At 32.7% G+C, this 57,671-nt stretch carries 51 protein-coding genes (1 of these 51 running past the window's edge); 19 read left to right on the forward strand and 32 right to left on the reverse strand.

From position 1 onward, the window contains the following. Window positions 1-69: 69 nt before the first annotated feature. The 14 genes from ABD730_RS08300 to ABD730_RS08365 form a co-directional block, all read right to left on the reverse strand. Complete coding sequence (locus ABD730_RS08300) at window positions 70-3,471, reverse strand: T9SS type B sorting domain-containing protein (protein ID WP_344713868.1); 3,402 nt, start codon at window positions 3,469-3,471, stop codon at window positions 70-72. A gap of 311 nt (window positions 3,472-3,782) precedes the next feature. Next, entirely contained in the window at window positions 3,783-5,225 is a 1,443-nt protein-coding gene (locus ABD730_RS08305) for a TolC family protein (RefSeq protein ID WP_344713870.1), read from the reverse strand. Beyond that, a complete protein-coding gene (locus ABD730_RS08310; RefSeq protein WP_344713872.1) occupies window positions 5,218-8,466 on the reverse strand; it encodes an efflux RND transporter permease subunit in 3,249 nt (1,082 codons plus the stop codon). The genes ABD730_RS08305 and ABD730_RS08310 overlap by 8 nt, the downstream gene beginning before the upstream one ends. Before the next feature lie 22 nt (window positions 8,467-8,488). After that, entirely contained in the window at window positions 8,489-9,571 is a 1,083-nt protein-coding gene (locus ABD730_RS08315) for an efflux RND transporter periplasmic adaptor subunit (RefSeq protein ID WP_334471016.1), read from the reverse strand. A gap of 153 nt (window positions 9,572-9,724) precedes the next feature. Beyond that, complete coding sequence (locus ABD730_RS08320; protein ID WP_344713874.1) at window positions 9,725-10,138, reverse strand: hypothetical protein; 414 nt, start codon at window positions 10,136-10,138, stop codon at window positions 9,725-9,727. A 198-nt stretch (window positions 10,139-10,336) separates the two neighbouring features. Beyond that, complete coding sequence (locus ABD730_RS08325) at window positions 10,337-10,756, reverse strand: hypothetical protein (RefSeq protein ID WP_334470888.1); 420 nt, start codon at window positions 10,754-10,756, stop codon at window positions 10,337-10,339. A 67-nt stretch (window positions 10,757-10,823) separates the two neighbouring features. After that, complete coding sequence (locus tag ABD730_RS08330; RefSeq protein WP_344713878.1) at window positions 10,824-11,297, reverse strand: hypothetical protein; 474 nt, start codon at window positions 11,295-11,297, stop codon at window positions 10,824-10,826. 160 nt (window positions 11,298-11,457) lie between these two features. Continuing rightward, the gene (locus tag ABD730_RS08335) at window positions 11,458-11,784 is read right to left on the reverse strand and encodes a DMT family transporter (protein ID WP_334470892.1); all 327 of its coding nucleotides are present in this window, start codon (window positions 11,782-11,784) and stop codon (window positions 11,458-11,460) included. A 33-nt stretch (window positions 11,785-11,817) separates the two neighbouring features. Next, complete coding sequence (locus ABD730_RS08340; protein ID WP_334470894.1) at window positions 11,818-12,210, reverse strand: ACT domain-containing protein; 393 nt, start codon at window positions 12,208-12,210, stop codon at window positions 11,818-11,820. Then, entirely contained in the window at window positions 12,211-13,020 is an 810-nt protein-coding gene (locus ABD730_RS08345) for a type 1 glutamine amidotransferase domain-containing protein (protein ID WP_344713881.1), read from the reverse strand. A 152-nt stretch (window positions 13,021-13,172) separates the two neighbouring features. Continuing rightward, window positions 13,173-13,736, reverse strand: a complete 564-nt coding sequence (locus ABD730_RS08350) for a Crp/Fnr family transcriptional regulator (protein ID WP_334470898.1) — start codon at window positions 13,734-13,736, stop codon at window positions 13,173-13,175. A 42-nt stretch (window positions 13,737-13,778) separates the two neighbouring features. Beyond that, entirely contained in the window at window positions 13,779-14,207 is a 429-nt protein-coding gene (locus ABD730_RS08355) for a DUF4268 domain-containing protein (RefSeq protein WP_334470900.1), read from the reverse strand. Further along, window positions 14,207-14,881, reverse strand: coding sequence for a ZIP family metal transporter (locus ABD730_RS08360; RefSeq protein ID WP_334470902.1), 675 nt, complete (start codon window positions 14,879-14,881; stop codon window positions 14,207-14,209). The genes ABD730_RS08355 and ABD730_RS08360 overlap by 1 nt, the downstream gene beginning before the upstream one ends. Before the next feature lie 5 nt (window positions 14,882-14,886). Continuing rightward, window positions 14,887-15,618, reverse strand: coding sequence for a class I SAM-dependent methyltransferase (locus ABD730_RS08365; RefSeq protein ID WP_215924660.1), 732 nt, complete (start codon window positions 15,616-15,618; stop codon window positions 14,887-14,889). A gap of 219 nt (window positions 15,619-15,837) precedes the next feature. Between ABD730_RS08365 and ABD730_RS08370 the strand changes: the two genes are divergently transcribed. Further along, window positions 15,838-17,001 carry a THUMP domain-containing class I SAM-dependent RNA methyltransferase gene (locus ABD730_RS08370; RefSeq protein ID WP_334470904.1) on the forward strand — a complete coding sequence of 388 codons (1,164 nt, stop codon included), beginning with the start codon at window positions 15,838-15,840 and terminating at the stop codon, window positions 16,999-17,001. Here ABD730_RS08370 and ABD730_RS08375 read toward each other — a convergent pair. The 10 genes from ABD730_RS08375 to uvrA form a co-directional block, all read right to left on the reverse strand. Further along, window positions 16,998-17,474, reverse strand: coding sequence for a hypothetical protein (locus ABD730_RS08375; protein WP_334470906.1), 477 nt, complete (start codon window positions 17,472-17,474; stop codon window positions 16,998-17,000). The two genes, ABD730_RS08370 and ABD730_RS08375, sit on opposite strands and share 4 nt — an antisense overlap. Further along, on the reverse strand, window positions 17,464-18,162 hold the full coding sequence (locus ABD730_RS08380; RefSeq protein ID WP_344713885.1) for a LytR/AlgR family response regulator transcription factor: 699 nt from the start codon (window positions 18,160-18,162) through the stop codon (window positions 17,464-17,466). Before ABD730_RS08380 ends, ABD730_RS08375 begins: the two co-directional genes overlap by 11 nt. Beyond that, window positions 18,152-19,213, reverse strand: a complete 1,062-nt coding sequence (locus tag ABD730_RS08385; protein WP_334470910.1) for a sensor histidine kinase — start codon at window positions 19,211-19,213, stop codon at window positions 18,152-18,154. Before ABD730_RS08385 ends, ABD730_RS08380 begins: the two co-directional genes overlap by 11 nt. Next, a complete protein-coding gene (locus tag ABD730_RS08390; RefSeq protein WP_344713887.1) occupies window positions 19,200-19,859 on the reverse strand; it encodes a hypothetical protein in 660 nt (219 codons plus the stop codon). Before ABD730_RS08390 ends, ABD730_RS08385 begins: the two co-directional genes overlap by 14 nt. A 210-nt stretch (window positions 19,860-20,069) precedes the next feature. Next, on the reverse strand, window positions 20,070-22,481 hold the full coding sequence (locus ABD730_RS08395) for an alpha-ketoacid dehydrogenase subunit alpha/beta (RefSeq protein ID WP_344713889.1): 2,412 nt from the start codon (window positions 22,479-22,481) through the stop codon (window positions 20,070-20,072). 153 nt (window positions 22,482-22,634) lie between these two features. Continuing rightward, complete coding sequence (locus tag ABD730_RS08400; protein ID WP_334470916.1) at window positions 22,635-25,469, reverse strand: gluzincin family metallopeptidase; 2,835 nt, start codon at window positions 25,467-25,469, stop codon at window positions 22,635-22,637. Beyond that, window positions 25,466-26,737, reverse strand: coding sequence for a hypothetical protein (locus ABD730_RS08405; RefSeq protein ID WP_334470918.1), 1,272 nt, complete (start codon window positions 26,735-26,737; stop codon window positions 25,466-25,468). Before ABD730_RS08405 ends, ABD730_RS08400 begins: the two co-directional genes overlap by 4 nt. A 38-nt stretch (window positions 26,738-26,775) precedes the next feature. Then, window positions 26,776-27,462 carry an LOG family protein gene (locus tag ABD730_RS08410; protein WP_344713892.1) on the reverse strand — a complete coding sequence of 229 codons (687 nt, stop codon included), beginning with the start codon at window positions 27,460-27,462 and terminating at the stop codon, window positions 26,776-26,778. Between the two features lie 172 nt (window positions 27,463-27,634). Next, window positions 27,635-27,802, reverse strand: a complete 168-nt coding sequence (locus ABD730_RS08415) for a lmo0937 family membrane protein (protein ID WP_344713894.1) — start codon at window positions 27,800-27,802, stop codon at window positions 27,635-27,637. Window positions 27,803-27,925: 123 nt separating this feature from the next. Further along, the gene (gene uvrA, locus ABD730_RS08420; RefSeq protein WP_344713896.1) at window positions 27,926-30,754 is read right to left on the reverse strand and encodes an excinuclease ABC subunit UvrA; all 2,829 of its coding nucleotides are present in this window, start codon (window positions 30,752-30,754) and stop codon (window positions 27,926-27,928) included. Window positions 30,755-31,042: 288 nt separating this feature from the next. On the opposite strand from uvrA, the gene ABD730_RS08425 reads away from it, so the two are divergent. After that, complete coding sequence (locus tag ABD730_RS08425; protein WP_344713898.1) at window positions 31,043-31,657, forward strand: fumarylacetoacetate hydrolase family protein; 615 nt, start codon at window positions 31,043-31,045, stop codon at window positions 31,655-31,657. Window positions 31,658-31,664: 7 nt separating this feature from the next. Here ABD730_RS08425 and ABD730_RS08430 read toward each other — a convergent pair whose 3' ends face one another. Then, window positions 31,665-34,538 (reverse strand): AsmA family protein, encoded by a 2,874-nt coding sequence (locus ABD730_RS08430; RefSeq protein ID WP_344713900.1) that lies wholly within the window; start codon window positions 34,536-34,538, stop codon window positions 31,665-31,667. 420 nt (window positions 34,539-34,958) lie between these two features. Then, window positions 34,959-35,147, reverse strand: a complete 189-nt coding sequence (locus ABD730_RS08435) for a hypothetical protein (protein WP_215924647.1) — start codon at window positions 35,145-35,147, stop codon at window positions 34,959-34,961. A 374-nt stretch (window positions 35,148-35,521) separates the two neighbouring features. Here ABD730_RS08435 and ABD730_RS08440 point away from each other — a divergent pair, with 374 nt between their 5' ends. Next, on the forward strand, window positions 35,522-35,668 hold the full coding sequence (locus tag ABD730_RS08440; RefSeq protein ID WP_215924646.1) for a hypothetical protein: 147 nt from the start codon (window positions 35,522-35,524) through the stop codon (window positions 35,666-35,668). Window positions 35,669-36,023: 355 nt separating this feature from the next. Then, complete coding sequence (locus tag ABD730_RS08445; RefSeq protein WP_334470929.1) at window positions 36,024-36,785, forward strand: NYN domain-containing protein; 762 nt, start codon at window positions 36,024-36,026, stop codon at window positions 36,783-36,785. Window positions 36,786-36,902: 117 nt separating this feature from the next. Here ABD730_RS08445 and ABD730_RS08450 read toward each other — a convergent pair whose 3' ends face one another. Continuing rightward, complete coding sequence (locus ABD730_RS08450; RefSeq protein ID WP_215924644.1) at window positions 36,903-37,253, reverse strand: hypothetical protein; 351 nt, start codon at window positions 37,251-37,253, stop codon at window positions 36,903-36,905. 162 nt (window positions 37,254-37,415) lie between these two features. Here ABD730_RS08450 and ABD730_RS08455 point away from each other — a divergent pair, with 162 nt between their 5' ends. Further along, a complete protein-coding gene (locus ABD730_RS08455) occupies window positions 37,416-37,940 on the forward strand; it encodes a hypothetical protein (RefSeq protein WP_344713903.1) in 525 nt (174 codons plus the stop codon). A gap of 162 nt (window positions 37,941-38,102) precedes the next feature. Here ABD730_RS08455 and ABD730_RS08460 read toward each other — a convergent pair whose 3' ends face one another. The 3 genes from ABD730_RS08460 to ABD730_RS08470 all read right to left on the reverse strand — a co-directional run bounded on the left by ABD730_RS08460 (window position 38,103) and on the right by ABD730_RS08470 (window position 41,341). Continuing rightward, window positions 38,103-39,737 carry a lipocalin-like domain-containing protein gene (locus ABD730_RS08460; RefSeq protein WP_344713905.1) on the reverse strand — a complete coding sequence of 545 codons (1,635 nt, stop codon included), beginning with the start codon at window positions 39,735-39,737 and terminating at the stop codon, window positions 38,103-38,105. Between the two features lie 212 nt (window positions 39,738-39,949). After that, entirely contained in the window at window positions 39,950-40,681 is a 732-nt protein-coding gene (locus ABD730_RS08465) for a hypothetical protein (RefSeq protein ID WP_344713907.1), read from the reverse strand. A gap of 48 nt (window positions 40,682-40,729) precedes the next feature. Then, window positions 40,730-41,341 (reverse strand): acyl carrier protein phosphodiesterase, encoded by a 612-nt coding sequence (locus ABD730_RS08470; RefSeq protein ID WP_334470939.1) that lies wholly within the window; start codon window positions 41,339-41,341, stop codon window positions 40,730-40,732. 80 nt (window positions 41,342-41,421) lie between these two features. Here ABD730_RS08470 and glmM point away from each other — a divergent pair, with 80 nt between their 5' ends. Both glmM and ABD730_RS08480 read left to right on the forward strand, forming a co-directional pair. Continuing rightward, window positions 41,422-42,810, forward strand: a complete 1,389-nt coding sequence (glmM, locus tag ABD730_RS08475) for a phosphoglucosamine mutase (RefSeq protein ID WP_334470941.1) — start codon at window positions 41,422-41,424, stop codon at window positions 42,808-42,810. Between the two features lie 104 nt (window positions 42,811-42,914). Next, window positions 42,915-44,417: an aminotransferase class V-fold PLP-dependent enzyme gene (locus ABD730_RS08480; RefSeq protein ID WP_344713910.1), complete on the forward strand. Its 1,503-nt coding sequence runs from the start codon at window positions 42,915-42,917 to the stop codon at window positions 44,415-44,417. Between the two features lie 88 nt (window positions 44,418-44,505). Here ABD730_RS08480 and ABD730_RS08485 read toward each other — a convergent pair whose 3' ends face one another. Further along, window positions 44,506-45,396: a lysophospholipid acyltransferase family protein gene (locus ABD730_RS08485; protein WP_334470945.1), complete on the reverse strand. Its 891-nt coding sequence runs from the start codon at window positions 45,394-45,396 to the stop codon at window positions 44,506-44,508. Between the two features lie 61 nt (window positions 45,397-45,457). Here ABD730_RS08485 and ABD730_RS08490 point away from each other — a divergent pair, with 61 nt between their 5' ends. Then, entirely contained in the window at window positions 45,458-46,117 is a 660-nt protein-coding gene (locus ABD730_RS08490; protein ID WP_215924636.1) for a rhomboid family intramembrane serine protease, read from the forward strand. A gap of 14 nt (window positions 46,118-46,131) precedes the next feature. On the opposite strand, the gene ABD730_RS08495 is transcribed toward ABD730_RS08490, so the two are convergent. Next, window positions 46,132-47,286 (reverse strand): redoxin domain-containing protein, encoded by a 1,155-nt coding sequence (locus ABD730_RS08495; RefSeq protein ID WP_344713912.1) that lies wholly within the window; start codon window positions 47,284-47,286, stop codon window positions 46,132-46,134. A gap of 169 nt (window positions 47,287-47,455) precedes the next feature. On the opposite strand from ABD730_RS08495, the gene mnmE reads away from it, so the two are divergent. The 11 genes from mnmE to ABD730_RS08550 form a co-directional block, all read left to right on the forward strand. Further along, the gene (mnmE, locus tag ABD730_RS08500) at window positions 47,456-48,862 is read left to right on the forward strand and encodes a tRNA uridine-5-carboxymethylaminomethyl(34) synthesis GTPase MnmE (protein WP_344713914.1); all 1,407 of its coding nucleotides are present in this window, start codon (window positions 47,456-47,458) and stop codon (window positions 48,860-48,862) included. Between the two features lie 153 nt (window positions 48,863-49,015). Beyond that, on the forward strand, window positions 49,016-49,435 hold the full coding sequence (locus ABD730_RS08505; RefSeq protein ID WP_245710254.1) for a helix-turn-helix domain-containing protein: 420 nt from the start codon (window positions 49,016-49,018) through the stop codon (window positions 49,433-49,435). Window positions 49,436-49,441: 6 nt separating this feature from the next. Further along, entirely contained in the window at window positions 49,442-50,536 is a 1,095-nt protein-coding gene (locus tag ABD730_RS08510; RefSeq protein ID WP_092468840.1) for a site-specific integrase, read from the forward strand. Beyond that, a complete protein-coding gene (locus ABD730_RS08515; protein ID WP_092468842.1) occupies window positions 50,536-51,483 on the forward strand; it encodes a DUF6617 family protein in 948 nt (315 codons plus the stop codon). Before ABD730_RS08510 ends, ABD730_RS08515 begins: the two co-directional genes overlap by 1 nt. 156 nt (window positions 51,484-51,639) lie before the next feature. After that, window positions 51,640-51,942, forward strand: a complete 303-nt coding sequence (locus tag ABD730_RS08520; RefSeq protein WP_092468844.1) for a helix-turn-helix domain-containing protein — start codon at window positions 51,640-51,642, stop codon at window positions 51,940-51,942. Next, a complete protein-coding gene (locus tag ABD730_RS08525) occupies window positions 51,939-52,235 on the forward strand; it encodes a helix-turn-helix domain-containing protein (protein ID WP_092468846.1) in 297 nt (98 codons plus the stop codon). The genes ABD730_RS08520 and ABD730_RS08525 overlap by 4 nt, the downstream gene beginning before the upstream one ends. Next, window positions 52,222-53,130, forward strand: a complete 909-nt coding sequence (locus ABD730_RS08530; protein WP_092468848.1) for a BT4734/BF3469 family protein — start codon at window positions 52,222-52,224, stop codon at window positions 53,128-53,130. The genes ABD730_RS08525 and ABD730_RS08530 overlap by 14 nt, the downstream gene beginning before the upstream one ends. Beyond that, complete coding sequence (locus ABD730_RS08535) at window positions 53,127-54,863, forward strand: DUF3987 domain-containing protein (protein ID WP_092468850.1); 1,737 nt, start codon at window positions 53,127-53,129, stop codon at window positions 54,861-54,863. Before ABD730_RS08530 ends, ABD730_RS08535 begins: the two co-directional genes overlap by 4 nt. A gap of 132 nt (window positions 54,864-54,995) precedes the next feature. Then, window positions 54,996-55,328 carry a helix-turn-helix domain-containing protein gene (locus tag ABD730_RS08540; RefSeq protein ID WP_139181074.1) on the forward strand — a complete coding sequence of 111 codons (333 nt, stop codon included), beginning with the start codon at window positions 54,996-54,998 and terminating at the stop codon, window positions 55,326-55,328. A gap of 3 nt (window positions 55,329-55,331) precedes the next feature. Continuing rightward, complete coding sequence (locus ABD730_RS08545; protein WP_054724083.1) at window positions 55,332-56,582, forward strand: ApeA N-terminal domain 1-containing protein; 1,251 nt, start codon at window positions 55,332-55,334, stop codon at window positions 56,580-56,582. A 22-nt stretch (window positions 56,583-56,604) separates the two neighbouring features. Then, window positions 56,605-57,671, forward strand: partial view of a Piwi domain-containing protein gene (locus tag ABD730_RS08550; RefSeq protein WP_054724085.1) — the 5' portion only. Its footprint extends 1,045 nt past the window's final position; only the first 1,067 of its 2,112 coding nucleotides appear in the window; its start codon is at window positions 56,605-56,607; its stop codon lies off the right edge, out of view.

A 57,671-nucleotide genomic window follows, 5' to 3' on the forward strand; every position in this document is an offset into this window, starting at 1 on the left:
AAGTACTTTAGTGAAAAATTAATACATTTTTACTTGTTTTTTACCACAGTACTTTGTTGGCAACCGGCTTTATCTTTTCAATGAAAAATGGCCTGAAAAATTTGTTCCATTTCCAAGATTAGCTTTGAACCAATAGTCGTTAGACAACATTCCTTTCCCATTATAATTTCCATCCCAACCGACATCATTCGATGATAATTGAGTTATTAATTTTCCATATCTGTCAAAAATTAAAATTTCTGAATTTGGAAATTTATTTATTCCTTTTACTTGCCAAAAATCGTTATATCCGTCGTTGTTTGGGGTGAAGAACTTTGGATAATCAATTATTGTAACTTCTTTTGAATCTTCTCCGCATCCTTCTTTATCTCTAACATAGACATTGTAAGTTCCTCCTTGAATATCTGGGAAATAATTATTGTCTTGATAATTTATACCATCAATTGAATACTCGAAATCACCATTACCTGAAGTAATTATTTCAATAAAATTATTTCCTAATTCTCCATAATTTACTTGCTGTATTTCTGGTAACTCCGAACGAACAAGACTAAATGTAAATGAATTTTGACAAGTAAGATCATTTTCAATTTGGGTAACAGTTAAAGTATAGCTGCCTTCTTCTGTTATTTCTACGCTGTATGCATTTGAAATTGAAGTTCCATCTTCAAAGAACCAACTATAAGAATTAAAACCAGAGTTTACAGTTAACGAAATTGAGGGTTCTAAATTACAAATGAAGTATTCTTCTTCTAAATTGATTTCAGGCAATTCATTTACGATTAAGTTAAAAGATGTTTCTGAATAACAAATTGGATTTGTGGCATCTTCAACTCTAACGTTTATGGTTTGAGAAAAAGGCTCTGTGTTTTGAAATAATGCAGTTAAAGGACTTGGAAGCGAATTATTATTAGAATCATAATATTCTATTGTTAAACCAACTTGAGTACCAATAATTTGTTCTTCTATAGTTGATGTGTCAAATTCAGCATATCCACTTCCTTGGTCGCATGCATATAAATTATCTGGTTGATTTATATTTGGTTGCGTTACAGTTTGCAATTGAAGTGTCGTTTCAGCATAACAAGTTGAATTAAGGTCAGTAACCCTTATAGTTATAACTTCATTAAAGGGATTGGAATTCGTAAATGGATTAGGTAATGGGTTTGATAGTTGAATAGCGTTTTGGTCAAAATAATTAACTGACATTCCTGTTTGTCCATTTAAGACTTGACTCTCAATAGTCGAAGTCTCAAAATATTCTGAAATTCCATCATTGTTATCGTCACATCCAAATAAAATGTTTAATGAATTTGCTATTGGCAAGGGATTTACAATTAAATCGAAAGAAATTTCCTTAAAGCAATGTGTAGTGGGATTAGTTATTCTAGCTGTTACAGTTTCTTGATTGGGAACCGTGTTTAGAATTGAATTAGGCGTTGGATTAGGCAATTGTGACCCATTTTCACGAAAAAAAACAATTTCCATTCCAGTTTGTCCGCCTAAAATTGTGCTTTCTATATTGCTGATATCAAACTCGGTGATTCCGTCATTATCATCGTCACATGCATAGATATTATTAATTTGATTAATTTCGGGAAGAGGTTCAACAATTAAGTCGAAAGAGACTTCTGTATAGCAATTCAAATTATTATTGTATGCAACTCTAACTGTAACAGTTTCTAGTTCTAGAACAGAATTGGATATTGGGTTAGGTAATGGACTAGATAATTCTATTCCATTACCATTAAAATATTTAATAGACAAGTCTGTTTGACTTCCAATTAAGTTACTTTCTATCGATGATGTATCAAAAGAACTAGAAATTTGACTTCCATAAATATCTTCACATGCGTATATATCAGCAATTTGATTAACTAGTGGGCTTTCCGTTATAACTACTTCAACATTGATTGTTTCTGTTTCGGTTCCACAAGTAACTAATGCAGTGACATTATAATTTCCAATATTGATAAAAGTGTGACTTGGGTCATGTAAAATAGAAGTATTGTTGGCGCCAGAAGCAGGGTCATTAAAGTTCCATAAAACAGAATCAAAATCACCACTAATTTCGAACGAAGTACTTTCGGTAAAACAGGAATTCTCATAGGAAATCAAACCATCTAAATCTGTTTGATCTGTTTTGTATTTGTAAAAAAGAACATCTGTATTATTATTACCACTATTATTACTTATCTCAGTGCTATTTATTTGCATTGGATAGCTTTCGAAGAAAGCACTTAAGTAGATATCATTATCAACAATTAAAATGGGACCAGGTCCATCTGTATAATCTGCGTTTGGATAATAGTTTTCTCCAGTTGTACGTAAAACAAATTCCTTATCAAAACTGTTAAGATTAACTTTAAATAGCACTAAATCTTCATTGTAAAAATTATTGGTTATGGTTGATTCTATTGTTGTGTCACTGAATGTCAATGACGATCTAAAACTCGTTAAAACAAAAAGCTCATCATTTTTATGGTACATATAACCGTTATTTATATTATCGGTTCTCCAATTACCACCAATAGTTGGAATAGGTAAAATTGAACAGTTATCTATGGGTGTAATATTTTCAAGACTTCCATCACTTGTAGAAAATTCAGTCAATAAACTACCTCGTTCGCAATTACTCACAGTAAAAATATTCCCTAAAACATTTACAGAATTATAATAACTTCCCCATAAATATAATTTATTGTTTGTATTATTATAATATAAGTTTGATGCATTATATCTATAATTATTAGCGGAATAACTTGATATTTCTTTAATCCATTCTTGGTTTAAATTTGAGTCGAATTTTGTAATATGTGTGATGTCATCAGAAGTTCCTGTTAAATATATATTACCATTAATATCAATTTCAGAATCAATAAGAGTATCTTCTCCGCTTGCTCCAAAATTCTCTGCCTCAATCAAGTTTCCGTCTAAATCAAATTCAGCTATATAATAATCTTCGTCATTACCTGTTAAGGTAATTTCGTTATTAATACTAATTGTGGTTAAAAATCTTCCAACAATAAAAATTGTATTATTCCAATAATGTACGTTAATACCAATTTGCTCTCCACCAAGAGGTCTACTCCAAATTAGTTGGCCTTGTGAATCTATTTTTATAACACTCGTACCAGAATTTATCACTATGCTACCAACATTGACTGGACCTTGATCATTTGCAACAATAACATATATATTTTCTTGTTCATCTACAGCCGTTTTATAGGCCTCAATAGAGCCAGACAAATTATACGACCAAATCAGATTACAATTAAAATCATATTTATAAATAACACCTACACCAAAATTTCCTTGAAGAGTTGTGAAAATTATCCCATCGGATACTTTTTCAATATCTTCAGGATGGTCATGAACCCAACCACCAATATTCTGACCACAGTCAAAACATTGAGAATACAAAGTTGTAGAATAAAGCGCTGTTATTAATAAAAATAATCTAAATTTCATTTCGTTTTTTAGCTTGTTGCCAACTAGTTATATAACAATAAATATACACTTTATCCTTCATTGTTTTCGGGGTAAGGTATATTTTGTTCCAGATGATAAGCATCTATAAACCTTATTTTTATTCTTATATACCTCAAACAAAGGCTTTAACTAGACTTATGTTTTTTTTGTTATGAATAGGAATACTTTATTATAGGGTTTAACACATTTGTTACCCTATTTTGTATTAATGCCAAAACTCATTATAATTTTAAAAAGAAAGCCATTCTACAGTATTGTAAAATGGCTTTCAGATTTGGGACCGGCTTCAACTAATTCCATCCACCACCCAAGGCTTGATAAATTTTTACATTAGCCAAGAATTGGTCTCTTTTCGTTTCTATAATTTCAATTTTAGAATCTAAGGCCTCTCTTTGTGTCAATAACACTTCTGTATATTCTGCTCTAGCAGATTTGAAGAGTTGAATAGAAAGATCAATAGCTTCTGTCATTGCCTGAACTTGCTGTTCCTTTAACTCATAATTTTCTTTTAAATTATTGATGTTAGAAAGCGTATTAGCGACTTCAATATAACCGTTTAAAATGGCTTTTTCATATTCAAAAACGGCTTGCAGTTGTCTACTATTGGCATTACTGTATTCCGCTTTAATCGCATTTCTATTAATTAATGGACTAACCACATCTCCAACTAAAGAATATAAAAGCGATTCGGGTGTATTAGTTAAATACTTTGTTTTAAAGGCCTGTAAGCCAATTCCAGCTTTAATACCAATAGAAGGGTAGAAGTTCGCTTTGGCGATTTTAACATTTAATTTTGAAGCTTCTAATTCATATTCTGCTTGTTTAATATCAGGTCTATTGGCTAAAAGTTGCGCTGGGATACCGGCTTCAATTGCATCTATCGGACGATTAATAAAACCGTCAGAATCTCTGTCAATTTTTTGTGGATAACGGCCTAAAAGAAAATTAATCTTATTTTCAGTTTCTACAATTTGTTGACGAATTTCAAATTTGTTACTTTGGTTTTTAAAGACTTCGGCTTCAAAACGTCTTACTGCTAATTGCGTAGCTCTTGCAGCTTGCTTTTGAAGTTTGACCATTTCTAAAGCATTTTTTTGAAGCTCTAAATTCTGCTCAATAATGTTTAACTGATTGTCTAGAGCTAAAAGTTCGTAATAGGAATTGGCAATTTCTGAAACAATAGAGGTAACCATAAAATTCTTCCCTTCAATAGTACTCAGGTATTCTAAAACAGCCGCTTTTTTTCCATTGCGTAGTTTTTTCCAAACATCGAGTTCCCATGATACATCTAAGCCTACTGAAAAATCGGTTAAAGGTTCTGGGAATTCTTCGTTTTTACGAACATCTAGATGCTGTTCTACAGCTCCGTTTCTAGTGTATTCACCAACTTTTTCAACTTCTGCACCTGCGTAAACATTTACAAAAGGTAAATATTCACCTTTTCTAACTTTTACTTCATTATTAGCCATAGCAATGCGCTGTAGCATAATATTAAGCTCCTGGTTATTGGCTAGCGCAGTATCAATCAATGCGACTAGCTTTGGATCTGAAAAGAATGTTTTCCACTGTATGGTGGCACTATTTGCCGAATCTGTAGTTTTATCTTGGTAGTGCTTTGGTACTGCTACGTTTGCGTCTCTTACGGCCTTTTGCGTAGGTACACAAGCACATAGTAATAGTAAGGTGAGCACGCCAATAAGCTGTGATTTTCTAATCGATTTTATCTTATTCATCGTTTTTATTTTTACGAAGTTTTTTCAATAGTTTTGTGAGTTTGCTGATTTTTTCAGCATTGGTTGCACTTTGGTTTTTAGCTTCGCTAACGCGCATCATTTCTTCTGAAATAGGTTCGCTAGCTTCGTCTTTAATTAGACTTTTGCCATCGGCCATTTTTGCAAAAACGTAATAGAGACCAGGAATAATTAAAACACCACCAAGCGTACCAATAAGCATTCCGCCTAAGGCAGAACCACCAATGGTTCTATTCCCAATAGCTCCAGCTCCAGAAGCAATAACTAACGGAATTAACCCGGCAATAAAGGCAAAGGATGTCATTAATATTGGTCTAAATCGCTCTCTAGATCCTTCTATAGCAGCTTCTAAAATAGTAGCACCTTGCCTGCGTTTTTGGACGGCAAATTCTACAATTAATACGGCATTTTTACCGAGTAACCCAACCAGCATAATGACTCCAATTTGCGCATAAACATCATTAGCTAATCCCATGGCTTTAAGAAGGATAAATGAACCAAATACACCAACAGGTAGGGATAGAATTACTGCAAATGGCAATAGGAAACTTTCATATTGTGCAGCTAATACAAAGTAGACAAATATGAGTACAACTATAAAAATGTAAATAGATTCATTACCTCTTTGAGCCTCGTCAAAACTTAAGCCTTCCCAAGCAATATCATAACCCCTTGGTAATTGCGTGGCAGCAACTTCTTTAATCGCTTTAATGGCGTCATCACTAGTGAATCCTGCCGCAGGCAAGCCTCTAATGGATGCTGAATTGTAAAGGTTATAACGTGTAATTTCGTTAGGACCAAGTTTCTTTTCAATACTCATAAAAGCAGAATAGGGAACCATTTCGCCTTCTTCATTTTTTACAAATAATTTTTCGAGATCTGTAGGTAAGCGTCTGTATTCTGGTGCGGCTTGGGTGTACACTTTAAAGAAACGACCAAAACGAATGAAGCCTTGCTCATAAGTACTACCAATCAAAATGTTGAGGTTTTCCATGGCTGTGCCAATAGTCACTCCTTTTTGCATGGCAATTTTGTTGTTGATTTTTAACTCATATTGCGGATAATTTGCGGAAAAGAACGTAAACAAACCTGTTAGCTCTTCGCGTTTAGATAAGGCCTCCATGAAGTCATTATTCACACTTTCAAAATGATGATAATCTGTAGAGTTTGTTTTATCTAATAAACGCATCGCAAATCCACCTGAAGACCCAAAACCTGGCACTGCAGGAGGTTCAAAATATTCTATAATGGCTCCTAGATCTTTAGTTTCGGCCTCTAGTTCTTCCATAATTTCATGAACGGAGTGCTCACGTTCTGACCAAGGTTTTAGGTTAATTAAGCAAGTGCCTGCATTAGATCCTCGTCCTTCAGTCATTATTTCATAACCAGCTAAAGAGGATACGGATTCTACACCTTCGGTTTCTTCACATATTTTCTGAAGTTTTTTAGCCACTTCATTGGTCCGCTCTAATGTTGCACCTGGTGGTGTTTGAATAATGGCATAGATCATGCCTTGGTCTTCATTAGGAATAAATCCGGCTGGTAAGACTTCATTTGTAAAGAAAATTCCAGCACAGAATGCGGCTAATATTCCAAAAGTGATAAAACGTCTTGCTACGATTTTATTTAGAATCTTAACATAACGTCCTGTCAGTTTTTCAAAACCACCATTAAACCAATCAATAAATTTATCTAAAGGTGATTTGCGTTTCTTATCATGATTATTCTTTAATAACATCGCACAAAGCACAGGAGTTAAAGTCAAGGCAACAATGGCTGAAATAACGATTGAACCCGCCATGGTAATTGAAAACTGGCGGTAGAATACTCCTACAGGACCAGTCATAAACGAAATAGGAATAAATACCGAAACCATCACCAAAGTTATGGCAACAATAGCACCTCCAATTTCGCCTAAAACTTCATAAGAGGCTTTGTAGGGAGTGAGATGTTCTTCGTGCATTTTTACATGGACGGCCTCTACGACGACAATGGCATTGTCGACAACAATACCAATGGCTAGTACTAAGGCAAATAGTGTAATAAGGTTAATGGATAACCCAAATAGTTGCATTACAAAAAAGGCACCGATTAAGGATACTGGAACCGCAATAATAGGAATTAAGGTTGAACGCCAATCTCCTAAAAACAAGAATACCACTATGGCAACTAAGATAAAGGCATCACGTAGTGTATGGATAACTTGATCTATAGAAGCATCTAAGAAATTAGAAACGTCATAGCTGATTTGGAAATCAACTCCCGGCGGTAAATCCACTTCAAGCTCTTTTAGCTTTTCTTTTACAGCATCAATAACATCACTACCGTTACTACCAAAAGTTTGTTTTAAGACAATAGAAGCAGATGGTTTTCCATCTAAATTTGAATAAATATCAAAAAATTCACTTCCAAGTTTTACGTCAGCAATATCAGCAAGGGTAACAATTTGGCCTTCTTTATTGGCTTTAACAATTATTTCTTCGTATTGTTCGGGTTCGTTGTAACGATTTTGGTAGGTGAGTACATATTCTAAGGATTGTGAGGTTTTACCCGAACTTCGCCCCAAACGTCCAGGACGTGCCAAAATACTTTGGTCTTCCATAGCTTCTAAGACTTCTTCCGCAGAAATATTATAAGCACGCATACGATCTGGTTTTAACCAAACACGCATAGCAAATTTTCGACTTCCTAAAATTTGAGCACTTGCAATACCTTTAATACGTTGTATCTCAGGGATTATTTTGGTGTAGGCATAATTGTAGAGAAACTTTTCGTCGTTAGCTTTATTTTCACTCGATAGGTTAACGTACATTAACATACTAGGTTGTACAGGTGTAATAATAACTCCTTCACGTTGTACCAACTCTGGAAGTAACGGCATTACCTGATCGACTCTTGTTTTTACTCTAACAACGGCTTCATTGGGATCTGTACCAGGTTCAAAAATAACACGTAAGGTGCCTTCACCAGCACTTGTGGCATCAGAAGCGATATAACGCATATCTTGAACACCGTTAATTGCGGTTTCTAATGGGATTAATGTAGAATTTACCAATACATCGGCACTTGAGCCTGGATACGCAATAAAAATATTGACTGTGGTTGGTGCAATTTGCGGGAACTGAGATATAGGTAGTTGCTTTATCGCTAAGCCACCTATAAATATAATGATCACCGAAATGACAATAGCCAAGACGGGTCTTTTAATAAATTTTTTAAACATGATGTGTGTAGATTAGTTAGAATTACTCTGCGTAAAGCTCTAGATTAGATAAAACGGTAACAGGATCTACAGTCTTTGTATGAATCTCTTCCTGATCTCTTACCATTTTAATACCTTCAAGTAGTATAGTTTCGGTTTCAGATACACCTTTATCTACAATAAATAAGTGCGGTAATTCTGCACCAATAGTGATTTCTCTTTGGTGTACAACATGGTTTTTATCAACAACAAAAACATAGGTTTTGTCTAAGATTTCAAAAGTGGCTTTTTGTGGTACAATAACAGCATCCTTGTAAGGAATTGTCATTAAAATACTACCCGTTTCACCGTGTCTTAAAATCCCATCAGGATTAGGAAATGTTGCTCTAAACGCAATGTTTCCGGTCTCGCTATCAAATTCTCCTTCAATAGTTTCAACAATGCCTTTTTGATTAAAACGCTTATTGTTTGCCATTAAAAGCTCAACATTTGTGTTGTTCTTTTTAGCTTCACTGGTAATATAATCAAGGTATTCTGCTTCTGGCACATTAAAATACACCCACATTTGGCTGTTGTCTGATAGTGTTGTAAGTAGTTCTCCTTCATCTAAAAGGCTACCTTCTCTAGCTTCCAAATGGTTGATGATTCCATTAAAAGGGGCTTTGATACTTGTAAAACCTAAGTGCGTTTGTGCTAAAGAGACTTCGGCATTGGCTTTCTCTAAATTAGCTTTCGCCATGGCCAATTCATTAGGCGATACTACATTACCATCGGCTAGTAATTGCGTGTTGGCGAGTTCTATTTGCGCGACTTTAGATTCGGCTTTAGCCTTGTTGAGTTCCGCTTGATAAATGTTAGGCATAATCTGAAATAACTGTTGTCCTTTCTTTACGTGTTGCCCTTCATCTATAGAGATATGTTTTAAATAGCCCTTTTCTAAAGCTCTTAATTCGATATGTCTAATCGAGTGGATTTGACTCACATAATCTTTAATAAGCGTTGTGTCTTTTTTTATGGGGTTGGTTACGAGAAATGTTGATTCTTCGTGTTTTTCTTCTTTGTGTTTTTCACAGCTAGCTAGAGAAATAAGCATAAATAGGCCTGTGAAAATGGTTATTTTCTTAATGGTGTTCACGTGTAAAATGATTTTATAAAATGATATAATTTATGGGTCAGACCCCTAGAAAAATGGGAATGACATTTTTAGCGTTTTGGTGGAAACTCTACATCCTTTAATAAGAAACAGACCTATAGCAATTGCGGGTCTGTTTTGAAGGAATCATATTATAAAAACTTGGAATTGTACATGAAGCCTAAGACTAGATTCATGGATAACGTTTTGTGGACGATATATGTTTTTTTGAAGCAGTTTAGAAGACTGTTCAAACAATAGCGCATTAATAAAGGCTGTTTCTAAATAGTCTTTGTAATACTGTTTTTTAGTTGAAGCTTCTTCGTCTTCTACTTTATTGCTTTCAATGATTTCGACATTTCTTCTGTCGTCTGTACCTTTATGATGCGGAATAAAAGTGGCATCACCTAATTGCTTTGTATAGTTTAGAGTTACACTGCAATGGTGGGTAGTAAGTGTCTTTGTTGAATTAGTAACAGCTTCACTAGCTTGTAGATTAGCGAATGTGCTTAGTAATAAAACAAATACTAAAGATAAGTATCTATAGAAAGTCTTTTTCATTTCAGGGCCCAAAACTATACCATAAGATTTACTTTACCAAAAAGTGACAGTTTAAATTTTAACATCATTATGATAAATATTTCTTAAAGAAATATAAATTCCAGTGTTCTGAATAAGATCTTTTGAATGTCTAATTGTTTATGCCTTAAATAAGATACCTCGATTTAGTCTCATTGATTTTACCCTTTAGGCTTTTGTTTATTCGTAATTGTAATAAGTTGTTATATCATCATCCTCTAAATCCTTTACAACTAATTCTGTTTCTGAAATGCTTATAATTTCATCTGATAAAATTAAGCCATTATTTGTGCCTTCATCTGAAGGGAAATTTCGGTATAAAATATTGTTTTCTATAGACCAATTTCCATTTTCAGTATAGTGTTGGCAAGTATTTCCACCAGCCCAATATTTATATTCAATATCTCCATTACCTTTTAAATTATAGTAATTATTCTCACAAGAAACCCCTTGTTCAATATCAAAGTATTGTGCGCCTGTGTACCATTTTTTTGCAAATCTTTGGTCAAGTGAATTATTTTCGTCATCATTTGATGAGCAAGACTGAAAAGTGAAGCTAAAAACGATTGTTAGCACTAGAATTTTGAATATTATTTTCATTTTTTATTTGAAGTTGGTTTGATTTTTATAGGGATAATGATCTTGGCTAAATATACCAAATGTAGTTTTAATTTGAAGTTGAATAAACGGATTCAAAAGTGTTGTTTTCGGTATTAAAAGTAACGGTTAATGTATTGTTGTCAATAGCACCTCCTGTTGAGGCTATTGATTCAGAATTAGTGACTTCGTAAGAAGAATTATTGTCTATGTTAGTCACTTTTACATAAGTGTCAGATAAATAATTACTTCCGCTATTTACTTTAAATGTTATACCAATTAAGTTTGAGATTTCAACTGTTTTTTCGTCTGCCAATTCAGTGTAAGCTACCGGGTTAATTAGTTGTGTTGTCTCACTTTGAGGTTGTCCATTTTCATCATTCCATAAAAATGTGATGTCCAAATTTAAATCTGCATCTGAAAGTTGAGATGTGTATTCAATTTTATAAAATCCGGTATTTTCGTTGTCTTCTGAAGTTTTGTCATCATCACTACTACAACTTATTAAAATTATAGCAAAAAAAAGTAAAGTAAGTTTTTTCATAAATTTTGTTTATTCATATAACACAAATCGTACTTACATATGTACAGTTGGGCTTTAGAATCGCCTAATTTAAGAAATAAAAGTAGTATAGCTAATAGATGGAGTAGAATTTAGAAGGAGTTTAGTAGGCCAGATAAATAAGGTATTAATAATTCTTGGCTTAATGCGAAACTACTTTTAGCCCAACAATAGAGATAATTAAGGTTGTGATAAAAAATAGGCGCCAAAATGTTGCTGGTTCTTTAAAAACCAAAATACCAATCAGAACAGTTCCTACAGCGCCAATGCCTGTCCAAACGGCATATGCTGTTCCAATAGGTAAATGTTGCGTCACTTTTAAAAGAAGTCCCATACTTATGCCTAAACAAATAAAAAATCCGATATACCAATAGGTGGATTCAATTCCGGTAGTCTCTTTAGCTTTTCCTAGGCATGCGGCAAAGGCGACTTCAAATAGGCCTGCAATTATTAATAGTATCCAGTTCATTTGTTGTTCAATTTTTGGTCAACAGTGAAGTTTTTATTTTGAAAATGCATTTAAAATTGCCAGGGCTTTATCGGTGTCTTTTTTATCGACAAAAATATGGTCATGATAATAGGCTGCAACCACATTGCAACTAATACCATTTTCAGATAAAGCTTTAGAGAATGCAGCTGTTAAACCAACGGCTTCTAAAGAAGAATGTACGGTAAGTGTAATCCAAGATGCCACAAAAGCATAGTCTAAATTGAGTTGGTCTGCGACTTCTTTTTTAGTGATAAGGGTAATGCTTTCCTCTTCTTTAAAAGTCATTATAATTTGGTTCAAATTGATTTGTTCCAAATGATCTGTTTTACAAAATACAAATTCGCCGACATTATGTTTTGGTTGCATTGATTTTAAAAGTGTCTCTAAATTTTTTTCTCCAGTCATTTATTTAGCACTTTTAGTTAGTCTTTGTAATTCATTTAAGGTTGCTTTTCCAACACTATGAGCTGATTGTGGGTTTTGACCTGTTACTAATCTTTGATCTGTAACAACGTGTTTTGTAAAAGGTACAGATTTTTCAAAAATAGCACCACGTTCTTTTAATGTATCTTCAAGTAAAAAAGGAACCACATCTTCTAATTTTACTTTAATCTCTTCTTCATTGGTAAAGGCGTTTACTTTTTTGCCATCTACGAGATAGGATCCATTACTTAATTTAATGTTTACAAGACCTGCAGGGCCATGACAAACAGCACTAACAACGCCGTTGTTTTCATATATTTTAGCTGCAATCTCTGCTATTTCTGTGTTGTCTGCAAAATCCCACATAGCACCATGACCTCCAGCATAATGAATAGCTATATAATCATCGGGATTAATTTCATGAGGTTGTTTTGTGTGTTCAATTTTGTTGCGGTAGATGTCGTTATCCCAAAATTTCTTATTGATTGTATCTGTCATATCAAAGGCATCAACAGGTGCTTTTCCTCCTTTTGGACTTACAAAATCTATTTCGTAACCAGCAGTATGTAATACGTCCCAAGGGTGTGAAACTTCTCCGAGATAGTAACCTGTTTTTTCACCTGTATTACCTTTTTCATTATGACTAGTAACCACAAACAATATCTTTTTTAATGCTTTAGTTTCTGTTTTTACTGTTGATTTCTCTGTGTTGTTATTATTGTTGCAGCCCATAAAAAGAACCATAAAGAAGAATAGAACAAGAGCTGTTTTAAATTTTATTGTATTTGACATATCTAAACTATTATTTTAAAATTTGGTTTTAAATTATTCCGATTTATTAAAAGGTGAAAAACAATTTTATAACCTTTAATAGCGAATAATGTTAGAGGACAAAATTCTTAAACATTTTAGAGAAACTATTTAACAAATGATAAAAACGACATTTATTTTATGTTTGCCCTAATTCTACTTAAACTCACTTGAGTAATACCCAAATAAGAAGCAATATGAGAGAGTTGCACGCGTTGTATAATGCTAGGATGATTTTTGAGAAGAGCTAAATACCTTTCAGTTGCGGTATTAAATTGCAGAGAGATAAGTCGTTCTTCGGATTTAATGAGTTCTAATTCTGAAAATTTACGCCCCCAATTTGCAATTTGAATGTCTTCTAAAAAGAGTTTTTGAAGTTGTGCTATTTTTAACTCGTAGAGTTCGCAATCTTCTAATAGTTCTACATCTTCATACCCTTTTTGGTGATTCACATAACTTTGCATAGAAACAATAGGATCTCCTTCTGTACCAAACCAAAATGTAATTTGATGATCTTCTGAATAGGCATACGCTCTTGCTATTCCTTTTTTGATAAAATAAATACTGGTTTCAATTTTATTGGCTTTAAATAAAATATGCCCTTTTGGAAACGTCGTTTCAGTTATTGACGCTTTAATTAAATTTTTGGATGGAGAGGTTAGTGGATATATAGTATCAATAATTTGGTTTATTTCCATTTATTTGTGGCTATTTCATTTTAGTTAAGAGGGTAAGAGGTTTTAGCTTTTAATAATGTCTCTATATTCCTCAAAGAAGGCTTCAAACAAATCCATATTTTTATTAAAAAACTCCATAACAGCTCTCCATGTATTTTTGTTATGGATGGATACCTTTTGTTCTAAAGGTAAATAAATTCTAGAAATTTCTTTTCCATTTTCGAGTATGTACTCTTCTTCAAAAATAACATCAGGTAGGAAATCGCTTTTTAAAATATTTTTTAAAGATTCTAGCGCTTGCCAGCAGTTAATTCGGTTTTCTAAATCGTCCTCTAAATCTAATGCGATCAAGGCCGATTTAGTATCGAAATGAAATTTAAATGAAACGCCTTTAATTTTGGTGTCGTATAAAAGCCATTTTCTTGGAAATGATTTTCCGAAACTGGTCCAAAATTCTTGTCGTAGTAGTCTTGATTCTTCTTTTGAAAACATTAAATAAAATAAGCTATTAAAATACCTAAACAAATAGCCACTAATTTAGATAAATTAAATTTATGACCTTCACTAGATTCAAATAAAATAGTTGTAGAAATATGTAAAAAGATACCAATTACAATGGCGTTAATGACATCTACATAGGTTGCCATAAAGGTTGAGTGGTTAGAAATAAAAGTCCCCAAAGGTGTCATTGTTGCAAAAAGAATCAAGAAACTCACTATCTGTAATTTGCTATAGTTAGATTGTAATAAAAAGGTTGTGACTAAAATAGCAATCGGAATTTTGTGAATTAGTACACCATACACCATATCGTTGTGTTGGTGAATAGGAAACCCTTCTAAAAAGCTATGAATACATAAACTAATAAAGAGTAACCAAGGAAAATCGGTGTCGTCTTTATGAACATGTAAATGGCCATGCTCTGCACCTTTAGAAAAGAATTCTAAAATAATTTGTAGCAAAATACCACACATTATATACAAACCTGTAAGCTTAGCATCAATATGATGATAGACTTCTGGTAACAAATCAAAAAGGGTTAATGCTAATAAAAAAGCTCCACTAAATGATAACAGTAATTTGGTGTAAATTGACTTTTGTTTTTTAGTTAATAAAGCAATAACAACACCTATAACGACGGCAAGTAATGGTAAAAAATAACTATTCATGTAGTTTACTTAAAAATCATGATTAAGCGTTCTGAGGTTTTAGAATGGTATTTTCGTAATTTATAATCCCCAAAAACATCTAATAAATGAACTCCAGCTTTTTCAAAAAGAGTTTCAAAATCTTCTAATGTAAATGCTTTTACGCGTTCTTGAAATTGAAACGCTTCTCCATCAGCATTGAAACTAATATCTTTAATGATATAACCATCTTTAACCGATCGTTTTTGCAGAAAATCAATTCCTTCAACTGTTTTTACATTTTCTTTTACTAGGTTTTCAATGATGTAGTTGGAGTTCATAAAATCTATGACACCAAATCCAAACGCATTCAATTCTGCTTTAATAGACTTTATGGTTTCTAGGTTGCAATTTTCATCTTCAAAATAACCAAAACTAGTAAAGAGGTTAAAAACGGCATCAAACGTATCTGGATATGGTTTACTCATATCGTGTACATTAAACTTTAGCGTTTCATTTTCAAATTGATTAGCGTAATTAATGCTTTGCTCAGATAAATCTACTCCTGTAACCTTATAGCCTAAAGAGTTCAGATACACTGAATGTCTACCTTTTCCGCAGGCTAAATCTAAAATTTTACCGTGTTCAGGGATATTAAGATAGTTAGTGAGATTATCCATAAACCCTTGAGCTTCTGCATAATCTCTGTCTTTATATAAAATATGGTAGTAAGGTGTATCAAACCAAGATGCGTACCATTGTTTAGTTGATTTACTCATAACGTTAAATGTCCTACAAAAATACTGTATTTTTGCAATGAACTCATATTGACTTTTAGTTTTAAACCAAAAAGTTTGGCTTTTAGACTGTATTGAAGTTGTTTTTTCTTAACACAGCGTCACTACGTTTATAAAAAACGCAAAATTAGAATGTAAAATGGTAATTTTTGCAAGTAAAAAGAAAAAGTTAATAAGAGTTTAAGCTATATGACGTAACACATGGAAGAAAATTACAAGATGCTAGCCAAAACCCTATTTGGCTTCGAAGATATTTTAGCAAAAGAACTCACACAACTTGGAGCCATGAAAGTGGAAAAAGGGGTGAGAAATGTGAGTTTTGAAGGTGATAAAGGCTTTATGTATAAAGCTAATCTTGGGTTGAGAACAGCTATAAAAATACTAAAACCTATTCATTCTTTTAGAGTCACAAGAGAGGAAGATCTTTACAAAAATGTAAAGAATATGAAATGGGAAACGTATTTAAAATCTACAGGTTCTTTGGCTGTTGATGCAACCGTTCATAACAGTGTGTTTACACACTCGCAGTACACCGCGTTAAAAACTAAAGATGCTATTGTAGATCGTTTTAGAGATATTGATGGCACACGTCCAAATGTTGATTTACGTTTTCCAGATTTAAAAATTAATGTACATATAGACCGTCAGCGTTGTACAATTTCTTTAGATACTTCTGGAGAATCATTACACCGACGAGGTTATAAAACGGCAACGAATATTGCTCCAATAAATGAAGTTTTAGCAGCTGGCTTAATTATGATGAGTGGTTGGGATGGACAAACCGATTTTATGGATCCCATGTGTGGTAGTGGAACTATGTTGGCAGAAGCTGCGATGATTGCATGTAATATTCCTCCAAACTTAATGCGAAAGGAATTTGCTTTTGAGCGTTGGGAAGATTGGGATGTAGAATTGTTTGAAAAAATTGAAGAATCTCTTTTAAAGAAAACACGCGATTTTCATCATAAAATAATGGGATACGACAAATCTCCTTCGGCAGTTGCAAAAGCGAAAGAGAATATAAAGAATGCACATTTAGATGAATTTGTGCATATTCAGCATGAAGATTTCTTTAAAACCCAAAAATCTGGACATGAGAAATTACATATGGTGTTTAATCCTCCGTATGGTGAACGTTTAGAGAATTTGAATGTTGAAGAATTCTACGGCAATATTGGTTCAACATTAAAACATGGTTATCCAAATACCAATGCGTGGCTAATTACTTCTAATTTAGAAGCTTTAAAGTCGGTTGGATTACGACCATCTCGAAAAATAAAAGTTTTTAATGCTAAACTTGAAGCAAGGTTAGTGAAGTATGAAATGTATGAAGGTAGTAAGAAGGCTAAGAAACAAGATAACTAGTGTTCTAAGGCTTCTAATTGCAAATTATAATCATACTGCAAATCTTCGTGTAATACTTTAATCTTTTTCTTAATAGAAAGCACTTGGCGCTCATAAATATTACTTAATGTGGTATTTCTATGGATAGATGGTTGTAGTTCGTTCATTTGTTCGCAGAAATAGAGTAGAAGTTCTACCTCAGTAGTTTTCTTTAGAGAATAGCGACTATACACGCGAATTTCTCTTAGGATTTTTCTAATCGTTTTCTTCATATAGAAGTAACTATCGGTATTAATGCCTTTAAAAAGTTCGTCTAAACTTGCTTTTACACTAGCGATATAACCATCTTCATCGTGAGATTCAAACAATAAATAGGTGAGTAGGGCTTTATTCTCTTTTTTAAATTTACCTAAGCGTAAACAAAGCTCTAAAAGCTCTTCTTGAGTAAGGTGTTTTAATTCCTTTTTTATGGTAACTATAGATTCAATTTTCATGATGTAAATTTAGAACTTTTAAAACAGAATCCTTGTAGGTCTGGCCAATAGGAATTGTATGTGTGTCTATTGTAATTTGATTGCCAGAAAGACGATTCATTTTATTCAAGTTAATGCAAAAGGATTTATGAATACGCAGAAAATTATCAGGTAAGGAGCTCATAAATTTTGAGAATGTACTATGTGTAACAATTGTTTTTTCTGTAGTATGTACTTTAACGTAATCTCCAAAAGCTTCAATATATTGGATATCGGTAAAAAAAACCTTGTGTAATACTTTGTTTTCTTTTAAGATCAGGAAATCATTGTTGGTAGTCATTTTATTTTTAATAACCTTATTTATGGCCATTAAAAACCTTTCGTAAGCTATTGGTTTTAATAAGTAATCAATAGCATTAACTTCAAAACCATCTACAGCATATTGAGAGTAGGCCGTGGTAAAGATAACTTCAGGCGGATTCTTTAAAGATTTATAAAAGTCTAAACCCGTTTGCTTGGGCATATTAATATCCAAAAAGAGCAAGTCTATAGTGCTATTAAGTTGTAAAAACTTAAAAGCTTCAGCGGTATTACTGCAGGTGGCTTTTAGGTCTAATACGGTAGTGTCATCTATAAAATATTTTAGAACACGTTGCGAAGAAGGTTCGTCATCTACTATTATACAGCTTATACGTGTTTTATTTTTCATTACTAATAGTTAATAGAACTTTAAAAACTTCGTTTTGTAATTTAGTTTGAAACTGATGCTTGTTTGGGTAGACTAAATTTAAGTTATTTTTTAAATTTTCTAAACCAACACCAGAATGTTTGTCTTCTAATTGATTGCTTGTGTCTAAATTAGTGTTTTCTATCGTAAATCTAAATTGGTGACCTTTTTGAGATAGTGCTATTTTTATAGGTGAGTTAATTTCTCCTGCTATAATTCCGTGTTTATAGCTGTTTTCTAGTAAAGGCAAAAGTAACATTGGGTATATTTTGAAATTTTCATCTTCAATATCAATATTTAACTGTGTAGAAACTGGTAATTCTATACGATGATTTTGAAATGAAATGTAGTTTTTCAATAAAGTGATTTCGTCTTTTAAACTAACACGCTTGGTATCTGAATCGTAGATAACATAACGTAAAATATCTGAAAGCTGAACAATGGCCTCTGTTATACCATCTTTTTTTTCTAAAGCTAAAGCATAAATAACATTTAATGAATTAAATAGAAAATGTGGATTTAATTGGGCTCTTAAAGTTGAAAGTTGTGTTTCAATATGTTGATTTTTAATTTTAAGCAGTTGATTTTGGTTTTTGTTAAAGTAAAACCAATCTTCAGTAAGTTTAAGTAAGCTTGTGGCTACTAAAAAGATTATGAATACTAAATATATATTCTTGTGAGATAGATAGGATATGAAAAAATAACTCGGAAATAGGATATCTAAAATAGGCTGTAAAAGCCATGAACTGAGAGTGGCAAAGACAACTAGATTTATAATAAATGTAACACTGTAAATAAGGTATTTTTCTTGCTTGAGGTAATTGGGTATTAAAACGTAAAAATTAATTAAAACAGGTATTGCTAATGCTGTTAAGAAAGTTAAAGTATAGGCAAAATCTACACGTATTGGTAGTTGGCCTTTTGAAAAAATAAACAGTAAGATTACAAATGCAAACAACCACAGTACACTATTAAAACGTAGTGGCCTGTGGTAATTAGATTTTAATATGGTATTAAAGTTAAGGTTTTGCATTTGCTCTTGTTAGTGCTATTTGATCCGATTCTGTCCACTTATTTTCAATATCAGCGTTTAGATACTTTTTTAAAAAACGATACAGTTCTTCAGAAGTAGCTGTAAGCAATAGTGTTTGTTCTGGTCCAATACTTTCGTGCTTTAACCGTATTTTGTTTTCCTTGAAGATATCTTTTATACGTTCCTCACTAAGCCATGAAAACATAACGTTTTTGTCCGTAGTAAAATCTAGTTTTGCTACAGAGTGTGTTTTTAGTAAGTGCTCTGCAGCTAAACTGTTTATTTCTTCATCTTCAATGTTTATAGGTATAAAGTCTAAGAAATATTGGTTTTCAATTTTAAAAGGCATGGCTATAAAAACGGCTTCTTTTTCATTTTTGATGTAAGTAACGAGATAGCCATCTTTATAGGTGTCGTATGCTAATTTGTCGTCTTCAGAGAGTTTTATGCCTTCTTTTTGGTCTTCTTCAAATTTTGCTTGGAACGATTCTACGGTCCATTGTCCTTTTTTGTGATCTGTCCATTTACCTAATAAGTGTTGGTTATAGTGTAAACTGCTTGTAATGTAAAACGGTTGAAGCGATTTTACAATGCAAGAACTAAAAAGTAAAACACTTAAAATTAACAGTACTCCTTTTGTTTTCATAAGTTATAAATTTAAAAAGTTTTCTCTAAAGTCTTTAAATAATCAATTGTTTACAACAAAATTCGACAAACAATGTGCAACTCATGTCAAACAAATAGAACAAAAAAAAGAGGGCAATTGCCCTCTCTTATATGGTTTGTAAAACCTAAGCTTTGATGTAAGTTTAGGTTTTTGAATTTTAAATAACTAAAAATTTAATGTGTGTATAAATTATCTCAATTTAGGATAATCTGCAGGACTTAACTCGTGCATTACATCATAAATAGCCTCAAAGATATCTTCTACAGATGGTTTTGAAAAATAATCACCATCAGTACCATAAGCTGGTCGGTGTGGTTTTGCGGCTAGTGTCTTAGGTTTGCTATCTAAATATTCGAAAGCATTTTGCTCATTTAATATTTGATCTAAAATATATGCCGAAGCACCACCTTTTACATCTTCGTCAATTACCATTACTCTATTCGTTTTGGCAATACTCTTTACAATATCATGGTTTAAATCGAATGGTAATAAAGATTGAACGTCAATAATTTCGGCATCAATACCAACTTCTTGTAGTTCTTTTGCGGCTTGTTCTACTAAACGTAACGTAGAACCGTAAGATACTAAGGTAATATCTTCACCTTCTCTAATTGTTTCAACAACTCCTATTGGTGTTTTAAACTTGCCAATATTGTTAGGTAATTTTTCTTTTAATCTGTAGCCATTTAAACATTCAACGACTAAAGCAGGCTCATCACTATCTAGTAATGTATTATAAAAACCAGCGGCTTTAGTCATGTTTCTTGGTACCAAAACATGGATACCTCTAATAAGGTTTATAACACCTCCCATTTGTGAGCCAGAATGCCAAATACCTTCTAGTCTATGACCACGAGTTCTTACAATTAAAGGAGCTTTTTGGCGGCCTTTGGTTCTGTAATGTAAAGTAGCTAAATCATCGCTCATAATTTGAAGCGCATACATAATGTAATCTAAGTACTGAATTTCTGCAATAGGGCGTAAGCCACGCATTGCCATACCTATTCCTTGTCCTAATATTGTCGCTTCTCTAATGCCTGTATCAGAGACTCTTAGTTCTCCGTGTTTTTCTTGAAGTCCTTCTAGGCCTTGATTAACATCTCCAATATATCCTGCGTCTTCTCCAAATATTAAAGCTTCTGGGTAGTTGCTAAAAATCGCATCAAAATTTTCTCTTAAAACCACACGACCATCTACTTCTTCTGCATTAGCATCGTAGGTTGGAAGTATTTCAGATTGGTTTAAAGCATTAAGTTTGGATTCGCTGTGTAAATGCGAACTGTATTTTTGTTGTACAGAATTGATATAATTGTTGATCCAGTTTTGAAGATTTGTTTTTGCAGGAGATGATTCTGCTACAACATAACGTAATGCTTTACGGGCTGCGGATAATAAATCTCTTCTTAACGGTTCGTCTATAGCTTCTAAATCGTTCTTTAGTTTCTTTATAAATACACCATTTGAACTTGTAGAAGCCAATTGGTCTAATAAACCAAGTACTTCTTTGCTTTCTGCATAAATAGGATTTATAAATGCAGACCAAGCGGCCTTTTTACCTTCTCTAACGGCTTTTTTAATCTCTCGTTCTAAGGAGGTTAACTCTTCGTCTGTAGCAATGTTATTAGCAATAATCCATTGACGCATTTGCACATTACAGTCGTATTCTGCTTCCCAAGCTAAACGTTCTTGGTTTTTGTAACGTTCATGAGAACCAGATGTAGAGTGCCCTTGTGGTTGTGTTAACTCTTGAACATGGATCATTACTGGAATATGCTCTTTTCTTGAAACTTTTGCAGCACGTTGGTAAGTGTCCATTAACTCAGGATAATTCCAACCATTTACTCTAAAAATCTCGTATCCTTTTTCGTTTTCATTACGTTGAAAACCTTTTAGTATTTCAGAAATATTTTCTTTTGTAGTTTGGTGTCTTGCATGTACTGAAATGCCATAATTATCATCCCAAATGCTAATCACCATTGGTACTTGTAAAACACCTGCGGCATTTATAGTTTCAAAGAACAAGCCTTCACTTGTACTAGCGTTTCCAATGGTTCCCCAAGCAATTTCATTTCCTGATTTAGAAAAATTAGTCGCATCAATACCTTCAACTTGTCTGTATATTTTTGAGGCTTGTGCTAAGCCTAAAAGTCTAGGCATTTGTCCTGCTGTAGGAGAAATATCTGAACTTGAGTTTTTTTGTTCCGTTAGATTTTTCCAATTGCCATTTTCATCTAAACTATGAGTGGCAAAATGCCCTCCCATTTGTCTACCTGCAGACATTGGTTCTTCTTTTAAATCTGTATTGGCATACAATCCAGCAAAGAATTGCTCAATAGTTAATTCGCCAATAGCCATCATAAAGGTTTGGTCTCTGTAATAACCAGATCTAAAATCTCCATTTTCGAAGGCTTTAGCCCAGGCAATTTGTGGAATTTCTTTTCCATCACCAAAGATGCCAAATTTAGCCTTACCAGTTAAAACTTCTCTACGACCAAGTAAACTACATTCTCTACTTGTTACAGCAAGTTTGTAATCGTTTAATACTTCTGCTTTAAAATCGTCAAAAGTTATTTCTGTTTTGGTGTTAGGATTGGTCTTCATGAAGGTAAAAATTTATATAGCGAAAGTACAAAAATTAAAAATTTTATGCAACAGCATTTGACGTTATAATATTGCGATATTGTTAGTAAAATATAAATATTGATAAGAATATTCTAAAATATTCAACAATTTTAACTTTTCAATAAGAATTTGTTAATACCATTTTCGTCTAAACAGACCTAAAAGTACTTGAGGATCTATAGTGAACATAAAGCGGATACGTTCGTCGTAATTTTGTTCTGCGATTTCCCAACCCAAGTTAGAGTAAACTGGAAAATAGATTTCAAAATAGTCTTCTACAAGATTTAATCTAATACCAGAATCGTAAACAAATTTTGGAGAGTTGTATTTGTTTTTTACGAGGCCTGCATCACCATAGGCTTGAATATATCTCCAAATAGAGGTACTAAAATTAGCCGTTGTCATCCATTGGTTGGCAAATGGTGTCTCTAATTGCGATTTAAAACCACCTTCTGCAATTATAATTTGTTGGCTAAACAGACCAGAAGCTTCAGAGCGTCCTAAATAATTTAAATCAAATAGGTAGTCTGTTGGTCTATCTAATGCGAAACTAAAGTAGTTAGAGCTAGGATCAGAATTGTTTTCTAAAAAGAAACCTGCAAAAAATCTAAAGTTGATATTTCTATTGCTTTTTGTGAGTTGTCTAAATTCGTAATTAATTGAGAGTTTACTGAATTTGTCTGCTATTTGAAGATCGGTATTAAACTTAGAGTAATTAATAATGCCTGGATTAGATTGTGTATACCTCAAATTAAAGACTCCATAATCGGGTTCATCTAAAACAGTAATAGCATTCTCACCAAATTCTCGGTCAATACTTACATATCTGGCCATAATTTGGTCTATCTTATTGGACCTAAAATTAGAATCATCCCTAAATTGAAAAGTGATAATTGGACGAATTCTTGTAAAAAAAGCATCTTGACCTAAAGATTGGTAGCCTGCAGTAATACCATAAGTGATGTCAAAAAGATTTTTGTTCTCTATATTATGAGTGTAAAATATAGAGGTAGACCCTGTAAGTGCTCTAGATTTTGTAGCGTATTGAGGTGAGAAGCGATAATTTAATCGTTTTCTTAAAATAGTTTTATTATAAATCTTTGTGCCAAGTGTTAAACCATCATAAATGTTATTGAACTCAACTAAGGGCATAAAAAACACCTGATTGTAATTAGGGTCTTCAATATCTTTAAATAAGCGAAACTGTAATGGTTTATTATTTAAAAAATTACCTTTTAGAGTTTTATAATTATCGCGCTGATTGTATTCTGGAATAACATTGTCGTGATCTAATACAAATTTCTCAGTGCTGTCTTTAGGCAATGTGATGGTTTTAGTGTCTTTAATGTTTTCTACCCATAACTTACCTATAACAGAATCGTTTTTTAACTTAAACAGCGATATAGGCATTGAGTTATCTCTCTTATTCTTTAAGGTTAATTTTATAGAGTCTTCAGTAGTTTTTATAGACTTAATTTTAAAATCGATTTTTTTTCTGGTATTAACGTAGTCTGTAAAAAACCAATCAATATCTTTTGATGTTTCAGCTGTAATGAAAGTTTCAAAATCGCTAATTGTAACTGGTTGTAGTTGGTTGTTTTTTAAAAACGATGTAATACTTTGAGATAAATCAATATCGTCAGTAAACTGATCTAAATAATTAAGGCCAATTCCGGCTTTGTATTTTCCTGCAATATTGGCATTAAATTTTGTTAAAGAGTCTTTTGAGGTTGTTAAGGGCTGATCTAGGTTTTTTCGTGCAATTTCCATAGAATACAGAAAGTACTGAAAGTTAAAATCTAAGTCCGAAGCATGAAAAGACTTAATACCCCAAAAATCGGCTAAAGTTCCTAATAGTTTTACATCAGGATAGTTGTCTTCAACATATTTAATTAAATAGTAGATTTGAAGCCCTTCACTTAACCAATGTTCTTTTCTTGGATTAAGTAATAGTGTATTGTCAATGTATTTTTTTAAAGCTGTTTTAACTAGTTTTAATTCGTACTGAAAATCTTTAGGAAAAGGTCTAAAAAAAGCGGGTAATTGATTAAGACCATAGAGCGGGTTTTTTTGATAATCGATAGAAGATACTAATAATTGCTTATGAGGATATTCTCCAAGATGTTTAGTGAGGTACCGTGTAATCTTGTCGGTTAGTAATGCTTTGGCGTGATCTTGTAGTCCTTTTTCCTTAATGTTAGAAATTAAAATAAAGTCATCTGTTTGTACAAAGGTATATGGAGGAAACTTATGTAATGATAAATAGGTGTCAATACGATCTTTACCACTAAGTATAGTGGTTTGGGTTTTGTTATTTGTTTGGGTGGCATTAAAATCTAATTCTGAAGTGACCTTGTAATTCCTAGGATGTGTAATACTTAGTGTTATATCGGATTTAGGGATGAATAAATCGTCTAAGTTTTTATTGCTGTAATACTGCCATTCGCCATTATAAACGGCAGGTGTGATATACCAATATTTTAAATCGAAATCTTTAGTTTTAGAAACACCATAGCCTGTAAAAGTAGCATCTGGTATTAAAAGCTGATAGTTAAGGTGTATAGTATAAGAATCATTAGGTTGTAAAGGGGTTTTAAGCACCACCTTAATGACATCTACATGATTTTTTAAGCGGTTATGTTCTAAGGAATTGTTCTTGTTGTCTCTAATAGCTGTTATTAAGGTAAAACCACGTTGCTCATTTTTTGCTAAATGAAATTTTGTGCTAAACTCTTCTTCAAAACGTTGGGCTAATGGTGTAGATTTACTAGAGTAACTATGGTTCCAATCATTAAGATATATTTCTTTTAAAACAGTGTTAGATTCGTTTTTATAAACAATAGTCTGAGATATCGTTATTGTTTTTGTTTCTACATCTACACTAGCATTAATATCCATAGCATTTTGAGCTGCAATACTGTAGCCAAATACTATTAATAAAGTCGTTATGATTAAGTTTTTGTTCAATTAGAAATAATAAATTTTATAGGGTTTGAATTACTGTTATCTATGTTTGCATAAAACAATCCGGTTTGTAAATCAGAAATATCGAAGTGTTGTTTAGCTTCCGAACTCATTTGGAATAGTTTTACTTTCTGACCTAGATTATTATATATTACTAAACGTTGGTTATATAACTCAATATTATTGATATTAATTGTGAGGCTGTGATTTATAATTGTTGAGTCTAGGTTAAAACCAGACGAAAATCTAAAATCCTCTACACTTAAAAAAGTAGCATCTGTTTCTAATGATAAGGTAACAGGTAGGTGATCGCTAAAACTGTGTAACGCATTCCTTAATTCATATGAAAATTCAGAACCAGTGGTTTCACAATCTGATGAGTTTATAGATTTATTCCAGCAAGAAATTAATCCGTTATTACCATACGCCTGATAAGAACCTGGAACATACGTTATATTTGCTGTACTTATCATATTGTCTGAAGTTAGAATAAAATCAAAACGATCATCAAAACCACCTGTAGCTCCACCTAAGCCGGTTTGTGTACGTGTAGATTGTGTAAATACATCAATATAATCGGTGTTATTGTGCCAACTACCTACGCGATTTACAGGATCTACAAATGTAATGGTATTACTTTCATTTAATAAGGTTTGAAACGCGGCTTCGCTAGACGTATATAAATTTAAATCTCCGCCTAATAAAACATTAGTGTTAGCTGGTAAAGTCTCTAAATAACCTTCAAGATCTTCAATCATTTCGAAACGCTTTTGTGCATTATAGGTTCCGCTAGACGCTTTTAAATGACCAATAATAATATATATTTCTACAGGATCTGTAGTTTGATTTATTGTTTTTAATTGAATCCGATAGACATTAAAATCTCTTAAATAAGTGGGAACAATAATTTCGTCTTCAATAGTAAATTTTGAACTGTCGTAATATAAAAGATTCTGTAAATCATTTTGATTACCTTCAGTATCATCAGAAGTGTTAGAAGTGAAGGTTGCCATTTCATAATTAGAGTTAATAGCGATCTTTGTTGTATTTAAAAGAACCATGGCTCCGGTGATATTGTTGAGCTCACAGACTAAAAATAAATCGGGTTGATAGTCAGATAAAATATAAGACAAATCATATATACGATTAGGAATCGTATTTTCTAAGGGATAATTTAATAAATTATAAAACATCACTTTAACTGTTTCTTGAGCAGAAACAGTTAAAGTGAATAAAGTAATTATAAAAAAACCTACGATTTTTTTTTTCATAGCAAAGAAGGGATTCTTCAAAAAAAAATAAGATTTTCTTAGAAATTAGGGCTAAGGTCGTACTCTTTATAAAAGTTGTTTAATATTTCTATAACTTCATCTCCAGAGTCAACAAGGTGAATAAGGTCTAAATCTTTAGCACTAATATTTCTAGCATCTAATAAAGTTGTTTTTACCCAATCCATTAAGCCGCCCCAAAAATCTTTTCCAACTAAAATAATAGGGAATGATTCAATTTTATGAGTTTGTATTAAGGTTATCGCTTCAAAGAGTTCGTCTAAAGTTCCAAATCCGCCAGGCATAACTACAAAGCCTTGAGAATATTTTACAAACATTACCTTGCGTACAAAGAAGTAATCAAAGTCTAAGCTTTTATCATTGTCTATATAAGGATTGTCGTGTTGCTCAAAAGGTAATTCTATGTTTAAACCTACAGAAGTTCCGCCAGCAATATGAGCACCTTTGTTACCAGCTTCCATAATACCTGGACCACCACCTGTAATAACACCATAGCCTTGTTCTACAATCTTTTTCGCAACTTCTTCTGTGAGTTTATAATACTTATGATCTGGTTTTGTTCTTGCAGACCCAAAAATTGAAACACATGGTCCTATTTTGCTTAGTTTTTCATAACCATTAACAAACTCTCCCATGATTTTAAAAATTGCCCATGAGTCGTTTGTTTTTATTTCATTCCAACCTTTATTTTTGTTTTCTGTTCGCATATTGTTTAAATAATTTATTATAGCATTATAAAAGCCATATAATTATATGGCTTTGTCTGATTTTTTGGAAGACCAAATTTAAGTTAAAATGAACGAATTATTTGGCTATTAACAAAAAAATAAGCGTATAAATGAAAAACTCATACGCTTAAAAGTTAAGATATTTAAGTAATTACAGTGGTTTTCGTCCTGAAATAATATTATACAATATAACTATTATAGCAATAACCAATAGTATATGGATAAGGCTGCTGCTGCTCATTCCTGGAATAATATCGAGAAGTCCTAATAACCACACAACGATACAAATTACTGCTACAAGCCAAAGAATACTTTTCATAATTATAGATTTTAATTGTTAGTTAAATAAATTTATACAATTAAAATGCTAACGCTTACAGTTTTAATCTAATGCGTTAAAAAAAATATGAAATACGTCAGAATTATGAAGAATTGTAAGAATTTACATTAGTTCTTTCTTCAAAAACTTTGCAGTGTAGCTCTTTTTATCTTTTATAATTTGCTCAGGTGTACCTTTGGCTACCACTTGTCCGCCAGCTTTTCCTCCTTCGTAGCCAATATCTATGATGTAATCTACTGTTTTTATCACATCTAAGTTGTGCTCAATAATTAAAACGGTATTGCCTTTATCTGCCAGTTTATTAAGGACTTTCATTAAGACTCTAATGTCTTCAAAATGTAGGCCAGTGGTTGGTTCGTCTAAAATATAAAAGGTGTTTCCTGTGTCTCGTTTACTTAGTTCTGTAGCTAACTTAATACGTTGAGCTTCACCTCCAGAAAGTGTAGTGCTTTGTTGACCTAAAGTAATGTAACCCAAACCAACATCTTTAATGGTTTTAAGTTTTCTATGGATTTTAGGAATGTTTTCAAAAAAATCAACGGCTTCTTCAATCGTCATATTTAACACATCACTAATTGATTTTCCTTTGTAACGAATTTCTAATGTTTCTCTATTAAATCGTTTACCTTGGCATGTTTCACACTCGACATAGACGTCTGGTAGGAAATTCATTTCAATAACACGTAAACCACCACCTTGGCATGTTTCACAACGTCCGCCTTTAACATTAAAGCTAAAACGGCCTGGTTTGTATCCGCGAATCATCGCTTCGGGTATTTTAGCAAATAAACTTCTAATCTCATCAAAAGTCTTAGTGTAGGTTGCAGGATTACTTCTTGGAGTACGTCCAATTGGTGATTGGTTAATGTCAATGACTTTATCTAAATGTTCCAACCCTTTTATACTCTTATAAGGCATTGGTTTTTTTACTCCATTAAAGTAATGTGCATTTAGAATAGGGTATAGGGTTTCGTTAATTAAGGTAGATTTTCCACTTCCTGACACTCCAGTAATACCAATCATTTTACCTAATGGTAGTTCTATGTCTACATTTTTTAAATTATTTCCTGTGCAGCCTTTTAATACCAATTTTTTACCATTGCCTTTTCGTCTGGTTTTTGGAATTTCAATTTCCTTTTCACCATTGAGATAAGCAGCGGTTAATGTGTTTTGTTTTAGCAATTCTTTTGGCGTGCCTTCACTTATAATTTCTCCACCATGTTTACCTGCAAAAGGACCAATATCTATAACATGGTCTGCACGTTCTATCATATCCTTATCGTGTTCAACAACGATTACCGAATTTCCAACATCTCTAAGAGACACTAAAGAGTTAATTAGTTTTTCGTTATCGCGTTGGTGTAAGCCAATACTTGGTTCATCTAAAATGTATAATACACCAACCAATTGCGAGCCAATTTGAGTGGCTAGTCTAATACGTTGTGCTTCTCCACCAGAAAGCGATTTTGAACTTCGGTTGAGTGATAAATAGGTAAGTCCGACATCTAATAAAAACTGAACTCTGCTTCTAATTTCTTTTATGATTTCAGTTGAGATTTGTTGTTGTTTGCTTGATAAGCGTTCTGTTAAACCATCTAACCATTCGCCAAGTTCAACGACATCCATTTTTACTAATTCGGCAATGCTTTTGCCATCAACTTTAAAATAAAGCGATTCTTTGCGTAAACGCGAACCTTCACAAACCGAACATTCTACTTTGTCCATGTATTCTTTTGCCCATCGTGTTAAGGATGTGGAATCTGAGTGGTATTGACTTTCAATAAAATTGGCAACACCTTCAAAATCTATTTTATAATCGCGTGTGACTCCTAAGAGTTTACTTTCTACTGTAAATTTATCTTTACCACCATGAAGTATAATTTTTTTAGCGTCTTCAGGGATGTCTTTCCAAGGGTCGCTTAATGAAAATTCAAAGCGTTGTGCTATAGTTTCAAATTGTTTAAAAATCCAGCTTTTCTTTTGAGGTCCATGTGGTGCTAAAGCTCCATTTTTAATGGATAAGGATTCGTTAGGAACTAGTTTATGATCGTTTACCACATATAATTCGCCAATACCATTACAGTTTTGGCAAGCTCCTTTTGGTGAGTTAAATGAAAAATTATTTGGTTCAGGGTTTGGATATGAAATACCAGAAGAAGGACACATTAAATTCCTACTAAAAAAGCGCGGTTCGTTGGTGTCTTGGTCAATAACCATTAATACATCTTCTCCATGATACATGGCTGTATTTATGGATTCCATTAAGCGTTTCTCGTTGTTTTCGTTATCGTCAATCTTTAGCCTATCAATAACAATTTCGATATCGTGGGTTTTGTAACGGTCTAGTTTCATACCCTTTTCAATATCTACAATGGCTCCATCTGTTCTTACTTTAACAAAACCTTGTTTGGCAATTTGCTCAAACAATTCGCGATAATGACCTTTGCGAGAACGCACAACAGGCGATAATATATTAATACGTTTGCCTTTATACGATTCTAAAATAAGGTCTCTAATTTGCTCATCGTTATAGCTTACCATTTGTTCACCCGTTTCATAGCTGTAAGCATCAGCAGCTCTAGCATAGAGTAAACGCAAAAAATCATAGATCTCTGTTATGGTGCCAACGGTAGAACGAGGTGATTTACTCGTGGTTTTTTGTTCAATAGCAATCACAGGAGATAGGCCATCAATTTTGTCTACATCAGGACGTTCTAAACTGCCTAGAAATTGACGTGCATAAGCAGAAAACGTTTCAATATAACGACGTTGTCCTTCTGCATATATGGTATCGAAAGCCAAAGATGATTTTCCACTACCAGACAAACCGGTTATGACCACTAGTTTATCTCTAGGGATAGTGACATCAATGTTCTTAAGGTTGTGAACGCGTGCACCTTTGACTTCAATTGAATCGTTGAATTGGCTCATAAATTATTTAAATCCTCCTGTTGTTTTTGCGAAGTTGCAAAGGTACAAATTATAGTTGTTAATTAATTGTAAAGGTTTAAGCTGTAAATTAAGTCGTGTGGTTTTAGTTATGGTAAAGTAATTGAGCATTTAGAATCTGCTTGGAGAGTAAAAATAGTAGGTGGAGAAAATGTGGCTATTCTGAAGTTAGTTTGGTTAGTGTTGTTATTGGGAGTTTAATCGTGTTGCTGTTTAATTAATCCGCATTTTGTACATTTACCATTACAAAACTAAAACCCAAAAACAATCATGAAAATCATAGGCATTGGTAAGAATTACGTCAACCAAACTTCAGAAATAAGTGCTAATAAAACTGGTGCGCAAACTATATTTACAAAGCCAGATTCTACTTTGGTTACAGGAAATAAAGATATTCCGTTTCCTAAAATTACAAATGAACTGGCTTATGAAGTAGAATTAGTTGCTAAAATAGGAAAACAAGGTAAAGATATTACACTAGAAGATGCCACTTCTTACATTTCAGAAATAGCAGTTGGTATAGATTATACAGCAACAGATGTATTAGCAGCTAGCAGAGAAAATAAAGGACCTTGGGCTTTGGCTAAAGGGTTTGATGGAGCCTCTCCAATTTCAAGTTTTAAGTCTGTTTCCGAATTTTCCGATTTGAATACTATTAATTTCGATTTGAAGATTAATGGAGAACAAAAACAAGTAGGGCATACCAGTCTAATGATTTATAGTTTTGCTGAAATTATTGCTTATGTATCCTTATTTATGACTTTAGAGGAAGGTGATCTTATTTTTACAGGAACACCAGCAATGGGGAAAGGTTTAAATCATAAAGGCGATCATGTGCAAGCGTCTATAGAAGGTGAGTTGCTATTAGATTTTAAATTGGTTTAATTGGAGATTATTTTTGGAGCGAATCTGACTTTACACGTTTAATTTCCTGTTGCATTTTATTAATGGCATCTGCTGAATTTCCACTGCGAATAGAGTCTTTTTGCGTGGACAAGCTGTTTAATTCTTCTTGAGAATAATTCGTTTCAGTAGTTGCTTCAGTATTAAGATCTTTTGATTTTTTACCAAGTTTTACATTAAAATCTTCGCTATTCCCTTCAATAACCACAGGAATGCCAATAATTCCTAATGGAGGTAAACCTATTCGCATTTTAAGGCTTAGGTCGCCATCAAAAGAGGTTTGGCCTTCTGCTCTTAATCTAAAAGGACTTACTTTAAACTTAAACGGTTCTATGTCTAGTACATTATTGTCTACAGTAGATATAATAGTGATTTCAGACACTTTTGGGTCATTTAAAGCACCAAAACCAGATTTTTCGGATACTTTACCCATTAGCTTATAACCATCAAATTTAACACTATGTACTTTTAATGTGCCTTTGCCTTTAAGTGCGGGTAAAACGGGTAGCATTTCATCGTCTATGGTGCCTGTTAAACTGTAGTCTATCGATACTATTCCTGAGGCTTGTGCAGCAGCAGGTGCTAATTCTTTAAATAAGGACATGCTATTATATCCTTTTTCTATATTGAGTTGATTAGCTTTTAAATCCATAGAAAAGAGAGCTTCTTTTGTGGTTAAAGCTTGATAGAATCCTTTGAGTTGTGCAGTACCATCAACCATTTCTAAAGTACTATTTTTTAAGAAAAGCCCTTGGTTTTTTAACCCTAAATGGCCGGAGAATTCAGTGATATTTAAGCTGTTGTATTTTAGGCTGTCTATTTTAATTTGAATAGCTAAATCTAAGTTTTTAGGGATTTGCATTACACCTGTTACAACGGATTCTGTTGTATTTATATTAGCAGTACTGTCAGACTGCTGGATTAGTTGCTCTTCCTTTGGGAAAAATTCGGTAATATCAATTTTTGGTGATTTTAAATTTAGATCTCCTGTTAATACTCCTTTAGATAATAGTGTATAATCTATATAATTCTGAAAATAGCCATCCATATCTACTTCAGAAGATTGGTGTTGAATAGCTAATTTAGAAAATGCCATTTTATCGTTTAGAAATAGAAATTGCCCTTCTTTAATCAAAACAGGATATTGAAGTATTGAAGTTTTTATCTCAACATCTTTTAAATTTAATGTACCGCTGTTACTATTCTCATTTTGTGAGTTATTAAGTTGTCCTTTTAAATTTAAATCGGCATTTAATTGACCATTTACGATTAAAAACGGTAATTCTACAACTTGATTTAGTGTTGTAAAGTCTATACGTCCTTTCGCTTTTATATCGTATTTTGGTTGGTCAAAATTCTTAAAATAACCTTGACTTGTAAATGGGTTATCTAAAAAGCTAAAGTTTAGGGCATTTACTGTTAGTGAAGACTCTGCATATGACTGCCCTTCATTTAGGATTTTGGCATTAAGTTCAATATTTTTTATAGGCTCTGGATGTCCAGATGTTAGCAAGTAACCATCAGTTAATTTAAAAACACCTTTGGTTTTGGGTAATTTAGATGTTTGTGGTTCATAAATTCCATCTACAGTAACATCTGCAGCTAATATGCCATTAAATTCTAAATCTGGTAAACTTAAAGTTTGATTAAGAATGTTGAGGTTAATATTAGATTGTATATTAGACTTTACATACATGGAATCTGTTCTGCCTTTTACAAACATTTGCCCCGTAGTAATTTCCTTATTGAGTGAAAAGTTAAGACTATCTAGCCTAAGGTTCATCCAGTTGTCTTTAAAATCTCCTTTAAAATTTGCATACAGGTTTTCTAGGGCTTGGTCTGCGTCCTTATGTTTTATATAACCGTCATAAATGTTAACTGTTAGGTCTGTACGGTTTATTTTAGAAGCTTTAGGTACAGATCCTGTATAACCAGCAAGGTGTAGCTTTGCTGTTATATCTCCTTTAAGGCTTAAGTCTTTAGACCATTCTACATATTTTGGAGGTAATGCGCTAATCACGTTTTTAAGCGTGCCGTTTTGTGTTTTAAAAAGTAAATTATAGGCAAAACCATTGTCAAAAACCTTTAAGTTACCGTTAAAATTTACTTCAAGATCATTTAACGAAATAGTGTTTTTATCTAAAGCAATAGATAGGTTTTTAGTATCGTAAATGGTAAACGATTTTGCTTTTAATTTTTTCCCTTTTAAGTATTCTGAGTTTTCAAAAACCACATCAACACTCGTGATGTCTAGTTTTGAACCTAATTTTAGTTCACCATCAATAATGCCTCCTTTTCCGTTGTAGTTAAGTCCATGAGAAAAAACACGAATACCCAAGTCGTTATCTGTATATTCAACTGTTGCATTTTCAATTTTAAGACGTTTAAGGTTTAGGTTTAAACCAGTAGAACTACTATCATTTGCCACTGCTGTAGTGTCTGTTGCTCTTAAGATATCGTAGTTGTTGCGTCCAAATTTATCCTTAACTAGTTTTATATTACAATCGGTAAGATAGGTTTCATTAATTACGATTCTGTCTGAAAATAAGAGTTTAAATACATTGATACCAAATCCTAATTCTTTTGCGTTAATTAAAGTGTCTTTTTCAAAGGGTTTAGAACTTGATAAATTTACATTTTGAAACGAAAAGGTTAATGAAGGAAAATGCGTAAAGAATGAAATGTTGGAATCCTTAAATTGAAGTTCGGTTTCTAAATTTTGATTGATACCTTTTTTGATTTCTTCAGAAATGAGATCATTAAAAATGGAAGGTATAGCAAACAGACTAATGATAAGTAGTAAAAATAGGGCAGAAACCCACTTTAATAGTTTTCCAAACTTGTTTTTATTTACCTTTTCCATTAGTGCTTAGATTGCTAAAAATTATAAGCTGTCAAAAGTAGTATTTTTTTAAGTTTTAACTCGTTGCAATGAGGAATTATAAGAGGTTTTCTCATTAAGAAATTGTAACATTTTTTTGTTTTAGCAGTTCAAATGTTTAAAAAGTTTTAGTTTTATTTATGGCTTTTATTGCCTCAGCATAACATTATAAGTATTGATAACAACGAGGCTTATAATACACTTACAAAATACCACTCATAGGGCTTACCAAGTTGAGGGCATCAGAAAGGCTTTGTTTTAGGTTTGATATTGTAAGGACGTTCCTTAAATTTATCATTAGCGTATTAGTCGTTTCTATCTATTTTGTTGTAGGCGCGAATTACTAAAACAGCCCAAACGATTACACAAATGGATACAAATATCGAAAACGAAAAAATTATTTCATTGGCCTCCATTCAAAATCTGTTTTATAAAGATTACTAATCCAAGTATTGTTGGTGCCCAAAGCCCTACAAATATAGCATGAAGCTCATCTCCTCTTAAGAATAAATATTCGGCAACCACTATAATTAAAGCACATAATGCTAGCATAAAGAGGTTTAAAGGTCCTATTTTTTTTATAAAACTCATCTTAGGTTCGTTATTTCGTTGCCTTAAATTTAATGAAAAAAATAGTCAATACCACTTCAAGTGGACTAAATATAAATGCATAAAATAAGCAGTCGTAATAGAACATCTAAATCTTAAACTTAATGATGTTGGTATTATTGAATGTTATGTGTCTTTTTAATCAGTATTAAGAGTGGGGTATGAATTAGATTAGTGGTGCGTTTTAGGGCGTTATTGCCTTTAGAATTTAACAAAAACTTCATTAAGTTTAACTCAATTATATCACATTGTTAAATTACTGCTAAATCTTTGATGTTTAGATGTTTTATGTCTCTAATTGTGATCCAAAAATGCTTTTAGTTTCGTATCTTTGATTATACCAAATGACCTGTTTTATGAAAGCACTACAAGACCTAAGAAATAGACTATTAAAGTCTAAGCCTAAACGGCTCAAAAACGATATAAATCGTAACGATATTGATGCGAGACGTGTGTTAACACGTTATTTTTCAAAGGACGATGACGACTTCTTATTTATATAATTAGTTCGGGTTTTGGTAGGCCTCAAAATGCATCTAATTTAATGTGGCTCTAAGGCCATTTTGTTAGCTTATGTAAATCACCCCTTTTTGATATGTAAGAGAGGTGAGAGTCATTGTTGAAGCTTCTAATTTTAACTCTAATTGAACGTGATATTTTATTAATAGTAAAATCAGAAGATTAAAAGGAAAAAAGGAGCAGTACGCGCATTCAGGTAAAAGAAAGTAGCAAAATTGGATAAAAGGCTAAGCACACCTAAAGTTATTAATAGACAATCATAAAAAACCACTTCAATACGAGTGGTTTTTTGCTGTAAAGCGGTTATCTTTATACCAATAGAAAATACATGAAATACCAATGGATATAAAACTAGCAGTATTAATAGATGGAGATAACATTCCGTCTGCTTATATAAAAGAAATGATGGAAGAGGTGGCTAAATATGGCAATCCCACTATAAAACGTATTTATGGTGATTGGACCAAACCAAACTTAAACAAATGGAAAAACTTGTTGTTAGAAAATGCCATTACACCAATACAACAATATGGTTACACTACAGGTAAAAACGCTACAGATTCAGCTATGATTATTGACGCCATGGATATATTGTACTCTGAAAAGGTAGATGGCTTTTGTTTGGTTTCTAGCGATAGTGATTTTACACGCTTAGCAACGCGTTTGCGCGAAGCTGGTATGGCTGTTTATGGTATAGGTGAAAAGAAAACACCAAACCCATTTATTGTGGCTTGTGATAAGTTTATCTATATCGAGATTCTTAAAAATCAACGTGAAGAACGACCTTCAGAATCTAGTACAGCACCAACAGCCCCAAAAAATGACTACGATACTATCACTCAAAAAGAGATTAATTTTATTGCGTCTACCATAGATGATGTTGCCGATGATGATGGCTGGGCGTTCTTAGGAGATGTAGGAAGTTTGCTGCAAAAGAAACAGCCTAACTTTGATTCTCGTAATTATGGGTTTCAGAAACTAACGCCTTTAATAAATTCAATTCCTGCATTTGAAATTGAACGTCGTGAAGATTCTAGAGGGCGTTCAAAGTTAATTTATGTAAAACTTAGTGAGGACAAATCTAAGCGAAAGAAGAAGTAGGTTGTGTTGTAAAATAGCCCTTATTAACCTGTGGTCAATTGTAAAATAAAAACATAAAAAAACTTAGTCTAAATTACAGACTAAGTTTTTTTATATCCATTAATTAAGGGTGTCTTGTTATTTAGTTAAAACAAGTTCGCCAGAATTTATAGCTTTTGTGTAATTGGCTTTAACGGTATTTAAAAATCCAAAGAATTTTGAACCGTCTTTTTTCTTAAGTGTTACGGTTGTAGAACCGTTAGCTTCAGTTTCTATTTTATCAATAACAACGGTTTCATTATTTACTGACTTATAATTTGTTACAACACCTCGTTTTATCAAAATATTCGCTTTAGGAAAATCAACGTGATTAAAGCCTTGCGCTGTTGGCGTTTTTACGGTTAATATATCTCCTTCTTTTGGTGTGTTATTAGCAGAAGCTGTTAAAACGAAAGCGAAGCATAAAAGTGTAAAAATTACTTTTTTCATAGTGAATTGGTTTTAAATTGTGTTTGTAGTAAAAATAATAAGATTTTTTCATCGAATTTATAACTTTTAATAATTCTTAACATTTGTAAATACATTCTAAATTCAGATAATTTTTTTATTATTTTAGTTTTTTAAATAACCCTAAAGCATATAAAAAACACGATGAAATTATTAGGAATAGGATCGAGAATAAACCACGCAGAATTTGGAAAAGGAGTTGTTACCAATGTCACTTCAAAACACTATTGGGTAACTTTTATTGATAACGGATTAGAAACTATAGATTTAGACTCTGAATTTGACGTCATAGAAGCTGCAGAAGACGATGTAGATACGGTTAGTTTTTATGAGGTTGAACGCAGTTTAAAATCCATATTAAAAAAATGGTCTGATGTGTCTGAAGTAGTTGCTATTGCAGATAAGTGGAAAGGAGGGAAGCTAATTATGCAACCTGGAGATACAAACTTAAAGTCGAGTGAAATACCTATAGATACATTCTTTCATAAGATTACTATGGTTCGTGATCGCTTGCGTGTTATGGAACAGAAAATTAACTCAAGTAATCTTGAAGAACAAGAAAAGATAGATTTACAACAATACATCACAAGAAGTTATGGAAGTTTAACAAGTTTTAATGTGTTGTTTAAGTTGAAGAGTCAGCAGTTTGTAGGGCAGAGGAGTAAGTAGTTTTTTGGATTGCAGTATTGGGTGAGTGCTTTTTGAAGTTTAGTTCTTATTAGCGCTCTTCCGATTTCTATTTTATAAAAACAGTATGTTACTGCTTAAGATTAATTAAAAACCCCTTTCAAACTGAAAGGGGTTTTTTTGAAGTTTTATGGTTTATTTTATTTAACGTGTCAATGTAACAGTGCCGCTACAATTATTTCCTAATTCAACACAACCAGGTCCCGTTACTTCTTCTTGGCTACTTTCACTTGTTCCTGTAAATGTATCTGTTTCCAAATTATAAGTCAATTGAGAAGAATAATTAGCTATTTTAAAATCAACACCACCACAAGGTGGAGAGAAAAAATCTTGATATACAGCAGTTATAGTTAAAACGTTATTCTCAAAAGTGAAATTATTAGTAATATAATTACCATTAGCATCATCTTCTTGAGTTACTGTATAATCGTCATTTAATGTAAGAGGTCCAGTTCCATTATCTGTAGATGTGTTGCCATTAGTAGAAACACAGTCAGAGTTTTCAGTGATTGTCCAAGAACTAAAAATATTAATATATGTCTCAACATATACGTAGTCGCCATCGACTTCTTCTAAGACCATCTTGTTAGGTGTTAATTCTAATACTGTAATTATTGAAGATTCACCTTCGGCAGTTTCAATAATTGTATTGTCGTTTATTTCGTAATTACTAGTAGATTCATCAGCATTTTCACAGAATTCTCCATAATATTCTGTAGAAATTAATTGTGATGCATTAAATTGTACAATAATATTACAATCGTCAATACTAAAAGTATTTTCTCCATTTTCTGTTTCACCGACTAAATACCAAGTGCCAATTAATAGCTCTGCATTTACTGGTTCAACTTCGCCTATTGTTGCAGATGCAAAAGCAACACAGCCATTGTTATCTACAACCATTAGGTAGTAATTGCCTTCTTCTGGGGCAATAATAGAATCACTTATTATACCTGTATCGGTTTCTCCTGTAGACCAATAAAAATCATAATCTTCAGTCTCTCCATTAACAATAGCAACCAAAAGATTACCTGGATCTATACCAATAATAACTTCTAGGTTAGCATCATTACATTGATTTTCAATTAGTGTTGTATCAGGAGTATTTGGCGCATCAGGATTGGTAACATCAACAGGTGGTTCTGATGCGGAAGCGGCTCCAGCAAATATAACAGCAGCCAGAACTCCTGCAAAAGCTGTAGGAGCCGTAACTACTAATATTGCAGCGCCAGCAACTCCGGCACTAACACCTAGCCAACCACTAAGAGCAGTCCATTCTATAGTATTTGTACCTCTTAAAAGATTATAACCTGTAAAATCTTCTCCATCAACTTCGACAGTTGAAAAATTAACTACTGTATCTTCCATCGACGTCCAATCGCGATCATAAACAATATAGTTTACTAAGCCGTCTTCAGGATATTCAAAACGGTGTATGATGTTATCTTTAATCCCATTAGTTTCAGAGTAAAGCAGTGAAACTCTTTGATTGGTATCTAAAATAATAAACTCTGTTTTGTTTGAATTTGCAATTCTGTAGGCGAAGCTTTTAACCTGCAAAGGGTTGCCAGATGCATCTGCATTTCCATAAACATAGGTCGTGGCATTATCACTATCGATATAGATTTCTGATAATAATTGACCTTCAGAATTAGGTGCATTTACATATTCTATAATGGAATTATTTGGGTTAACAGTATCTGTTGTCTCATCATCAGAACAAGAAAACACTACTGTAATTAAACTGAGTAATAAAAAAAAGCGGATAAAATTTTTCATGGTAAAATAGTTGATTAATAATGATTGAAAAATTAATGAATGATACTCAATTCAAAAATACCTAGTACTAGGTATTTTTGAATTGAGTAGATTATTAAAATAATCAACTAGAAGATGAGATGTGATGTAATGAGAAGCTGAGGTATTGCTTTGTTTTTAGGATCACAAAACAGTCTCTTTACTGCGTTGTAATCTGTAACTTAGCAACTAACTTACAAGCTAAGCCCTTTCACATCACTTATTTCTATCCCAAGAAATAACAATTTATGGAATGTGGGTAATTCCGCTCCTGTTTCTGTAGTGACCCAATTTTCCCATGTGGCCTCTAAGCCATCAATAGGCAATATATCCACCCACATTTGAAAGCTTGTTGGTTTACCATTAGCATCTAAATGCCATAAATATGAATCGCCTGGCGTAGAGCCTCCAGAAGTATAGGTTACTAAAAGGGCGTCTTTTTGGTCTTCTGTTTTTACCAATCTGCGTTCCGTGCCTTTATCAAATACTTTGTAGGGAGCAACCAACCAAAACGAATCGTTATTAAAATAGTTTTCAGCTTTAGTAATATAGTCTTGTTTCTCTATGCCATTGTATTCTTGTTCTAAAACAAAAACTTTAGAATTATTAGGATTTTCAAAGTCTAAAAGTACTGTAAAACTGTCCCAGTATACTTCGCAGGTATGATCAGACTTATACCATTTGTAGTGTTGTTTACCTCTAAAGGTCCACTCTAAATAGTCGGTATTTAAATAGGCTGCTTCATCTAAGGCATCAAGCATTTTAGTGGCTAGTTGGTCTGCTTTAGCACCTGGTTGCCCTTTTGGTAAGTCTTCATTGTATTTGAAATATATAAACCCAAAAAGTAATAGTGAAGGTAAAGTGAAGAATACGATAACTCCACCTATGATTTTTAGTGCTTTTTTTAATTTGGATTGTTTTGCCATAATAAGTCGTGTTAAACTTCAAGAATTAATAAGGTTAGATAGTAATGCTTAAATCTGTTTTATGTTAAATTGCTTTTCAATCTCTATACGCTTGGTGTTACTATATGTTTTAAGGTCTTCAAAAAACAAGGTAAAATCGGTTTCAAAAGCATCGTAATGTGCTTTAAGTTCTTTGGTAGCTTTGTTCATTTTAGAAAGCCCTTTTGTTCTGTGATTCATGCCATTTAAAACAATTTGTATGCCTTCAATTGTGGCATAACTGAGTAACCAATTATCTTCAATCATAATTGGAGTGAGCTTTTTAAATCGCGGAGGTAAGAGTTCAATATGCGCTTCAAGACTTTTATAAAAATTATCAATATAATCCGCAAGCGGAATGTTTGAATAAGTCTTCCAGTTTTTGGCTAAAAAATGATCAAAAAAGATGTCTACAATGACACCGCTGTAATGACCATAACCTTTATGTAAGCGTTTGGTGCATTGTCTAAAAAGAGGATGCGCGTCAGTAAAAGTATCAATATGGCGATGTAATTTAATGCCTGCTTGAATTTCTGTAGGGTATAATTTGTATTTATTACCTCTTACACCATCGCTAACAAAGTTTCCAATAGTAATGAGTTCGTTGTCTCCTGAAAGATAAATATGGGCGAGAAAATTCATGCATCGAATTTACAAATTCATAATAACAAAATAGTTAAAAACGGTATATCTATTTATATTTGCTAAAAATAGATGTATACATGACTTTAATAAAATCAATATCAGGAATTAGAGGGACTATAGGAGGACCAGTAGACGAAAACTTAACACCTATAGATGCGGTTAAATTTGCAGCTGCTTACGGAACTTGGTTGAAGCAACAGCGTAATAAAGACAACTATGTAGTTGTTGTGGGTAGAGATGCTCGTATTTCTGGTGAAATGATTCAGAATTTGGTAATGAATACTTTAGTTGGTCTTGGAATTCATGTTATTGATTTAGGGTTGTCTACAACACCAACAGTAGAAATCGCTGTGCCATTAGAACATGCAGATGGTGGTATTATATTAACCGCAAGTCATAACCCTAAGCAATGGAACGCCTTAAAGCTTTTAAATGCTAAAGGTGAGTTTTTAAATGGAGCAGAAGGACAGAAAATCTTAGAGATTGCAGATTCTAACGCTATGAATTTTGCTGAGGTTGATGATTTAGGGAAAATAACAATTAACGATGCGTATATTGATATTCATATTGATGAGGTCTTAGATCTTGACTTAGTGAATGTAAAAGCTATAAAAGAGGCCAATTTTAAAGTGGTTGTAGATGGTGTGAATTCTACAGGAGGTATTGCTATTCCTTTATTATTGGAACGTTTGGGTGTTGAGCCTGTAAAATTATATTGTGATCCAACAGGTCATTTTCCACATAATCCAGAACCTTTAAAAGAGCACTTAGGTGATTTAGCAAAAGCGGTTGTAAAAGAGCATGCAGATTTCGGAATCGTGGTAGATCCAGACGTTGATCGTTTAGCCTTTATGGATGAAACAGGAGAGATGTTTGGTGAAGAATACACTTTAGTAGCTTGTGCCGATTACGTATTGAGTAAAACGCCAGGAAACACAGTGAGTAATATGAGTTCTACACGTGCTTTACGTGATGTTACCGAAAAACATGGAGGAACTTATGAAGCGAGTGCAGTAGGAGAAGTAAACGTTGTTACTTTGATGAAGAAAAACAATGTAGTTATTGGTGGTGAAGGAAATGGCGGCATTATTTATCCAGATTCTCATTACGGACGTGACGCTTTGGTTGGTGTCGCTTTATTTTTAAGCTTATTAGCTGAAAAGCAAATGAAAGTAAGTGAGCTTAGAGCTTCTTACCCAAACTATTTTATGAGTAAGAAGAAGATTCAATTAACTCCAGGATTGGATGTTGATGGCATTTTAAACGCTATGGAATCTAATTATAGCCATGAAAAATTAACGACTATTGATGGTGTAAAAATTGATTTCGCGGATAGTTGGGTACATTTACGTAAGAGTAACACAGAGCCAATTATTAGAATTTATACCGAAGCACCATCACAAGCAGCAGCAGATACTTTAGCAGATCGTTTTATTGAAGAAATAAAAGCGATTGCTAATATTTAATTTTAATATTAAGAAGCTGTAAATAACTAAGAGTCTCAAGTAAATAAAAGTATATTAAGACATGCGTTGATAGTCATTGTCTTAATTTGTAAAATGACAGAAGGATGATTTTAGAAACGAATTCTACAGAGGTAACTGAATTGGAAGCCTATTTTAGTCAATTTAGACAACATATCATTGGTCAGGATCAACGCTTTGAATCCCCTTATGGAGAACAAAGAATCATTTATACCGATTGGACAGCTTCGGGACGTTTATACAGACCTATAGAAGAGAAAATTAGTAATGAGTTTGGGCCTTTTGTAGCCAATACACATACGGAGACTACAGTTTCTGGTACAGCAATGACCAAAGCGTATCATAAAGCTAAGCATATTATTAAGGATCACGTCAATGCTAATGATGATGATATTTTAATCTGCTCAGGAAACGGTATGACAGGTGTTATTAATAAGTTTCAGCGTATTTTAGGTTTAAAAGTTCCTGAGAATTTAAAGGAATTTACTTCTATTCCAGAGGAAATGCGCCCTGTTGTTTTTGTTTCACATATGGAACATCATTCTAACCAAACGACCTGGTTAGAAACGATGGCTAAGGTTGAAGTTGTTCCGCCAGATGACGAAGGTTTATTTTGCTTAAAGAATTTAGAAACCTTATTACATAAATATAAAGATTGTACCATAAAAATTGCTTCTGTAGTAGGCGGTTCTAATGTTACAGGTATTCAGATTCCGCATCATGATGTTGCTAGGTTAATGCATAAACATGGTGGCGTTTGTTTTGTAGATTTTGCTTGTTCTGCGCCTTATGTAGATATGGATATGCACCCTAAAGATAAGGAGGCACAATTGGATGCTATTTTCTTTTCGCCTCACAAATTTTTAGGTGGCCCAGGAACTTCAGGTGTTTTGGTTTTTAATAAGAAACTGTATAAAAATATGGTGCCAGACTGTCCAGGAGGTGGCACTGTAAGTTGGACCAATCCTTGGGGCGAACACAAATACATAGATAATATAGAAGATAGAGAAGATGGTGGAACACCCGGTTTTCTTCAGGTTATAAAAACAGCACTTTCTATAAAGTTAAAGGAACAAATGGGAGTGGATAAAATGTTGAAACGCGAGCACGAGTTGGTTGATATTATTTTTAAGCAGCTTGAAGGTGTCTCCAATATCAACATTCTTGCAGGTCAGCATAAAGATAGACTAGGTGTTATTTCATTTTATATTGATGATTTGCATTTTAATTTAGCGGTGAAATTATTAAACGATAAATTTGGAATACAAACACGTGGTGGTTGTAGTTGTGCGGGGACTTATGGTCATTTTTTATTGCATGTAGATCAGCAAATGTCACATGAGTTAACAAATGAAATTTCTATAGGAGAGCTAGTACGTAAGCCCGGTTGGATAAGGATGTCTATTCACCCAACAACAACGAATGCCGAAATTAATTATGTATGTGAGAGTATCATAGATTTAGCAAAACATCATGAAGAATGGGCTAAAGATTATGAATATTCTAAATGTAACAATGAGTTTGTACATAAAACTTTAGTTGGTAAGCCTTGTACAGCAACTAATGTAGATGCTTGGTTTGAGATGTAATAATTTGTGGTTTTGATATATGAACTAAGTGTGTTCATAATCTAAAATTGGCCGTAAGCTTGATCTTTGTTTTTAGAAGGAAAATAGCCTAAAGAAATTTAGGTGGCACTTTGTCTCTATGTTTCCAACGTCTATGCGTCCAAAGATAAAACTCTGGAGCTTCTAAAATTTGTTCTTCAACCAACTTAAAGAATAGGTCTGTAATTTCGTAATCCTTGTATGCTTTAGGAGTTTCTGTTATGGTTTTAAAAGTTGTTTCGTAATAGCCACGTTTAATACGTTTTACACTAAAGAACACTACAGCCATATCTAATTTTTTGGCTAACATTTCTGCACCAGTGTACATCGGAACTTTAATCCCCATAAATTCATTCCAATGAAAAGCTTTATTCACTTTAGGAGTTTGGTCAGATACAAAACCATTGATGGTTAATTCGCCTTTTTTCTTGCTTTCAAGGAGGACATTGTAAGTTTCTTTGGTCGTAATTAAATGCGAATTATACTTTGCTCTAATTCGTTTAACTAATTTATCAAAATACTTATTGGCTAAACGTTTATAGACGGCATAACCTTTGTGTTTTACATGCTTTTGTAAAATAAAAATCCATTCCCAACTCCCATAATGTGCACACATTAAAATAATGCTTCGTTGTTTTTTCTCTAAATCATTGATTAATTCTACATTGGTAAATTTGAAGCGTTTATTCATTTGAGCTTCAGTAATAGTCAATGATTTTATAGCTTCCACCATCATATCACAAAAATGGTGATAGAATTTACTAGCTATAGATGAAATTTCTTTTTCTGATTTTTCTGGGAAAACTAATCTTAAATTGTCTTTTACAACCGTTTTTCTATAGCCAAAAACGTTATACATAAAAAAGTAAATAACGTCAGAGAATCCATAAAGTAATCTAAATGGTAAAATTGAAATTAGCCAAAGAATAGGGTAAACTAAGATATAAGCAATAAGTTGCATTAATGTATGTTAGTATTAAAGCACAAATATATATTATATTTGATTTATAGTATTAGAGTTTATGGACAATTTAGGTATAAGTTTAGTTACCATTATAATTATTGCAGCCAACGTTATTATATCCTTTAAAGGGTTTGATGATCGTGGCTTTTTTGAAAAATACAAGTTTAATGTTGGCAGCATAAAGCGCGGGGAACATGTTAGGATGTTGAGCTCTGGATTTTTACATGCAGATACCACGCATTTATTATTTAATATGTTTACGCTTTATTTTTTTGCAGATGCTGTGGTTGCAGGATTAGGCAATTTTCATTTTATTATTATCTACTTCGGCAGTTTAATTTTTGGAAATCTCCTATCGTTGTATTTTCATCAAAATGAATATTGGTACAGTGCTATTGGTGCAAGTGGTGCTGTAACAGGGATTTTATATTCTGCTATTTTATTACAACCAGATATGAGTTTGTATATGTTTTTTATTCCAATCCCTATTCCTGGTTATGTGTTTGGTATAGGTTATTTATTATATTCCATTTATGGCATGAAAAATAAAATTGGTAACATTGGTCACGATGCCCATTTTGGTGGTGCTGTAGGTGGTTATGTGGTGACTTTACTCTTAATGCCAAGCTTATTTAAAACAAACTTAGGGTATGTTGGTTTATTAGCCATACCAATTATAATTCTGTTTGTACTCTATAAAACAGGTAAATTAAAATAACAGAAGACCGTATTTTATTTTTGTAATAGTTCTTCTACCTTAAGTCTTAGGGCATAACCTCTAAGGTTTTTAGCTGCTATTTTTCCGTCTTTATCTAAAACGTATGTTGCAGGAATAGAATTGATATTATACAGTTGTGCAACAGGATCATTAAAGTATTGTAAGTAAGATACCTGAGGCCAAGTTAATTTATCTTTTTTAACAGCATCTAACCATGCTTTTTTAGGATCTTTTTGTCCACGAGACCCGTCTAAAGAGACTCCAATAATTTCTAATCCTTTACTATGGTATTCATTGTAAATTTTAACAACATTAGGATTTTCTCTTCGGCAAGGACCACACCAAGCTGCCCAAAAATCTATAATAGTTACTTTGCCTTTAAGATCGTTTAAAGCTACCATTTCGCCATCTGCATTAGGTGCTTCAAAATTAGGAGCAACTTTTCCAATTTCTAAAGAGGTAGTTTTTGTATAAGCTCTGTAAAGTTTTTCTAATCTTAACTTGGCAGCGACTCCGTCTCTAGATGTTTGTACTGTTGACGATAAATTATTAAAGGCCTCCATATATTTTTCGATATCTAGGTTAGGCTTTTTGAGTTCTTCGCCAATAATAAATAAACTAAAAAAATTGTCTTTATTACTATCAATAAAATCTAAGGTGTATTGTGTTTTTTTATTGTTTAAGACTTCCAATCGTTTTAAAATGGAATCTTGTTTTGCTGTGTTTTTTTGCAATCTTGCGTTTCGCATTGCAGTTCTTACAGGTAATATTTCCTTTTCAATATTGTTTAATCCCGTTTTATAGGTTTCAAATTTCTTTTGAGATTTAGAACCTGTTATTTCTGAGCTTAGTATTCTACCTTTATTAATATTAATGTCTATTTCACTGTTTTCTAACATAAAAGGAAGCTTTCCAGGAATACTATTTACGGTAATGTTATATAATGAAGGTGTTTGCATTTCGCCTTCAAAAGTGAATTGTTCATTTACAATCATTTGGGTTTTAACGAGTCTGTCTTTTCCTTTTTCATCTATACTATTTAGATGTACTCTAACACCATTATAAACCCCTTTTGCAGTTCCATTAATAATATAATTAGTTCTTTTAGGTTCTTCTTTACAACCCATTACTAGTAGGCTCGCAAATATGCATAGGAATAGATTTTTCATAATAATAAATTAGATGATAGTATTTTGAATAATTAACGTGTTACAAATATAAAAACAAAGTTGTAAAACTCGTAAAATAAGTAAAGTCTCTAATAAGTGAACGCTTTTAAGGAGCGTTGGTCTAAAGAATCCCATAATTTACAATACTTTTGCAACAAAGACTTAGAATATGCATAACGATACCATTGTAGCTTTAGCAACACCCTCAGGTAGTGGTGCCATTGCAGTTATACGATTATCTGGACAGGAGGCCATAAACATTGCTTCAAAATGTTTTAAATCTGTTTCTAATAAGGATTTAAACCAACAGGCGACACATACCATTCATTTAGGCCATATTATAGACGCACAGCGTACTATTGATGAGGTTTTGGTGTCTGTTTTTAAGAACCCTAATTCTTATACGGGTGAGAATGTGGTAGAGATATCGTGTCATGGGTCATCTTATATTCAACAAGAAATTATTCAGTTGTTTTTACGCGAAGGTTGTAGGATGGCTACGGCTGGTGAATTTACCTTGCGTGCTTTTTTAAATGGTAAACTCGATTTGAGTCAGGCGGAAGCTGTTGCCGATTTGATTTCTAGTGATAATGAGGCGTCGCATCAGATTGCGATGCAGCAAATGCGTGGTGGTTTTTCTTCTGAAATTGCTAAGCTTCGTGAAGAGCTTTTGAATTTTGCTTCGTTAATAGAATTGGAATTGGACTTTGCTGAAGAAGATGTAGAGTTTGCAGACAGAACTCAGTTTAAGGCCTTAATAAAACGTATTAATTTTGTATTGAAACGTTTAATAGATTCGTTTGCAGTAGGTAATGTGATTAAGAATGGTATTCCTGTTGCCATTGTTGGTGAGCCTAATGTAGGAAAGTCGACCTTATTGAATGCTTTATTAAATGAAGACCGTGCGATTGTTTCTGAAATCGCAGGTACCACAAGAGATACAATTGAAGATGAAATTTCTATTGGAGGTATTGGTTTTCGGTTTATAGATACGGCAGGTATTCGTGAGACTGAAGATGTTGTTGAAAGCATTGGAATAAAGAAAACCTTTGAAAAGATAGAGCAGGCTCAAGTGGTGATGTTTTTGGTGAGTAGTCCGCAGTTGGCTGTGGATAAAGAAGCTATTAAAACCATTACGATTGAGATTGAAAAGGTAAAAAATAAGTTTCCACAAAAGCAGTTATTGGTTATTTTGAATAAGATTGACCAGATTACGGATTCTGAATTGGCCACTATTAGAACGGCTTTAGAATCTAATGCTACTCAGGTTATTCCTATTTCGGCAAAGACTGGTTTTGGAGTGGAGCAACTTACCAATAAACTACTCGATTTAATTAATACTGGAGCGTTGCGTAATAATGAAACTATTGTAACGAATTCACGTCATTACGATGCTTTATTGAAGGCTTTTGAAGAGGTTCAGAAGGTGAAAGACGGTTTAGAGACCGGCTTGTCTGGTGACTTGTTAGCTATTGATATTCGTCAGGCCTTGTATCACTTTGGTGAGATTACAGGTGAGATTACTAATGATGATTTGTTGGGTAATATCTTCGCAAACTTCTGTATCGGGAAGTAATTAAGCTTCTTTTTATTGGTTTTTACTTGTTTTTCAATGGTTTACATATTCTTTTTTGTTGCCTAATTGCCCTTTTTTAACTATATTTGTTTCATATATGTTGCCCAACATACGGATTTGTTGCCCAAATCTGTTGGCAAAAATAAAGGCGAAATGATGCACCATAACGCACCACGTTGCACCATTACGCTACATAAAGCACCATTTATGAGCAGTAATTTATACATCCCGAAAACTTGTAAGCATTGCGGAAATGCTTTTACAGCACGTACAACAGTAACTAAATACTGTGGTAATTCTTGCGCTAAAAAAGCCTATAAGGCCAGAAAGCGTAAAGAAAAAATTCAATCAACTCTTAATGCAGATATGAAGCAAAAGAATGAAGTGATTGAGGTTCAAAATACAAATGCTGTAAACAATAAAGATTTTTTAAGCGTTACAGAGGCTTCTCAATTAATTGGTGTTAGTAGATGGACCATTCAAAGAATGATTCAACAAGGACGTTTAAAAGCTGTTCCTTTCGGAAGAAAACGTATTGTAGCCAGATGGCAAATAGAAAACCTTTTTAATTAGCATCCTATGAAAGTAACATTAAGACAACGCAAGAAGAATGACAAAATAAGTTTGTATTTAGATTACTATCATAAAGGCAAACGTAAAACCGAATATTTGCGTTTATACCTTACACCTAACCCTAAAACTAAAACCGAAAGAGAGGTTAACAAGAAAACCAAACAATTAGCGGAAACTATTTGCGCTCAACGACAGATTGAAATTCAAAACGGTATTTATGGATTCCAAGATATTGAGAAATTAAAAGGGAGTTTTATTACTTATGTAACAGCATTAGCAGAGAAAAAGAATACAAGCTCTGGTAACTATGGTAATTGGAACAGTATGTTAAAACATCTAAAAACTTTTTGTCCAACAGACGTAAGTTTTCAAGATATTGATAAGGATTTTGTAGAACGGTTTAAAGAGTATTTAGATAAGGATGCTATGGCAAGAGCAGGTAAAAAATTATCTCAAAACTCTAAATATTCCTATTATGGAAAATTTAATGCAGCATTAAAACAAGCTGTTAAAGATGGTATTTTAAGAATAAACCCAGCAAATGGTGTTGAGTATTTTAAACAAGGTGAACCTCAACGAGAGTTTTTAACTTTGGATGAATTACAAATAGCAGTTAACACAGAATGTGAGTTACCACTTTTAAAAAGTGCTTTTATATTTTCTGCGCTTACCGGTTTACGTTGGTCAGATATTGAAAAACTGATTTGGTCAGAAATTCAACATTCTAAAGAAATGGGCTATTATATTCGTTTCAGACAAAAGAAAACAAAAGGAGTTGAAACTTTACCTATTTCAGACCAAGCGGCAGAACTGTTAGGAGATAAAGGTAAACCTGAAGAAAAAGTTTTTCAAGGTTTACATTATAGTGCTTGGTCAAATTTAAAGTTGCAACAATGGATGCTTAAAGCAGGAATAACAAAAAATATCACGTTCCATTGTGCGCGTCATACCTATGCAACTTTACAATTAACTTTAGGAACAGATATTTATACAGTTTCAAAGTTGTTGGGTCATAAGGAATTGAGAACTACACAGATTTATGCCAAAGTAATTGATGATAAAAAGAAAGAAGCTGCTAACCGTATTCAACTGGATTTATAATGAAAGGAAGTATGTTTTCAAGTTTAGTTTATATAACCAATGGCCTACATAGAGATAATAGAAAGGAAAAGGATTTTAAGCACTTATTGTCTGATTTCAAATTGAATCCAAAAGCTAATAATGCGGTTTTTAAAGTAAACTTTAAAAAGCCTTTAAATGCTAAAAAAGAATACTACCAAAAGCTGATATTTAATGAAACAGAAAAGACAGTAGTATCATTTGTAAAGGAATTTCCTGAAAATGCTACAGTTCCAGAAAATAAATACAGTTTTACTATTCTGCTTAACAAGTTTGATAAGTACTTAAATGACATCGCAAATTATATAAATAATAGAGCGATAACAGCAGATTTTAATATTGACGACAATTATATCATCAACTACTTAAAAGTATCTGTAATCCGATTATATGCTGAACTGCAAGAACAATATGGTCAGTTTTCAGAAGATTCAAAATTCACAATTTTAGAAATAGCTGAAAAATATTTTAATGACACAACGTTTGATATTAATCAGATAGAAAAAGCGAACACAAAAAAAACAGTTACTAAAAAAGAACCGAGAGTTACAGCAAAACCAAAAACCTCTTTCGGTTATAAAAGCAAAGACACCTCAACCTTATTAACTGTACTAAAGCAATTAAACCTAAAAATTGATTTGTTAGATAATCGTTCAACTGTTGAGCAATTTCAAGAACTATTATTATCTAAAGATTTTACAGTAGTAGATTTTCAAATTTATCTTCAATGCGAAACCACACAGTTTAGTTACGTGGTAAAAAAGCTAAAACCATTTTTTAATAGTTTCAATCCTACTTCAATTGAACGCTCTGGTAAATTTAGAACTAAAACAGATACACCTTTAAGAGCAAATAATCTTCACAAAAACAAAGTTCACAACCCAAAAGAAAAGGAAGAAATAGATAAAATCATCCAACAACTGCAATAAAAAACAGTAAGAATAGTAAGAAACCTTACTGTTGTCTTACCCTTGCTTTACACTCTTACTAAAATAGGAAAGCCAATTTTAAACCTTTGTCCTGTTCTTGAAAACCAAGAATGACATTTGGCCAGATGTCCTCATTTATTTAAAACAAAATAAACGATGGACACAAATATCATCGAAAAGTTAGACCGCATTGAAAAACTCTTATTAGAGCAACAAACAATGCAAAAGCAAGTATTGAACTTCAATGAAACTTGCAAGTATTTAGAACTATCACAATCGCACTTGTATAAACTTACAAGTACGGGAGCCATTCCACATTATAAACCGAATGGAAAAAAAATCTATTTCCAACGTCAGGAGTTAGACCAATGGTTACTACGTAACCGTATGGATTCCCAAGATGAAATCGAACAGCAAGCTGCCGATTACCTAATCAAAAAAGGAAAGGTAAAGTTATGACTGAAATAATCGATTTACTCTTGGCACTCTCACAAGAGATTAAGGACATAAAAGCACGTATCGAATTAATAAGAGCAACGAGAGCAGAGTGCTTAAAAGATACGTGGATTGACAATCAGGACGTATTGCAAACGCTACATATTAGCCAACGCACACTACAAACATTCCGTTCAAATGGTACGCTTCCATATAGCAAGATACAAGGTAAATTTTATTACAAGGTATCTGATATAGAGGAACTATTACAGAGCAATTATTATAACCCAAATTTCAAATGCGATGGTAATAAGTAGAGAAAATATCTTGAAGAAAACGCATTACGGTTTAAATATCTATGCGTATGTATTAAGACAGTATTATTCTGAAACAACAGTCCTTTCCTTAAAAGGAAGGGACTGCGGGGTAACCCGTAACCCTTTTAACGGTGGTAAATCAACATTACAAATTAATGTTGTTGAAAATAAAGCAATACATTATGATACAGAACTAACCGATTTTAAAGGTGATGTTTTTGATTTTGCATCCTATCATTTTAAACTCGTAGATGATGAAGAATTATTACTTAAAATCAACACTGAATTACATCTAAATCTTGAAGTTAAAAAAGAAAATGAATTGTCTTGGTTAGATGATCCCGATGATACTTGGTATGCTTACAGCAGTTTTTATAAAGCACCAATTAGAAATGTATTTCCAAATCAAAAAGTAAGATTACATCAAATATTTGAGCGTATTACAAGCGATAAGTATAAAAGTATCACAGAACAATTCAGAGCGATTAAAGACCCAAAAGAAGCACGAAAATTTAAAGCAAATCATTTTGATTATGTAACATTTTCAGGTGTGTTTTCTAAACGAAATGATGATAGTTTAATTGAGCATTCATCATTACTGACAATCGATTTTGACCATTTAGAAAATCTTGAAGAACTAAAACAACAATTATTAAACGATGAATATTTCGAAACCGAATTGCTGTTTACATCACCTTCAGGAGAAGGCTTAAAATGGATAATTAGAATCGATTTATCCAAAGTGTCACACAATGAATATTTTATTGCGGTGGCCAATTATATAAAACATACATATAACATAGAGGTTGACCAATCAGGTAAAGACATTTCCAGAGCGTGTTTTTTATCCCACGATCCATTGGCATTCCTACATAAAAGACATCAAAAGTTATGACAAAAATATTTAACCCAAAAGATTGGTTAACTGTTCCAGAGCCAAAAGAAGTAACTAAAAAACCAATCAACAACAACTCTACGATGGTTGTTGTAAATGATATTGAAACATATATCAACGCATTAGGACAATCAGGTATCGATATTACAGATACTTATGATAAATGGCGTGATATTGGTTTTGCTATTTCAGAAGAATACGGAGAAGCTGGACGTGATTACTACCATAGAATAAGTAAAAATTATTCTGGCTACGACCATAAAGAATGCGACGAACAGTATAATAAATGCTTACAGGCAAAAGGACACGGTATAAGCATAGCAACATTATACCACCATTTACATCAAGTTGGTATTAAACCACAACAGCAACAACAAGTTGTTGAAGTGTTGCAACAGTCAGAAGAAGTAAAACAGCCACTGCCAACAATACCAACAACAGTTTACAGCAATATTCCGACATTTTTACAACAAGTAACACAGCCATCAAGCAGTAATGAAGAACGTGATATTTTATTGTTGGGTGCATTAACAGCGTTTAGTGCTTGTTTTCCAAAATTGTTTGGTGTGTACGACCAACGCAAGGTATTTAGTAACTTGTATTTATTTGTTACAGCACCAGCTTCAGCAGGAAAAGGAAGATTAAACCAAATTAAAAATTTGGTAAATCCTGTTCACAAACAACAACGTGAACAATCCAAAATCCTAAAACAACAACATCAAGTTGAAATGGCAACTTATAATATGAATAAGGGTAAAAGTGAAACAATGGAAAAACCAAATAAACCACCTGAAAGGATGTTGTTTATTCCTGCCAACAATAGCGTTACGGGTGTTTATCAATTAATATCTGACAATGAAGGTAGAGGGTTAATTTTTGAAACTGAAGGTGATACTTTAGCACAAGCCTTTAAAAGTGATTACGGTAATTATTCCGATGGTTTTCGTAAAGCATTCCACCACGAAACCATTAGTTATTATCGAAGAACAGATAGAGAATATGTAGATATTGAAAGACCTTGTTTGTCAACAGTATTGTCAGGTACACCAAAGCAAATTCAAGCATTGGTTCCAAATGCTGAAAATGGGTTGTTTAGTCGTTTTATGTTTTATTATATGAATATCAAACCAACTTGGAAAAACGTTTTTCAAACAGGCACAGCAAATGGTTTAGATGAATACTATGACCAATTAGGAAAAGATTTTTTTGAGCTATACAAAACCTTAAAAAACAATCCAGCTATTGAAGTAAGGCTAACAACAGAGCAACAACAAAAATTCAATGTGTTTTTTGAAAAGTTACAAACCAAATATCTCAACTTACAACCAGATGATTATATCGCAACAGTAAGGCGTTTAGGCTTAATTGCATTTAGAATTATAATGTTATTTTCTGTATTTCGAATTATGGAAGATGGTGATGTCAACCAAGTGAGGTATTGTGAAGATGTAGATTTTGAAAACACATTGGAAATGATTAGCGTGTTAGTAAAGCATAGTAGTAAGGTTTTTAACGATTTACCTATGGAACAAAAGCAAGTAAAACGAGCCAATCGAAAAGAACGTTTTTTAGATGCGTTACCTCATCAATTTTCAAGACAAGATTATCTAAATATAGCCGACAAAAACAAAATACCCCACAAAACAGCAGAAGGCTATATTACCAAATTTGTTGATGCAGGTTTAATACATCGAGAAGCACACAACAATTATACAAATCCTGCAAAAACATAATTCAGGATTTTGAGGATTTAAGGATAAAATTGATAGGACTTCCTTAAATCCTTAACTTCCTCATTCCCTTGTTAATAACTGTTAATATCTTTTTCTTACTTCTTTCTTTCCTTTTCTTAAATTAGACAAAATTTGACAAGTCTAAATAATTCTATTATGGAGTTTGGAGAGTATATACGTTCATTGCGTGAAAAGCACAATTTACTATTAAGAGAAATGGCTGCAAACCTAAATATGGATGTTGCCTATTTAAGCAAAATAGAACGTGGAAATCGTATAGCAAGACGCGAACAAGTAGTCGCTTTTGCTAAAACATTAAAAGAAGACGAGAATGAATTAATTAAGCTATGGATGTCGGAACAAATTGTACTAATGCTAAAAAATGAAAAAGAGCGTACGGAAATCCTCAAAATAGCTGAAGAAAAAATTAGTAAGATTGTTAAAAAGGGTAAGAATTTAAAGTGATTTATGTTTAAAGAGAATAAATATTATGGAGAGGTATGGTTCAAATCTGCAGAGGATGATAAATGCTTTTGTGTATTAGAGTTAATTAATGATGAAGTACACATAACGACCAATTTATCAGAAAGATTACCTGCCTATCAAATAGAGTTAATTTATGGAGTTTTTACAGGTTTAGGCTATTTAACTTTTGTAAACTGCAAGATTAAAAACAGTAGCAATGGAATAGTAGAGACTAAAACTTATAAACCTAAATATACTTTTGCTTGTGCATATCATTTAATTGAACCTGTAGGTTTGAGAATTAATGAATTTCAAATTGACAATTTAGCAATTGTGAGTTGGGTTAGAAAAATGCATTGGTATAATTCTTTAGAAGACAAACTTGAAAAAGAGGATGACGTAATTCATAATACGAATATTGCTAAAGACTTATCTATAAAAATTACAAAATCAACATCATATACTTCTAACCACGATTTTTTTAGAATGGACAATGTTGGATATGTTGATTTTAAATCAGAAAAAAGTTTGAGTATTCTTGAGAGTATAGATTTATATAATTCATTTCAAAAATTATTTCATTTTTTATACGGTAAGTCTGTACAATTTAAGGCTTTTAATTTCAAATGTTTAAGTTGTGGTAACTGGGCTTCGTTATATTATAAGGATGATTTCAACAAGGAAAACATATCTGGTTTTATCGCGCTTGACTATGATACTATTAAAGATGATTTATCTAATATAATTAAGCATTGGTATAACAATGAAGGTATAGGTTATTGTGCTGATATTATCATCGAAAATTTACTCTCGGTTAAAACAAGTCATAGTAGACGATTTACAAATTCTTATTCAGCTTTTGAGGCTTATAGTTTGAAATTTGGAAACAAGATGAAGAACTCATCTTTTGCCAAAGATTTATTAGAACAAAAGCAATTATTAGCCGATATAACTAATATACCTAAAGATGAGATTAAAATTTATGTATCAAAAATTGTACGTCATCGAGATTATTTAATACATCGTACTAAAACAAAAAACAATATTTTCACACAATTTGAATTATTGTATATATCGTTTCTCTTGGATTATATAGTTGGTATTGGTCTAATGAAACAAATGGATGCTTCCGAAAAAATTATTGAAAAGATTATAGGTAGAGCCAAATCTACATATCAAGATATGCAGTCTGTAAATAAATTATTAAATAAAGATTTATTAGAAAGTACTAATCAAAAAGCACCAAATATGTAAAACCCAAAACACCTCATTACTTATGCAAGAACACTTAAAAACCAACATACTTAACTTTAAATGGCCTAATAGTGCGCCTACCATTTATTTAACTTTAGAAGATATTGAAGGTAGTCATCCTATACATAAATCTAAATTTTCAAGGCAGATTAAAGAGGTGTTTCCAGATGCAGACTTATCTAACAAAGACCAAATATTTACAACATTTACAACGGAAATACCAGATGCACCAAGCATTAAGTTAAATTTAGTAGATGGTAGAGAATTAAGAATATATAAGCAATTCCTTAAACACCAATTAAGAAGCTATTTTAAAGCAAAAGACTATGTAGTTGTAAAAAACTTTGTAGGTGATGTACAGGTTTGGATGCCTTCTCTTAAAGGCAATACAGAGCATTATAATTTATATTATAAGTTTTCATTTAAAATACAATTTGCAAAATTAACCGACTTACCAGAACTTATTGTATCGTACGATGGCACATCAAAAGTCCTTACAACGTCTGTTAAGGATATTGAGGATTCAGAGTTAATAAAACGTTGCGTATATGGACAAACTATCTTCAATTATCAAATGAACCTCGATACAGAGGAAAAAGAAGATTATTTCAATGCTATTGAGTTTGATAAAGCATTCCCAATTTTTAGTTTACCATTAGCCAGAGCATTAGAGATACCTATTGAAGAACCAATTAGACCAGCTAATAAATACCAAAAGTATGTAGCACTTATTAATAATTTTGCAACCAATTATTTGTTTGCAGAAGATTTTAAAGCCATTTTCCCGTTTAAAAACGATGCATTTATTGATGTGCCTCTCAACCGTATTAATCACATTGACCCACAAGTAGGATTATTAGAGTTTGGTAAAGACCAATATGGTAACAAGAAAACCCATTTAGTGCCTAAATTGGCAATGAATAACCTTAACCCATACAAACGACCAAACAACCAAAATATTAAGTTTTTCTTTGTGTACCATACCTCGCATAAAGAAGCAATTAAAACATTTTACAACAACCTTAAAACTGGTGTTACGGCAGATAAAAAATATTTTAAAGGGATTGAGGCTTATGTAAACATTAAGGC

This window comes from Winogradskyella damuponensis (genome assembly GCF_039538385.1).
Lineage (GTDB): Bacteria > Bacteroidota > Bacteroidia > Flavobacteriales > Flavobacteriaceae > Winogradskyella > Winogradskyella damuponensis.

Bases quoted from the DNA above. Each gene is read 5' to 3' on its own strand.
- ABD730_RS08300 (WP_344713868.1), bottom strand. From the start codon at position 3,471: ATGAAATTTAGATTATTTTTATTAATAACAGCGCTTTATTCTACAACT.
- ABD730_RS08305 (WP_344713870.1), bottom strand. From the start codon at position 5,225: ATGAATAAGATAAAATCGATTAGAAAATCACAGCTTATTGGCGTGCTC.
- ABD730_RS08310 (WP_344713872.1), bottom strand. From the start codon at position 8,466: ATGTTTAAAAAATTTATTAAAAGACCCGTCTTGGCTATTGTCATTTCG.
- ABD730_RS08320 (WP_344713874.1), bottom strand. From the start codon at position 10,138: ATGAAAAAGACTTTCTATAGATACTTATCTTTAGTATTTGTTTTATTA.
- ABD730_RS08325 (WP_334470888.1), bottom strand. From the start codon at position 10,756: ATGAAAATAATATTCAAAATTCTAGTGCTAACAATCGTTTTTAGCTTC.
- ABD730_RS08330 (WP_344713878.1), bottom strand. From the start codon at position 11,297: ATGAAAAAACTTACTTTACTTTTTTTTGCTATAATTTTAATAAGTTGT.
- ABD730_RS08335 (WP_334470892.1), bottom strand. From the start codon at position 11,784: ATGAACTGGATACTATTAATAATTGCAGGCCTATTTGAAGTCGCCTTT.
- ABD730_RS08340 (WP_334470894.1), bottom strand. From the start codon at position 12,210: ATGACTGGAGAAAAAAATTTAGAGACACTTTTAAAATCAATGCAACCA.
- ABD730_RS08345 (WP_344713881.1), bottom strand. From the start codon at position 13,020: ATGTCAAATACAATAAAATTTAAAACAGCTCTTGTTCTATTCTTCTTT.
- ABD730_RS08350 (WP_334470898.1), bottom strand. From the start codon at position 13,736: ATGGAAATAAACCAAATTATTGATACTATATATCCACTAACCTCTCCA.
- ABD730_RS08355 (WP_334470900.1), bottom strand. From the start codon at position 14,207: ATGTTTTCAAAAGAAGAATCAAGACTACTACGACAAGAATTTTGGACC.
- ABD730_RS08360 (WP_334470902.1), bottom strand. From the start codon at position 14,881: ATGAATAGTTATTTTTTACCATTACTTGCCGTCGTTATAGGTGTTGTT.
- ABD730_RS08365 (WP_215924660.1), bottom strand. From the start codon at position 15,618: ATGAGTAAATCAACTAAACAATGGTACGCATCTTGGTTTGATACACCT.
- ABD730_RS08370 (WP_334470904.1), top strand. From the start codon at position 15,838: ATGGAAGAAAATTACAAGATGCTAGCCAAAACCCTATTTGGCTTCGAA.
- ABD730_RS08375 (WP_334470906.1), bottom strand. From the start codon at position 17,474: ATGAAAATTGAATCTATAGTTACCATAAAAAAGGAATTAAAACACCTT.
- ABD730_RS08380 (WP_344713885.1), bottom strand. From the start codon at position 18,162: ATGAAAAATAAAACACGTATAAGCTGTATAATAGTAGATGACGAACCT.
- ABD730_RS08385 (WP_334470910.1), bottom strand. From the start codon at position 19,213: ATGCAAAACCTTAACTTTAATACCATATTAAAATCTAATTACCACAGG.
- ABD730_RS08390 (WP_344713887.1), bottom strand. From the start codon at position 19,859: ATGAAAACAAAAGGAGTACTGTTAATTTTAAGTGTTTTACTTTTTAGT.
- ABD730_RS08395 (WP_344713889.1), bottom strand. From the start codon at position 22,481: ATGAAGACCAATCCTAACACCAAAACAGAAATAACTTTTGACGATTTT.
- ABD730_RS08405 (WP_334470918.1), bottom strand. From the start codon at position 26,737: ATGAAAAAAAAAATCGTAGGTTTTTTTATAATTACTTTATTCACTTTA.
- ABD730_RS08410 (WP_344713892.1), bottom strand. From the start codon at position 27,462: ATGCGAACAGAAAACAAAAATAAAGGTTGGAATGAAATAAAAACAAAC.
- ABD730_RS08415 (WP_344713894.1), bottom strand. From the start codon at position 27,802: ATGAAAAGTATTCTTTGGCTTGTAGCAGTAATTTGTATCGTTGTGTGG.
- uvrA (WP_344713896.1), bottom strand. From the start codon at position 30,754: ATGAGCCAATTCAACGATTCAATTGAAGTCAAAGGTGCACGCGTTCAC.
- ABD730_RS08425 (WP_344713898.1), top strand. From the start codon at position 31,043: ATGAAAATCATAGGCATTGGTAAGAATTACGTCAACCAAACTTCAGAA.
- ABD730_RS08430 (WP_344713900.1), bottom strand. From the start codon at position 34,538: ATGGAAAAGGTAAATAAAAACAAGTTTGGAAAACTATTAAAGTGGGTT.
- ABD730_RS08435 (WP_215924647.1), bottom strand. From the start codon at position 35,147: ATGAGTTTTATAAAAAAAATAGGACCTTTAAACCTCTTTATGCTAGCA.
- ABD730_RS08440 (WP_215924646.1), top strand. From the start codon at position 35,522: ATGAAAGCACTACAAGACCTAAGAAATAGACTATTAAAGTCTAAGCCT.
- ABD730_RS08445 (WP_334470929.1), top strand. From the start codon at position 36,024: ATGGATATAAAACTAGCAGTATTAATAGATGGAGATAACATTCCGTCT.
- ABD730_RS08450 (WP_215924644.1), bottom strand. From the start codon at position 37,253: ATGAAAAAAGTAATTTTTACACTTTTATGCTTCGCTTTCGTTTTAACA.
- ABD730_RS08455 (WP_344713903.1), top strand. From the start codon at position 37,416: ATGAAATTATTAGGAATAGGATCGAGAATAAACCACGCAGAATTTGGA.
- ABD730_RS08460 (WP_344713905.1), bottom strand. From the start codon at position 39,737: ATGAAAAATTTTATCCGCTTTTTTTTATTACTCAGTTTAATTACAGTA.
- ABD730_RS08465 (WP_344713907.1), bottom strand. From the start codon at position 40,681: ATGGCAAAACAATCCAAATTAAAAAAAGCACTAAAAATCATAGGTGGA.
- ABD730_RS08470 (WP_334470939.1), bottom strand. From the start codon at position 41,341: ATGAATTTTCTCGCCCATATTTATCTTTCAGGAGACAACGAACTCATT.
- glmM (WP_334470941.1), top strand. From the start codon at position 41,422: ATGACTTTAATAAAATCAATATCAGGAATTAGAGGGACTATAGGAGGA.
- ABD730_RS08480 (WP_344713910.1), top strand. From the start codon at position 42,915: ATGATTTTAGAAACGAATTCTACAGAGGTAACTGAATTGGAAGCCTAT.
- ABD730_RS08485 (WP_334470945.1), bottom strand. From the start codon at position 45,396: ATGCAACTTATTGCTTATATCTTAGTTTACCCTATTCTTTGGCTAATT.
- ABD730_RS08490 (WP_215924636.1), top strand. From the start codon at position 45,458: ATGGACAATTTAGGTATAAGTTTAGTTACCATTATAATTATTGCAGCC.
- ABD730_RS08495 (WP_344713912.1), bottom strand. From the start codon at position 47,286: ATGAAAAATCTATTCCTATGCATATTTGCGAGCCTACTAGTAATGGGT.
- mnmE (WP_344713914.1), top strand. From the start codon at position 47,456: ATGCATAACGATACCATTGTAGCTTTAGCAACACCCTCAGGTAGTGGT.
- ABD730_RS08505 (WP_245710254.1), top strand. From the start codon at position 49,016: ATGATGCACCATAACGCACCACGTTGCACCATTACGCTACATAAAGCA.
- ABD730_RS08510 (WP_092468840.1), top strand. From the start codon at position 49,442: ATGAAAGTAACATTAAGACAACGCAAGAAGAATGACAAAATAAGTTTG.
- ABD730_RS08515 (WP_092468842.1), top strand. From the start codon at position 50,536: ATGAAAGGAAGTATGTTTTCAAGTTTAGTTTATATAACCAATGGCCTA.
- ABD730_RS08520 (WP_092468844.1), top strand. From the start codon at position 51,640: ATGGACACAAATATCATCGAAAAGTTAGACCGCATTGAAAAACTCTTA.
- ABD730_RS08525 (WP_092468846.1), top strand. From the start codon at position 51,939: ATGACTGAAATAATCGATTTACTCTTGGCACTCTCACAAGAGATTAAG.
- ABD730_RS08530 (WP_092468848.1), top strand. From the start codon at position 52,222: ATGGTAATAAGTAGAGAAAATATCTTGAAGAAAACGCATTACGGTTTA.
- ABD730_RS08535 (WP_092468850.1), top strand. From the start codon at position 53,127: ATGACAAAAATATTTAACCCAAAAGATTGGTTAACTGTTCCAGAGCCA.
- ABD730_RS08545 (WP_054724083.1), top strand. From the start codon at position 55,332: ATGTTTAAAGAGAATAAATATTATGGAGAGGTATGGTTCAAATCTGCA.